This is a genomic window from Bacillus sp. MN7755, assembly GCF_054771475.1.
This window is the reverse complement of record NZ_BTRL01000025.1, coordinates 57,672-115,342: the sequence shown is the minus strand read 5'-3', so window position 1 is coordinate 115,342 and position 57,671 is coordinate 57,672. Positions and strand designations below refer to the sequence as shown.

Annotated in this window: 44 protein-coding genes and 7 pseudogenes (2 of these 51 cut by a window edge); 34 read left to right on the top strand and 17 right to left on the bottom strand. The window is 32.0% G+C overall.

Annotated features, from left to right (window positions below; translation table 11 throughout):
- The 7 genes and pseudogenes from sdaAB to ACYVEC_RS24800 form a co-directional block, all read left to right on the top strand.
- On the top strand, positions 1-499 hold the 3' portion of the coding sequence (sdaAB, locus tag ACYVEC_RS24830; RefSeq protein ID WP_223698435.1) for an L-serine ammonia-lyase, iron-sulfur-dependent subunit beta. 200 nt of this gene lie to the left of the window's left edge; 499 of the gene's 699 nt are visible here — the last part of the coding sequence; its start codon lies off the left edge, out of view; the stop codon is at positions 497-499.
- A 22-nt stretch (positions 500-521) separates the two neighbouring features.
- Positions 522-1,412: an L-serine ammonia-lyase, iron-sulfur-dependent, subunit alpha gene (gene sdaAA, locus ACYVEC_RS24825; protein ID WP_336448617.1), complete on the top strand. Its 891-nt coding sequence runs from the start codon at positions 522-524 to the stop codon at positions 1,410-1,412.
- Between the two features lie 293 nt (positions 1,413-1,705).
- The gene (locus ACYVEC_RS24820) at positions 1,706-3,025 is read left to right on the top strand and encodes an aromatic amino acid transport family protein (RefSeq protein ID WP_063220982.1); all 1,320 of its coding nucleotides are present in this window, start codon (positions 1,706-1,708) and stop codon (positions 3,023-3,025) included.
- 184 nt (positions 3,026-3,209) lie between these two features.
- Positions 3,210-3,674, top strand: a pseudogene (locus ACYVEC_RS24815) (pre-peptidase C-terminal domain-containing protein); the annotation flags it as partial.
- A gap of 669 nt (positions 3,675-4,343) precedes the next feature.
- A complete protein-coding gene (locus ACYVEC_RS24810; RefSeq protein WP_048525519.1) occupies positions 4,344-4,556 on the top strand; it encodes an alpha/beta-type small acid-soluble spore protein in 213 nt (70 codons plus the stop codon).
- A 408-nt stretch (positions 4,557-4,964) separates the two neighbouring features.
- Positions 4,965-5,163: pseudogene (locus tag ACYVEC_RS24805) on the top strand (ABC transporter ATP-binding protein); the annotation flags it as partial.
- A gap of 284 nt (positions 5,164-5,447) precedes the next feature.
- Entirely contained in the window at positions 5,448-5,954 is a 507-nt protein-coding gene (locus tag ACYVEC_RS24800; RefSeq protein ID WP_000469438.1) for a GNAT family N-acetyltransferase, read from the top strand.
- A 232-nt stretch (positions 5,955-6,186) separates the two neighbouring features.
- Here the strand turns inward: ACYVEC_RS24800 and ACYVEC_RS24795 are convergent.
- Positions 6,187-6,505, bottom strand: a pseudogene (locus tag ACYVEC_RS24795) (IS4 family transposase); the annotation flags it as partial.
- 899 nt (positions 6,506-7,404) lie between these two features.
- Here ACYVEC_RS24795 and ACYVEC_RS24790 point away from each other — a divergent pair.
- Positions 7,405-9,387, top strand: coding sequence for a methyl-accepting chemotaxis protein (locus ACYVEC_RS24790; protein ID WP_199677908.1), 1,983 nt, complete (start codon positions 7,405-7,407; stop codon positions 9,385-9,387).
- A gap of 95 nt (positions 9,388-9,482) precedes the next feature.
- Here ACYVEC_RS24790 and ACYVEC_RS24785 read toward each other — a convergent pair whose 3' ends face one another.
- From ACYVEC_RS24785 to ACYVEC_RS24775, 3 genes are read right to left on the bottom strand one after another with little or no spacing between them, the layout of a single operon-like run.
- Complete coding sequence (locus tag ACYVEC_RS24785) at positions 9,483-9,857, bottom strand: hypothetical protein (protein WP_063220986.1); 375 nt, start codon at positions 9,855-9,857, stop codon at positions 9,483-9,485.
- Positions 9,858-9,900: 43 nt separating this feature from the next.
- Positions 9,901-10,242 carry a YolD-like family protein gene (locus tag ACYVEC_RS24780; protein WP_063220987.1) on the bottom strand — a complete coding sequence of 114 codons (342 nt, stop codon included), beginning with the start codon at positions 10,240-10,242 and terminating at the stop codon, positions 9,901-9,903.
- On the bottom strand, positions 10,239-11,504 hold the full coding sequence (locus ACYVEC_RS24775; RefSeq protein ID WP_199677907.1) for a Y-family DNA polymerase: 1,266 nt from the start codon (positions 11,502-11,504) through the stop codon (positions 10,239-10,241). Before ACYVEC_RS24775 ends, ACYVEC_RS24780 begins: the two co-directional genes overlap by 4 nt.
- Before the next feature lie 342 nt (positions 11,505-11,846).
- Between ACYVEC_RS24775 and ACYVEC_RS24770 the strand changes: the two genes are divergently transcribed.
- The 5 genes and pseudogenes from ACYVEC_RS24770 (at position 11,847) to ACYVEC_RS24750 (ending at position 19,538) form a co-directional block, all read left to right on the top strand.
- Positions 11,847-12,074, top strand: coding sequence for a hypothetical protein (locus ACYVEC_RS24770; RefSeq protein WP_063220989.1), 228 nt, complete (start codon positions 11,847-11,849; stop codon positions 12,072-12,074).
- 316 nt (positions 12,075-12,390) lie between these two features.
- Positions 12,391-13,659 (top strand): annotated as a pseudogene (locus ACYVEC_RS24765) (glycoside hydrolase family 5 protein).
- Positions 13,660-14,221: 562 nt separating this feature from the next.
- Complete coding sequence (locus ACYVEC_RS24760) at positions 14,222-16,831, top strand: putative mucin/carbohydrate-binding domain-containing protein (RefSeq protein ID WP_460508825.1); 2,610 nt, start codon at positions 14,222-14,224, stop codon at positions 16,829-16,831.
- 255 nt (positions 16,832-17,086) lie between these two features.
- The gene (locus ACYVEC_RS24755) at positions 17,087-17,635 is read left to right on the top strand and encodes a fascin domain-containing protein (RefSeq protein ID WP_063222333.1); all 549 of its coding nucleotides are present in this window, start codon (positions 17,087-17,089) and stop codon (positions 17,633-17,635) included.
- A 1,567-nt stretch (positions 17,636-19,202) separates the two neighbouring features.
- Positions 19,203-19,538, top strand: a complete 336-nt coding sequence (locus ACYVEC_RS24750; protein ID WP_063222338.1) for a hypothetical protein — start codon at positions 19,203-19,205, stop codon at positions 19,536-19,538.
- A 483-nt stretch (positions 19,539-20,021) separates the two neighbouring features.
- Here ACYVEC_RS24750 and ACYVEC_RS24745 read toward each other — a convergent pair whose 3' ends face one another.
- The 7 genes from ACYVEC_RS24745 to ACYVEC_RS24715 form a co-directional block, all read right to left on the bottom strand.
- Positions 20,022-20,396, bottom strand: coding sequence for a hypothetical protein (locus ACYVEC_RS24745; RefSeq protein ID WP_199677905.1), 375 nt, complete (start codon positions 20,394-20,396; stop codon positions 20,022-20,024).
- A gap of 722 nt (positions 20,397-21,118) precedes the next feature.
- On the bottom strand, positions 21,119-21,280 hold the full coding sequence (locus ACYVEC_RS24740) for a hypothetical protein (RefSeq protein ID WP_075309146.1): 162 nt from the start codon (positions 21,278-21,280) through the stop codon (positions 21,119-21,121).
- Complete coding sequence (locus ACYVEC_RS24735) at positions 21,280-22,395, bottom strand: response regulator aspartate phosphatase (protein ID WP_098556418.1); 1,116 nt, start codon at positions 22,393-22,395, stop codon at positions 21,280-21,282. Before ACYVEC_RS24735 ends, ACYVEC_RS24740 begins: the two co-directional genes overlap by 1 nt.
- 510 nt (positions 22,396-22,905) lie before the next feature.
- On the bottom strand, positions 22,906-24,033 hold the full coding sequence (locus tag ACYVEC_RS24730) for a Ger(x)C family spore germination protein (protein WP_199677904.1): 1,128 nt from the start codon (positions 24,031-24,033) through the stop codon (positions 22,906-22,908).
- A complete protein-coding gene (locus tag ACYVEC_RS24725; RefSeq protein ID WP_063222328.1) occupies positions 24,030-25,133 on the bottom strand; it encodes a GerAB/ArcD/ProY family transporter in 1,104 nt (367 codons plus the stop codon). Before ACYVEC_RS24725 ends, ACYVEC_RS24730 begins: the two co-directional genes overlap by 4 nt.
- Positions 25,120-26,628 carry a spore germination protein gene (locus ACYVEC_RS24720; protein ID WP_460508819.1) on the bottom strand — a complete coding sequence of 503 codons (1,509 nt, stop codon included), beginning with the start codon at positions 26,626-26,628 and terminating at the stop codon, positions 25,120-25,122. Before ACYVEC_RS24720 ends, ACYVEC_RS24725 begins: the two co-directional genes overlap by 14 nt.
- Positions 26,629-27,484: 856 nt before the next feature.
- Positions 27,485-28,528, bottom strand: coding sequence for a Fic family protein (locus ACYVEC_RS24715; RefSeq protein ID WP_063222326.1), 1,044 nt, complete (start codon positions 28,526-28,528; stop codon positions 27,485-27,487).
- A 1,264-nt stretch (positions 28,529-29,792) separates the two neighbouring features.
- Between ACYVEC_RS24715 and ACYVEC_RS24710 the strand changes: the two genes are divergently transcribed.
- Positions 29,793-31,169 (top strand): lytic polysaccharide monooxygenase, encoded by a 1,377-nt coding sequence (locus ACYVEC_RS24710; protein ID WP_098557433.1) that lies wholly within the window; start codon positions 29,793-29,795, stop codon positions 31,167-31,169.
- 193 nt (positions 31,170-31,362) lie between these two features.
- Here ACYVEC_RS24710 and ACYVEC_RS24705 read toward each other — a convergent pair whose 3' ends face one another.
- The 4 genes from ACYVEC_RS24705 to ACYVEC_RS24690 all read right to left on the bottom strand — a co-directional run bounded on the left by ACYVEC_RS24705 (position 31,363) and on the right by ACYVEC_RS24690 (position 36,058).
- On the bottom strand, positions 31,363-32,772 hold the full coding sequence (locus tag ACYVEC_RS24705; protein WP_199678004.1) for a phosphatidylinositol-specific phospholipase C: 1,410 nt from the start codon (positions 32,770-32,772) through the stop codon (positions 31,363-31,365).
- Between the two features lie 409 nt (positions 32,773-33,181).
- Positions 33,182-33,751, bottom strand: a complete 570-nt coding sequence (locus ACYVEC_RS24700; RefSeq protein WP_063222323.1) for a hypothetical protein — start codon at positions 33,749-33,751, stop codon at positions 33,182-33,184.
- 605 nt (positions 33,752-34,356) lie between these two features.
- Complete coding sequence (locus ACYVEC_RS24695; RefSeq protein ID WP_075309134.1) at positions 34,357-34,782, bottom strand: hypothetical protein; 426 nt, start codon at positions 34,780-34,782, stop codon at positions 34,357-34,359.
- 286 nt (positions 34,783-35,068) lie between these two features.
- A complete protein-coding gene (locus ACYVEC_RS24690; RefSeq protein ID WP_063222321.1) occupies positions 35,069-36,058 on the bottom strand; it encodes a LacI family DNA-binding transcriptional regulator in 990 nt (329 codons plus the stop codon).
- A gap of 98 nt (positions 36,059-36,156) precedes the next feature.
- Between ACYVEC_RS24690 and ACYVEC_RS24685 the strand changes: the two genes are divergently transcribed.
- From ACYVEC_RS24685 to ACYVEC_RS24660, 6 genes are all read left to right on the top strand, one after another.
- The gene (locus ACYVEC_RS24685; RefSeq protein WP_063222320.1) at positions 36,157-37,482 is read left to right on the top strand and encodes a DegT/DnrJ/EryC1/StrS aminotransferase family protein; all 1,326 of its coding nucleotides are present in this window, start codon (positions 36,157-36,159) and stop codon (positions 37,480-37,482) included.
- On the top strand, positions 37,469-38,329 hold the full coding sequence (locus tag ACYVEC_RS24680) for an HAD-IIB family hydrolase (RefSeq protein ID WP_063222319.1): 861 nt from the start codon (positions 37,469-37,471) through the stop codon (positions 38,327-38,329). Before ACYVEC_RS24685 ends, ACYVEC_RS24680 begins: the two co-directional genes overlap by 14 nt.
- Positions 38,330-38,346: 17 nt before the next feature.
- On the top strand, positions 38,347-39,396 hold the full coding sequence (locus tag ACYVEC_RS24675; protein WP_063222318.1) for a Gfo/Idh/MocA family protein: 1,050 nt from the start codon (positions 38,347-38,349) through the stop codon (positions 39,394-39,396).
- Between the two features lie 74 nt (positions 39,397-39,470).
- On the top strand, positions 39,471-40,673 hold the full coding sequence (locus ACYVEC_RS24670) for an MFS transporter (RefSeq protein WP_063222317.1): 1,203 nt from the start codon (positions 39,471-39,473) through the stop codon (positions 40,671-40,673).
- Positions 40,674-40,975: 302 nt separating this feature from the next.
- Positions 40,976-41,191: a DUF2164 family protein gene (locus ACYVEC_RS24665; protein WP_063222316.1), complete on the top strand. Its 216-nt coding sequence runs from the start codon at positions 40,976-40,978 to the stop codon at positions 41,189-41,191.
- A gap of 389 nt (positions 41,192-41,580) precedes the next feature.
- Entirely contained in the window at positions 41,581-43,563 is a 1,983-nt protein-coding gene (locus ACYVEC_RS24660; protein ID WP_063222337.1) for a serine hydrolase, read from the top strand.
- A 426-nt stretch (positions 43,564-43,989) separates the two neighbouring features.
- On the opposite strand, the pseudogene ACYVEC_RS24655 reads toward ACYVEC_RS24660, so the two are convergent.
- Positions 43,990-44,121: pseudogene (locus ACYVEC_RS24655) on the bottom strand (Tn3 family transposase); the annotation flags it as partial.
- A gap of 100 nt (positions 44,122-44,221) precedes the next feature.
- Here ACYVEC_RS24655 and vanR-A point away from each other — a divergent pair.
- The 11 genes and pseudogenes from vanR-A to ACYVEC_RS24600 form a co-directional block, all read left to right on the top strand.
- Entirely contained in the window at positions 44,222-44,917 is a 696-nt protein-coding gene (vanR-A, locus tag ACYVEC_RS24650; RefSeq protein ID WP_001281104.1) for a vancomycin resistance response regulator transcription factor VanR-A, read from the top strand.
- Complete coding sequence (gene vanS, locus ACYVEC_RS24645) at positions 44,907-46,061, top strand: vancomycin resistance histidine kinase VanS (RefSeq protein ID WP_063222315.1); 1,155 nt, start codon at positions 44,907-44,909, stop codon at positions 46,059-46,061. The genes vanR-A and vanS overlap by 11 nt, the downstream gene beginning before the upstream one ends.
- 622 nt (positions 46,062-46,683) lie before the next feature.
- Positions 46,684-46,869: pseudogene (locus ACYVEC_RS24640) on the top strand (D-Ala-D-Ala carboxypeptidase VanY); the annotation flags it as partial.
- A gap of 114 nt (positions 46,870-46,983) precedes the next feature.
- Positions 46,984-47,622: a VanZ family protein gene (locus tag ACYVEC_RS24635; RefSeq protein WP_063222314.1), complete on the top strand. Its 639-nt coding sequence runs from the start codon at positions 46,984-46,986 to the stop codon at positions 47,620-47,622.
- A gap of 292 nt (positions 47,623-47,914) precedes the next feature.
- Positions 47,915-48,898: a glycerophosphodiester phosphodiesterase family protein gene (locus tag ACYVEC_RS24630; RefSeq protein ID WP_063222313.1), complete on the top strand. Its 984-nt coding sequence runs from the start codon at positions 47,915-47,917 to the stop codon at positions 48,896-48,898.
- A 549-nt stretch (positions 48,899-49,447) separates the two neighbouring features.
- Positions 49,448-50,647, top strand: coding sequence for an FAD/NAD(P)-binding oxidoreductase (locus ACYVEC_RS24625; RefSeq protein WP_063222312.1), 1,200 nt, complete (start codon positions 49,448-49,450; stop codon positions 50,645-50,647).
- A gap of 66 nt (positions 50,648-50,713) precedes the next feature.
- On the top strand, positions 50,714-52,150 hold the full coding sequence (locus ACYVEC_RS24620) for an MBL fold metallo-hydrolase (protein WP_098556323.1): 1,437 nt from the start codon (positions 50,714-50,716) through the stop codon (positions 52,148-52,150).
- A 605-nt stretch (positions 52,151-52,755) separates the two neighbouring features.
- Positions 52,756-53,181, top strand: a complete 426-nt coding sequence (locus tag ACYVEC_RS24615) for a DUF4879 domain-containing protein (RefSeq protein ID WP_063222310.1) — start codon at positions 52,756-52,758, stop codon at positions 53,179-53,181.
- 502 nt (positions 53,182-53,683) lie between these two features.
- Positions 53,684-53,893, top strand: coding sequence for an NmrA family NAD(P)-binding protein (locus ACYVEC_RS24610; RefSeq protein ID WP_064774804.1), 210 nt, complete (start codon positions 53,684-53,686; stop codon positions 53,891-53,893).
- Positions 53,894-53,925: 32 nt separating this feature from the next.
- On the top strand, positions 53,926-54,126 hold the full coding sequence (locus tag ACYVEC_RS24605) for a nucleoside-diphosphate sugar epimerase (RefSeq protein WP_231428468.1): 201 nt from the start codon (positions 53,926-53,928) through the stop codon (positions 54,124-54,126).
- Positions 54,127-54,337: 211 nt separating this feature from the next.
- Positions 54,338-54,604: pseudogene (locus ACYVEC_RS24600) on the top strand (IS4 family transposase); the annotation flags it as partial.
- A gap of 159 nt (positions 54,605-54,763) precedes the next feature.
- Here the strand turns inward: ACYVEC_RS24600 and ACYVEC_RS24595 are convergent.
- Entirely contained in the window at positions 54,764-55,795 is a 1,032-nt protein-coding gene (locus tag ACYVEC_RS24595) for a S66 family peptidase (protein WP_063222307.1), read from the bottom strand.
- Positions 55,796-56,084: 289 nt separating this feature from the next.
- On the opposite strand from ACYVEC_RS24595, the gene ACYVEC_RS24590 reads away from it, so the two are divergent.
- The 3 genes from ACYVEC_RS24590 to ACYVEC_RS24580 all read left to right on the top strand — a co-directional run.
- The gene (locus ACYVEC_RS24590) at positions 56,085-56,726 is read left to right on the top strand and encodes an ATP F0F1 synthase subunit alpha (protein ID WP_098556325.1); all 642 of its coding nucleotides are present in this window, start codon (positions 56,085-56,087) and stop codon (positions 56,724-56,726) included.
- A 179-nt stretch (positions 56,727-56,905) separates the two neighbouring features.
- Positions 56,906-57,175, top strand: a complete 270-nt coding sequence (locus tag ACYVEC_RS24585) for a 2TM domain-containing protein (RefSeq protein WP_063222305.1) — start codon at positions 56,906-56,908, stop codon at positions 57,173-57,175.
- 352 nt (positions 57,176-57,527) lie between these two features.
- On the top strand, positions 57,528-57,671 hold the beginning of the coding sequence (locus ACYVEC_RS24580; RefSeq protein ID WP_063222304.1) for a YitT family protein. It continues 696 nt past the right edge of the window; the window shows 144 of its 840 coding nt (coding positions 1-144); it begins with the start codon at positions 57,528-57,530; its stop codon lies beyond the right edge, outside the window.

Genomic DNA, 57,671 nt, shown 5'->3' with positions numbered 1-57,671 from the left:
CCACAAAGGTCACGGAACTGATTTTGCAATAATTGCTGGTATATTAGGCTTTGCTGCCGATGACACCAAAGTGCCAGATGCTATTAAAATAGCAGAATCTAAAGGAATTGATATTACCTTTATTGAAAAATTAGGTGATAGTCCTGCCGGTCATCCAAATACGGCAGATGTATATTTAGAGGATGACAGTCGAAGTATTAGAACGATGGGTATTTCGGTCGGTGGTGGATTGATTGAAGTCAAACATGTTGAAATTGACGGATTTAGCTTAGAACTGCAGGGTCCATTGCCAGTTGTTATTGCGATTTCAGAAAGAGCTGACTTTGAATTTGTCTTACGCAGAATCTTTAAACAATATGATGTTGAAATTAACAACTTTCATAGTTTGAAAGATAAAACAAAATATTTATATGCATTCGCTTTGGATTCGCTATTGCCTGGTAATGCTCAGGAGGAATTAGGGAATTTAAGCAATATAGCTAATCTTATTATTCTTTAGTTACATTAAGGAGTGAAAAAATATGTATATGGCCATAAATGAAATTGTGGATGCAGCTAATAAAAGACAAAAGCCAATTTATAAATTAGCAATTGAACAGGAAATCGAAAAAACTAAAGCTTCTTATGAAGAAGTTTGGAGTAAAATGGAACGAAATTTAGCAACTATGCAAAATGCTATAAATAAAAGTATCGAGGGCGACGGTGTATTTTCTCCTACCGGTTTAACCGGAGGTGATGCAGTTAAAATTAAAAACTATCGAGAAAATAGGAAAACTCTTTCTGGAGATTTGATGGTGTTAGGGATTCAAAGTGCTATCGGAGTTAATGAAGTAAATGCTGCATTAGGAGCTATTTGTGCAACTCCAACAGCAGGTGCGAGTGGGACGATTCCGGGAGTCCTGTTTAGTATTAAAGATACGTTGCAGTTAAGTCATGAAGATATGATACATTTTCTATTCACATCAGCGTTATTTGGAACGATAGTAGCAAACAACGCTTGTATTTCAGGAGCGTATGGAGGATGTCAAGCTGAAGTAGGCAGTGCCTCAGCAATGGCGGCTGCAGCTGCGGTAGAAGCTGCAGGTGGAACGCCACAGCAATCTTCTGAAGCTTTTTCGATTGCATTACAAAATTTACTCGGTTTAGTTTGTGATCCGGTCGCTGGTTTGGTAGAAATTCCTTGTGTAAAGAGAAACGCCATTGGAACGGCAAATGCTTTAGCAGCAGCGGACATCGCATTAGCCGGCGTAAACAATATCATCAAAGCTGACGAAGTTATTGAAGCGATGTATAGAGTTGGAAGACAGATGCCTCGCGAATTAAGAGAGACAGGTTTAGGTGGAATTGCGGCTACATCTACAGGGATTGCCATTAAAAATAAAATATTTGGGGAGAAACAATCAAATCAATGAACAGTTAACGTCTATATTGTGAAATAGTTAACAATCTATTCTCTATTGTTCGCTTAAGGATTTCTGGATATTGGGGGAATTATCAATAATATATCCTACTATATAATTGGAGCATTTTGTAAGTGGTAACAAACTCGTCAGGTTGATGTTTCGTTAATTTTTTGATTTTGATCAACTTAAAAGAAGGATATACGATGTGGCGCACTTTATAAAAAATTCATTTTTAAAGAACGGTCTATATTCCTATACCTTAAATAAAGACGTAAGAATAGGAAACAAGGAGGAATTATTATATGAATGGGAATACTGCAAAAAACATAGAATTTCAAGCTGATAATACTACAGGAAAAAATAAGAAATATCTAGACCCTAAAAAGTGGCATAAACAAGATACTACCTGGGCATTGAGTCTATTTGGAACAGCAATTGGAGCAGGAGTACTCTTCTTACCTATTAATGCAGGTTCAGGTGGTTTATTATCGTTGCTGTTAATTACCATACTGGCATATCCTGTTATGTATTACTCACATAGGGCGCTTGCTAAAATGATATACGCTTCAAATTCTGCCGACGAGGGGATTACAGGTACAATAAGAGAATATTTCGGAAATAAAGCAAGTATCATTTTTAACATCGTATATTTCGTCTCAATTTATACGATCGTGCTGATGTATTCGGTTGCACTTACAAATACTGCAAGTAGTTTTATTGTACACCAATTGCACATGCCGGAGCCTCCAAGGGCTATTTTATCACTTGTATTAGTAATCGGTCTTATCACTATACTAAATTTTGGTCAGGATATTACTGTAAAGATAATGAGCATGCTAGTATATCCTTTCATTGCTTCTCTACTTTTTATTGCAATATCTTTAATTCCACAATGGAATACTTCAATGCTAAGTTTTTCAAGTATTTCTACTTCTTCAACTGGAACAGGGTATTTCGGAATGATTTGGATGATACTACCAATCATCGTATTCTCGTTTAATCATTCTCCTATGATTTCGTCATTCGTTATGAAACAGAGAGCTACGTATGGAATAGACGCTACTGATGCCAAGTGTGCTCAAATACAAAAAGTTTGTTATATCATGACATTCGTTGTTGTTATGTTCTTTGTGTGGAGCAGTACTTTAAGTTTGACTCCAGATGATCTTAAGGTGGCAAAAGAACAGAACTTGTCAATCCTATCATATCTTGCTAATGAGCTTAATTCGCCAGTAATCACTATTGCGGCTCCTATTATTGCGTTTGTGGCTATTACAAAGTCTTTCCTTGGCCATTATATAGGAGCGTATGAGGTAATGCGTGACATGATTATCAAGTCCGGTAAAAAACGTGGGAAAGATATAGGAGAAAAAACAGTTAAGACAATGATTCTTACTTTTGTTGTACTAACATGCTGGTATGTTGCTTATACAAATCCAAGTATTCTAGGAATCATTGATGCCCTTAGCGGTCCGTTAGTCGCTGCTATCTTATGTCTATTACCGATGTATGCGATTCGTAAAGTACCAGTACTAGCAAAATACAGAGGGAAAATGAGCAATGTATTTGTAATTGTTATAGGAATACTTACTGTTCTAGCAAGTATTAAGTCATTATTCTAATTCACTATTGTTAGTACTGATGTAAAAAACGTGGGATATGGAAAAAATAAAAATTCTTATCGGAACTGAATTCTATATTGTTGAACTAAAGAGATCATGTTTTTGGACAAACTCCTCATCTTGGAGAGTTTGTCTTTTTAATTATATGCATAACTTTTATACTAGCTTAAACAGACTAGATCATAGCGATGGTACAACAAGTACAGAAGCAAATCCTACCCATGTATATGAAGAAAAAGGAACATACACTGTGGAACTAACTGTGAAAGATCGTAGAGGAAAAGAAAGCAAAGAACAAACAAAAGTTACTGTAAAACAAGATCCGCAAACAGGTGAATTCCATGAAGAGGAGAAGGTACTCCTGTTTAATACGCTTGTAAAAGGAAATCTGGTTACTCCTGATCAAACAGATGTTTATACGTTTGATGTTACAGATTCAAAAGAAGTAGATATTTCTGTGGTAAATGAACAAAATATTGGGATGACATGGGTACTTTATCATGAATCAGACATGCAAAATTACGTAGCTTGTGGTGAAGATGAAGGAAATACTATAAAGGGGAAATTCGAAGCGAAACCAGGCAAATATTATTTGAATGTTTATAAATTCGATGATAAAAATGGTGAATATTCATTATTGGTAAAATAAATTCATTTCCTATATGTATACAAGGGTTGTATTTCAGGAGGAGTCTGTCACGATAGGCTGATCCTATTTTTTCTCAAGTATTAGTTCTATAAATTGTTTAAATTCTTTCTTTGTGAAAAGTTTGTTTATCAAGAAAAAGTAAATAGTTTGTCTCTGGTACAGGGTGTAACAGAGACACTTTTCTTATCCCAATTTGCTTAGCATGAGGTTTCTGAAATGTTATCGTTATCCCTAGCTAAAAATACATGCTATAACTTTTAATTTATTTAGATGGAGCGGAATACAAGCCATTTTGGACAGCATGAAGCTGCACGTTCTAATCATGCAAATAAGGGCGTATTAGAATTAAGTGTAAAAGTTATAAAAATAAAAGACTATGGTTTAATCGTATGAATGAATATTAAAGACTATTATATGAAACATATGTATTAAATAGTGAAGAGAATTTGAATGATTTTAGTGAAAATGTATCTTGAACAGAAGAAACTGTGTAGTAATGCTTATCAAAAAAAACAGTTACTGTAATTAAAAAGGATAGTTGAATGAAATAAGACCGTTCCTAATTATAGGAACGGTTATAAACTTATCATGTGCTGGAGGTCAATCCGAATGGCATGGAATACCTTCTCTAAACAGTATAGACATGAAAATTAACGAGTATACGTAATGATGGCAAACAATAATAGTGGAAGCCGTAACGAATTATTAGTTCGTGGTGCTGAAAGTGCAATCAATCAAATGAAATATGAAATCGCACAAGAGTTTGGTGTACAACTTGGTGCAGACGCAACAGCTCGTTCAAACCGATCTGTTGGTGGTGAAATCACAAAACGTCTAGTGGCAATGGCTGAACAACAACTTGGTGGAGGATTCACTCGCTAATTATATAGTTTATGGATTAGAAGGGGAGATTATATATCTCTCCTTTTTTATTGGAAAATATATGAGTAGAGTATCTTTAGGGTATTTAAGTAAAACGTCAAACTCCTTTTGTAGATAGCAAGAGCTAACCTAATAGTTAGGAATTCATCATTTTGGAACATACTTAATAATAAAAAGCAGTTAGCAAAAGCTAACTGCCATAAGAACATTACATCTATGAATTTAAGGAGTAAACATAGTATGCACGAAAGTTTCAAATTTATGTAACTAAAATTCAAATAGAGCAGTTCACTTAATAAAAGTCCCATGATTTTGGGTTTTTGTGTATTTTTATCAAAAAAACTTGTTAAAGAAGAGAATTTTTAGAATAAAAGTAAACATATTCTTTATACTCAGCAACGTTCATTTAATTTAATTCAATTAAGTGGCAAACACCGACAACGTGTAGTAATTGCTAGGCACTATCTTGCTATGTTGTTTTATTTATTGCTGATGAACCAACAGCAAATAAAATTATTGAGTGTTCCAGGAACTCGCGCATAAAGAAGTTAATTGTGTAATTGTTGTTACGCATTCTCAAGAAGTTTTAAAAAATCAAACTGAGTAGTTTATTTAAGTGAATAGAAGTTAGGATAGTTAAGGAAAAGGATACTTTCATTCTTAATTAACATAATTTTCAAAAATAAAATCTGCGGATGTTAATATTTGTTATATAATATAGTTGTCAAAGTACTACCCCTGTAGTTTCTATGATGAATCGGTAAGATAGTTTGTTTGTCCTATATATTCACCTGATATAAAAAAACTTGTAGAGATTCCTGCAAGTTCTTTTTTAAAAGATTAAATGTGAATCTGAAATAAAGTAACGATTTTTTGAGGGGAGAAAAGTAAATGTTTATAGAAGCAGAAAGATTACTAATACGGAAATTTGAATTCAAGGATTGGGAAGCTGTTCATGAGTATACATCAGATAGCAATGTTATGAAATACATACCTGAAGGGGTTTTTACTGAAGAAGATACAAGAAACTTTGTAAATAAAAATATGGGTGAAAATGCTAAGAACTTTCCTGTGATGCTAATAGATGAAAATATCCTGATTGGTCATATTGTTTTTCATAAATATTTTGGTGAACATACTTATGAGATTGGTTGGGTATTCAATCCTAAATATTTCAATAAAGGATATGCTTCTGAAGCAGCACAAGCTACATTGAAATATGGGTTTAAGGAAATGAAATTACATAGAATTATAGCTACATGTCAGCCAGAAAATACCCCATCATATCGAGTGATGGAGAAAATTGGAATGAGGAGAGAAGGCTATTTCAAGAAGTGTATACCTCATGGAAATGAATGGTGGGATGAATATTATTACGCTATTTTAGAAGAAGAGTAGTGTCTCAGAACGCATTATTAAAATCAAAATCATAATTAAAATTGTGCTATCATTTTTTGAGAATTGCTTGGTCTATAAAATAATTAAAATGTGGGTGGTGCTCTATGCCCATCAAGCTAATATTATACAAGTTTAATTTCATGTAAGATTTTTTCTTTTTTCTAAAGATCCAGTGTAAGTTCTTTAAAAAATTGCATACTAAATAAACCCTATCGGGCTTCAATTTTTTTGATTACGCTACCTGATTGTGGGAGATAGAAAAATTATATACGATGCCTAAGATATCAATGAATGTTTTCTTTTTATACCTATGGGATTTTCGTCCGTTTTTCTGTAAGAGATTAAACAGACGAAACAATATCTTTGTTAATTCTTAGGTGTCTTTTGTAAAGATTGATAAAGAAGTGAAAAATAATCTTTTATGATATAAATAGCTTTATATTCGCTTAATTCTCGTTCCGTCTTGCTGAGAGTAATTGGCGCATTTGAAACATGGTGGAGGAATAAAGAAAGGTACTAATTAATTGTCCATATAAATGATATTCAAGTTGTCCTTAATTGATGTACACCCCCAAATGTTAGACACGAACAACAATTGGGGTGTACTTTTTTATGGTTAAATTTTCACGAGAGGAAAAAGTAATGGTAGTAAGAAGATATTTAGATGGAAATGATAGAGCGACGAGATGTGCAAAATCTATAAAGGTTCATCCAAGTGTAATTCAGCAGTGAGGTAGTTCAAAACAGTTTATTTCACAAAATACATATGGATTGGTGCTGTTATTCATTTGAATCTTAGTAATACCCTGATTTAGATGCTAGCCCAAAAAAGCTCGCAATCTATTATTAGTAATTCATGAAGATAATATAATGAAAAATATATTTTTTAATTTTAATATTTAAAACTTATGCATACGTGTTACAATGAAGTCCTCCAATTTATTTTATTCTCCTATTTAGAATTTATGGTTTAGTATCCGATAAAATAAAAGTAGCTGTAGTAAATAGATAAATGAATAAATAAAGCGAAGCGGTCAGAGTGGTGAAAAGGATAAGGCTGTTAAGTATAGTTATTCAAAGAATAAATTCACTTAGTTAAGTTAAAGGGAATTTAGTATGGTAAGGATTTCATCTAATGTGAATCGTTCTAAATTAAATTTTTGATTCAATCAAAGCCAAAAATCATCTTTTAAATGAAGTCTATGTTTCTACAGTTAATGTAGAATAATTTGTAGTTTCAACATTGCTTACTATAAAAAATTACATAGTTGAAAGGGGGATAGATACAACTTCAATTGTAAAAAATAAATCGCTATATGAGAAGATGCGCGTAAAAGGATGCAACGGTAATTTCATTTTGAATAATACCATAAATCAATGTAGAAAAAATAAAGGAGCAAACGATTAAATAAACTAAATCAGTTGTAAGAATGAAAGGAAGAAGTAGAGAGTGTTTAAAATAAAAGAAAGATTGGAACAAATGAAGCTTAAAACGAAGTTGTCTATGGCATTTATTGCAATATTAATTATACCTAGTCTTATTGTGGGAATAACATCTTATGATGAGTCGAAAACAGACCTTAATGATACAATTCTACAAACTGCGAAAGATAATGTGAGTATTTTAAATAAGATAGTTGATGATGAATTAGAAAATAAACATATAGATGTAACTCATTTTGCAAAGATACTTACACAAGGTGATTATAATGCTGACCAATTGCAAAATGTACAAGGTAAATTTGATCAATATATACAGTTACATCCAGAGATAGAAACAATTTATACTACATCCAGTAATAATCAATTTATTCATGCACCTGTAGGAAAAATACCTGAAGGATTTAACCCATTAGAAAGTAGTTGGTATAAGGATGCAGTAAAAGCTAATGGAGAGATTATTGTTTCGCCCCCCTATAAATCAAAGGCTACAGGCAATATGGTAATAGCAATTGCAAAGCAAAATGCTGATAAAAGTGGTGTCATTGGTGTGGATTTGAATATTAATGATATTGTAAAAACTTCTAAAATGATAAAAATAGGAAAACAAGGATTTGTATCTATAGTAAGTCAAGATAAGACTATAGTTGTTCATCCTACACTTAAGCCAGGTGAGAAATTAGAGAAATCATTAGCAGATGAACTATACAAGAAAGAAGATGGAGTAATTACTTATAGCCTTAATGGTGAGGATCGAAACATAAGCTTTAAAACAAACAAAAAAACAGGTTGGAAAATAGCTGGTGTAATGCCTATTAAAGAAATTGAAGAAGCTACCAATCCTATTTTTTATAAAACACTCACTATAATAGGGGCTTCATTGTTGTTAGGTGGAATTGTAATTTTCTTCATTCTTAAATCTATTATTAATCCATTAAGACAATTAGTTATTTCAGCTCAAAGAATTAGTCATGGAGATTTAACTGAGAAAATAAATATTCGTTCACAGGATGAACTTGGTCAATTAGGTGGTAGTTTCAATACAATGGCAGAGTCGTTACGTAATATAATTTCTCAAATTAACACATCTGCAGGACATGTAGCTGCTTCATCTGAGGAACTAACCGCTAGCGTAGAGCAAGCCAGTGTTGCGACAGAACAAATTACAAAAGAAATGGAAGAAATATCGAATAGTGCAGAAGTTCAAAATAATGAAGTGGCGTCTGGAGCGAAATTAATTGGTGAGGTAACACGAAACATTCAATGCGTAGCTGATAATGCTTCTGAAGTATCGGCTTCATCCTTATACACAAAACAAAAAGCCAATGAGGGTGAACAATTAGTAGAACAAACTGTAACACAAATGCAGTCAATCCATCATTCTGTTTCTCAATCTGATAATGTAATTAAATTATTAGATAAGAAATCGCAGCAAATCGGAAGTATATTAGAAGTAATTCAAAATATTGCAGCACAAACAAATTTATTAGCATTGAATGCAGCAATTGAAGCGGCTAGAGCAGGAGAACAGGGGCGTGGATTTGCAATTGTTGCTGACGAAGTTAGGAAGTTAGCGGAGCAATCATCCGAATCTTCAATGGAAATTGGAAGTTTAATTAATGAAATACAAGCAGATGTACATGAGACTGTAAAAGCTATGAATGAAGTAGGAGTTGAAGTGCAGTCAGGGATTCAGGTTGCGAATGATACAAAACAAAGTTTTTATGAAATCTCAAAATCTGCAAATGATATCGTGTCAAAAGTACATGGTATGGTGGAATTATCAAATAAAATGACAAGTGATGTAATGGAAGTCGATACATCAATTAATCAAATATCTATGGCTGTGAAAGAGAATTCTTCAAGTATGCAAACGATAGCCGGTTCATCTGAAGAACAACATGCTTCCATGGAAGAGATAAATTCTTCAGCAATACAATTAGCACAGATGGCCGAAGAACTTCAAGAATTAATTGGTGGATTTAAGATATAAGTTCAGATTCTAGGATAGAATACTAGGTAGTATGTTAAAGAATAGAAGTTAAAAATCCTATAAAGATAAAAGGAGCAAATTAATTTGCTCCTTTTTCACTTGAATTCTACATGAAATTTAGTATCAATGATTCCAAAAGTAACTTTACATGGGAACGGATTTCTCCCTGTTGAAGCAGCACACATACATGAAAGTACCCAATATTCCAATTCTAAAGGTAAGCGGAATACTTGGATACTACCATCATTGTTTTTTACTGTTACAATCGGTGTATTTACCCTAGTTGTAGCGAAACCGTCTGTCGTTATCATCGCTACTGCATCATTATTATGAAAACCAGCGCTTAAAACCTCGTAAGTTATTCCATTTTTCTCATTGATAATCATAGGTATATTTAAATAGGGATAGTTATTTATATCATTATGAGTAATTGTTCTCGCTGTATTCTTTCTTATCTGATTCCCTTGCATTTTATATTCTCCTTTATAATACTCCAAAGATAATCACCTAAATCTATTTTACGTCTATTATATTCGGAAATTGTATTGTCATCTTATTATAGAAAGCATCAGTACATATGATAGAGCTATGTAATGAATCTATATCGATAACGGTCATATAGTTGGTGAGTAAATAACCATCTTCATAATATGTAATTAATATCTCTTCTTCAGATAGCAACGAACATAGTAACATGTTCTCAATCAGTTCTTTCTCTTCAGAGGTTAAAGTGGGACGCGATACTTTAGTTTTCTCTTTGATCATTTCACGTATTCCGACGAATTGTTCTGGCATTGCTGCAAACGGCGTCCATTTTACCATTCCTCTGCCTTTTGGCATATTAGCGTTGTTCATGCTTTGTGTCCCCCTAGCAGTGTGTTTCTGTATCTTGCTGTTGCATTATTTGTATAGGAAATTCCTCTTAACATGCTATTTTTTCCAAAATTTGTGCGTATTTCATCCATTACTTTCGTTAGCTTTATTTCTTTTTCTCGTTGTATGATGTTATCAAAAAGGGAAATTTGTTCTTCTCCTTCACCAATTAGTTTTGTTAGAGAAATAGTAATACTTCTAATTGGTTCTCCAGTATATTGTTGATGTAGAAAATATAGACAAACTTGATAAATGTCCATGGTTAAGTTGGTGGGACGGCTTAAGGTATGTGTTTTGCTAAAGCCACCCGAATAACTTTTACTATATCCAATTGAAAATTGAACGGTTTGAGCAAGTTTGTTTTGTTGTCTTAATCGATAGCAAACTTCTTCGGTATGTTCCAGTAGGATAATCGGAAATTCTTCTATTGTATAATCACGCATTAAAATTTGGCTTTTTCCTATAGAAGTTGTAACCGGAACATATTTCTCTGAAATTCGACTAAAATCAATCCCATTACTATGTAAGTGTAATTCTTCGCCAATCACACCGAAGCTTTGTTTTAAATATTTAAGAGGATAATTAGCTAAATCACCAATTGAATGTATTCCTTTTTGATTTAATTTTGTTTCTGTTTTATGCGAAATTCCCCAAAACTTACTAAGCGGTCGTATGCTCCATAATTTTGTAGGTATATCTTCGTATGTCCAATAAGCGACTCCGTCTTTATTTTTCTTTGCTTCAATATCTAAAGCTACCTTACTCATCAATAGGTTAGGTGCAATCCCGATTGTGCATTCAATTCGTGTGTGTTCATATATTACACGTTTAAACTGTAATGCAAATTCATTTGGATTCCGAGCAAATAGATGGATGCTATCGGTAATATCCATAAATAATTCATCGATGCTGTATTGATGAAAGTCTTCAATAGGAACATATTGTAGAGCTAACTTCGTTATGTAATTGGAGCACTTAATATAGGTTCTCATAATTGGATTCACAATAAGAATATCTTTTTGCCGAGGAATCTCGTATAGCCTTGCCAACTTCTTTACTCCCATTGCTTTTAAAGGTGGAGTTGCGGCTAAAACAATGGACCCATTCCTATTCACATCACCGACTACAGCTAATTTTGTATGAAGTGGGTCTAATCCCATTTTGATACAACTAACAGAAGCATAAAAGCTACGAAGATCAACACATAAAATGATTCTATTCGGTAAAATTGAATAGTCATACACTATAACTCCTCCTAATAATAACAAGAACGTTTGTTCTTATTCTTGTTCTTATTATACACGAACTTATGTTCTTTTATGAAGTGGTTTCTGAAAAAATATTTAATTATATGTAGTAGAAATAAGTAGAACGACAGAGAGAAGTAACGGCCAAATGTTATTGAAATTTCTAGGATATAAGCTGTATCATTTATATTGGTTAGTACAGGAAGAAAATGATGGGAGGATGTAAGGTATATTATCCTTTCAAAAAGTGATAGTAATTTATCGTAAAAAGAAGTTTCTATTACGAGATTATGTGAAAATATAATTTCAAATAATAGATTTAAGGAGGATGTTTCATAAATGGAGCAGGTTATACAAGAGTTTTTTTCTCCAAGTAAAAACTATAAGGTTCAAATCATTAAAAGAAAAGATGGGCTATACACAACAGAAGCTTATAGATGGATGGAGGATTGTGGATCTGAATTTTGGAGTTATATATCACAAGGATTGACTTTGATAGATAGTGAGGAACATGCGCGTAAAATTGCTATGGAGCAACTAAAGGAATGTTCAAGAGATGAGTTTTAAAATACCCTATTTTATCTGTAAAATTATAAGGGAGTATGTGTGATGTTTTATGAAAATATAGAAGTGAATTTTATTTAATCTTATTTATTTTATAAGAATTGTAAGGTATACTAAAAGTAGGTGCAAAAATGCACTATTTGAAAAAGAGTGCAAGTCAAAAAGGAATCCATAAAGGATTCCTTTTTTGTTTTTTAGAAAATGAAGCAACTTCCTAATTATTTCTTTTTTATTTATGAGTGAATGACCTTCCGTTTTATAAACATAAAAGGTATTTTTGGAAAATTGCCATATTCCTGTAACAAAACACAGGTATGTTATGTGTGTAAAATATAAAGAGAAAGAAGGAAAAGTTGTGAAAAAATTTTACCAATTGTTGCGTTGTTAGGCATGATGAGTTTTGGAGTGCAGGAAATGAATATAAGAGCTGATACCTATTACAAGAGCGATTCAAAAATTAGTTTTTGGGATTCGAAAAGGAAGGGTACTAATTTCATGAATAGTACGTCGTTACCCGAGAACTATAAAAGTGCAAAAGAAGCTAATATTGAATATGTTCGTTTAGCACCTGATAAATGGGCAAAGGATAAAGATTTTTTATTTGAGGGTAAACCGGATACCTCTGGAAAGGATTTTCTGATAGGTAGTGCAGAATAACTATCAGGGATTAGTAAAGGAGGATCTACAAAAATTAAAAGCGGATTTAGATGCCGCACAATCACAGGGAATGAAAGTTGTTCTTACAATGTTATCCTTTCCTGGTGATCGGTGGCGCCAATTTAATAATAACAAGAATGACGACAGAATATGGGAAGAAGAGAAGTATCAAGAACAAGCAAGTCAATTCTGGAAAGACCTTGCTTTGGAACTAAAAGATCACCCTGCAGTGGTCGGTTATAATATTATAAATGAACCGCATCCAGAAACAGCTAAAAATAATAGATATAATGATTTTTGGACGGAAGATTACGAGAAATGGTATGCAAAAGTGAAAGGAACGACAGCAGATTTAAATAAATTCTATGAAAAGGTGATTAATTCTATCCGTGAAGTAGACCAAGAAACACCGATTATTTTAGATTCAGGTTTATATGCTACTCCATGGGCCTTTAAATATTTAAGCCCAGTAGAGGATAAAAAAACACTTTACGCATTTCATATGTATGAACCATATGAATTAACGAGTCAAGGTGAAAAACAAAACAAGGAATATCAATATCCAGGATTAGTAAAAGTAGGGGATTTAGAGAAACCTGTAATGTGGAATAAACAGGGATTAGAGAAATTTTTAAAGCCGATTCAACAATGGTCTAAGGAAAATCATGTATCATCTAATCGAATTATCGCAGAGGAGTTTGGAATTAACCGTACCGTTCCAGGAGCTACCCAATACATGCAAGATCTTATTTCTATCTTCAACCAAAAAGGTTGGCATAAATCATTCTATGCATTCCGTGAAGACACATGGACGGGAATGAATTATGAATTGGGAACAGGAAAAATAAAATGGGACGAAGAGGGTAAACCGATACGTCAAGATAATCCACTATGGGATGTAATAAAAAAAGATTTACAGGGGCATAAGTAGTTTAGAATGATTGGTTTAAGAACTAAATGTAAGCATCTAATTCAAATAGAATTAGATGCTTTTTATATCAAAAAAAGCGGAGTCATATTAAATATTCCACCTTTCTTTTACATATAGAGTAGCAACTTGGTTTATTTACAATAAATAATAAGATTCTTAGAGAATAGCTTAGAAAAAAGTTGAGGAAGTTTAAATAAATATGGTTGCAATTATTTAAAACTTTGAAGTTAAAAAACTTTTATGAATTTTTCGCTAGATTATAAGCTTTAAATGTTGAAATTTATTTACTTATTTCGCCAAATGAATACATTTATACAATTAGATGGAAGTTAAGGGTATTGAATCAAAACATAATAGTTTGTTATTGATGAGTTTATCGTAAATTTGTTATTTAATGTGTCATCAAATAGTATTTGTATACAATGATAAATAAAGAAAAGGAGATTATTATGAGAAAAAATAGATTAAAAGATACAACATAGATAGCATGAATAGCTTGGGTTGTAAAAACATAAAAAAACAAAAATCCTTAAGTGCATTAAGGAAAAATGAGGGAGAAAATATGGGGAATAATTCAAAACATAAAACGAGAAAAATACTTGCAGCCACCGCTACAGTAACTATGCTTGCAACTGGAATGATTTCTACAACAGATATCATTGCAGAGGAAACGCAGCAGCCAAATAAAATATCGACATCACTTCAAGATGAAAATTCAGTTAAATCAGAAAACAGAACGTATACAGTCCCAGGAAAAGGGGATGTTGAGGTACTGAAACAACAGGAAAGAAAAAGTATGGCATTTAGTCCATATGAACCGACTGGTTTATATGCAAAGCCAAATGAACAAATAACGATTAATGTAGAAGGAAATCAAAATATTCAAGCATATATTGGAACGTATTCGTATGATGCTTCTTGGAGAGAAGATTCTAAAATAAAATCATTTACATTAAAACCAGGTATAAACACAATCCAATCGCAAAATGGAGGAATGATTTATTTTTACAATAAACAACAAGGTGGTACCATTCGAACAACGGTCACAACTGGTGGAACGACTACTCCTCTCTTTGAACTAGGCAAGCATACAAAACAAGATTTAATAGACATGCTGAACCAATATCCAAATGCACATGCAGTGGAGCTAAAAGGAGAACGTGTATTAATTACGGCCAGCCCTGCACGTGTTAAGAAATATTTGCTAGGTTCTAATACAGATCCTGTACAACTCTTAAAAAAGATGGATGAAGCTACCCGAATTCAAGACAAAGTAGCTGGATTATCCGAAGAACAAGCAGACAAGCATTATATTCATTACGTAGAAGAAAATCATTCACTAGATTATTATATGTATGCGACTTCTTATCGAACTGCATATGTAGGAGATGCAATTCAATACGTGTTAGATATTAATAAATTTATAAAAGATGGTTGGGGTCCTTGGCATGAGGCAGGCCATTTGAGACAGCAATCACCATGGAAGTTTTATAATATGACAGAAGTACAAAATAATATTTACAGCCTTTCTGTAGAAAAAGCATTTACATCTAATCAACCTTTTAGATTGCAACAAGAGGGTGCGTATACTAAGGCATTTCAATACTTAGAACAACCTAATAAAAATTATGACGAAGTTAGTGATGTTTTTGTTAAGCTTGTTATGCTTTGGCAACTACAATTAGCATATGGAGAAGACTTCTATCCTAAACTGCATCAATTGTATAGAGATATGCCTTCTAATGAACTTCCACAAACTGATGAAAATAAAAAACAATTATTTATGATCTCAGCATCAAAAGTAGCCAAACAAAATTTGATGCCTTTCTTTGAGAAGTGGGGATTACGTCCAAATAATGATACCATTCAAAAAGTGGCTGCATTAGGATATCCGATTTTAACAGCAGAGATTTGGAAGGGGACGGATTCTAATCCGATTAAACCAGATGTGCCTAATGCAAATAATATTTTAGAAGGAAGCCAGTTTGCATGGTCAATGAAAGGGATTAGTGATTTCGAGTTTGCTAAAATCAATTTCAATAAGTCGGCTGAAGAAATGCAAGTGGACTTAAAAGCAGGCGTACCGCATCATTATTTTAATGAAACATATGCGAGTATTAAAGTACAAAATGCATCAGGCAAAGTAGTATACAATAAAGACATTTATGGAAACAAACAACAAAATGCTGAATCGCAAAAAGTTCCAGTTAAAGTAGGAGATTATATTGAGTTAACACATCTAGAAGGTGTGCATAGAGCTACTTTAACAAATGTAGATAATAGTAAACAAGAAAGCTTTGGAAAAAAAGCAATGTACGAAGTTACAAAAGAAGGCCTGAAAAAAGTAGAAAAAATGCCAGAAGCAACAATTTTAGATGGAAATCAATTTGCATGGTCACTAAAAGGAATAAGTGATTTTGAGTTTGCTAAAATCAATTTTAATAAGTCGGCTGAAGAAATGCAAGTGGACTTAAAAGCAGGCGTACCGCATCATTATTTTAATGAAACATATGCGAGTATTAAAGTGCAAAATGCATCAGGCAAAGTAGTATACAATAAAGATATTTATGGAAACAAACAACAAAATGCTGAATCGCAAAAAGTTCCATTTAAAGTAGGAGATTATATTGAGTTAACACATCTAGAAGGTGTGCATAGAGCTACTTTAACAAATGTAGATAATAGTAAACAAGAAAGCTTTGGAAAAAAAGCAATGTACGAAATTACAAAAGAAGGTCTGAAGAAAGTAGAAAAAATGCCAGAAACAACAGTTTTAGATGGAAATCAATTTAGTTGGTCTTTAAAAGGATATAGTGATAGAGAAATTGCAAAAGTAAATTATAATAGGGTAACAGAGAAAATACAGGTGAATTTAGAAGCAGGCGTACCACATTCTTATTTTAATAATACGTATGCGAGTATCAAAGTACAGAATTCATCCGGTAGTGTTGTGTACAATAAGGAAATAGTGGGAAATAGACAGCAAACTGCTGAAAGCCAAACTGTGCCAGTCAAAGTGGGAGATTATATTGAGTTTACCCATATAGAAGGAGAAGCAGTGAATGAAAAGGCTCGGGCTATACTTACTAACCTTGAGAATAATAAACAAGAATATATAGGCAAAAAAAGAATCTATCAAGTTACTTCAACGGGATTAAACAAAATAGATTAACATGAAAAATATTCAAATTTTTAGTTAGATGCTTAATAGTCGTTCATTATGAACGGCTATTTGGCTTTTATTTAATATAAAGTTAAATTAATTTTAAAAATATGTTTGAGGACTGAGTGATGTTTAGGTGCTATAGATTTGAGAAAAAAGAAACAGAATAATAAGGTATTTGTTGATAAAGACGCTCTCTTATTACAATATTTTACATATTTGGTATGATGTATATGAGTGCTGTATATTAAGGGAGGAATGAGAATGAAGAGGTTCATAGCTCATGCAAATGGTAATAAGATCTTTAAAAAGTTAGTTTTAATGGTGTTACCAATGGTTCTAATGATAATGATGATAACCCCATCGAATGATGCATTGGCAGCCGACCAATCAAATACGGGTTCACTAAAAGGTGTGAGTCTATTTAATGGAAGCTGGACTGTTGCTATACAAGCTGCAAATTTACAATATGTGTCTGCTGAGCCATCGGGCAATGTAGTAGCAAATCGTAATGCAGTTAATGAATGGGAGAAATTCGAGTTAATTCCGACTGGGGAATTATATACGTATGCTTTAAAAGCGAAAAGTAATGGCAAGTACGTTTCGTTTGAGCCAAATGGTAGAGTAGTAGCAGATCGTACATCAATTGGGGCATGGGAAAAGTTTATCTTGTATAATGGTGGAGATAATAGGATATATGTATTACAAGCGCTAAGTAATGGTAGATTTATATCAGCAAATGGCGGTAGAGAATTAACAGCTAATAGTTATGTAGCTGGAAGCTGGGAAAGATTTGTTATTGTGTACTTCTAAATTTGGAAGTGTTATGTATCTAAATGATAATGACATGTGTAGTTCATATGCATGCCAAATAAAATAAAGAGTTAAGTACTTAATATAAGTGTATATTTAGGTACAAAAAGGACTGCAAGTAATTGTCAGTCCTTTTTGTATGTTAAATAGGTAACTACTGTGGATGTAATAAGAAGAAAAAGAACCCTATAGGGTTCTTTTTCAAGGCATATTAACTGTAAGGAGAATCATGAAATGCTACTTCAAATCTTTATTAGGGGAAAGATTTTGAAAAAGCTTAACATACATCTATTTTTACATAAATGTAAGATATAGTAAATTGATAATATTTATACTTACTATTACTAATATTCAATTAAGATAGTTAACACTATGCTTATAGTGTTAATTGGTGTTTAGTGTAGTATACATTGAGATATCTAGTATTAGATTACAATTGTCAAAAAAGCTAATAGATTTATCATTTCAAATTCTCACTAACATTTAAACGATTTTAATTGAAATTGGTGTGTATTAACTCTTATAAGCTAATGAAAGTAAATAAAATAAACAAAGACCCTGTAAAAATACAGGGTCGGATACAGGGTTAAGGGAACACATAGTTTCTTAAAAACATAATAGCATATAATTTTTGTATAGCTATATGAGGATTTTGACAAAATTAAGAACAAGACAGAAAATCTTTGAGAAATCAAATATAGTGGTGGAAATATGATTAGGAAGTGAACTATTTACATGTTAATATAGATGAAACCTTTTGAGTACCGTAATCAAAAGGTATTTGAATTAGAGTTTTAGGTTAGTGAGATAATTAATCTTCCTGAAAAAGAAAAATGGTTTTTTAGATTAAAAGAAGAAAAGACACCTTTTGGGTGTCTTTTCTTTTGGTATACAGCTCACATATTGTTGAATTAGATACGAAACCATAATTCGACTATGAAATAAACAACATAGGAAATTTTAACATAATCTGGACTGAACAAAATATGTAATAGTGCATTTTTAGTTTTCATTTAGCTTATTGTGGATATAGAACAGCAATATAAATAAAAAAGGGCATGCAGTCGTAGCTGCCGCCCTTTTTAGGAGGAATTTAAGACACCAATAGGACGACACGTATTGGTAAAAAGGCTCAAAAATAGTATATGTAAAAAGAAAAAGTCCTATACCAAAAGTGGACTGAGCTTTATCTTTTTTACTTATTCAAAAATCAAATCCCGCTCTTTTTAAAATCGGTACAGCAAACATATAGTTTGGAATGGAATCAGAAAAAGTATACATGAAAATGGCAGACAACAATTTTGTCGCCTGCCGGTGCCAAGGGACTGAATGAGTTAGTCAATTCCTATAAATTGCTACCCCATTACCAGAAGAGTGAAGCCGCTAGTTCAAACGGCTTAAACCTAGTTTGCCTGATAAAGAAAAAATTATGAGTGAAAATTTTGTTTGCTCTATATGAAAAGATAATTAAATATTCATCAGATAAGGATAATACAGCATATCTTGAATAGGGTGTAGGAACGAAATAAGGGTAAGAATGTTTATTAAGGAAGGGACTGAATCAGGAGTGGGACTTTCGGACAGGATTTGGGGAGCCATGGTTGCTTTGGGCATTGCGACTAATATCATTGCTTGTATAATGGCAGTATACATTCCAAAATATGAGCTAATGATAAACTGCCTTACAAATATTTTATTTTTAATACTTATAGCTAAAACGTTTATTAAGATGAAAATTAACAAATGGATGGCATTAGGATTTACGTTGGTTGTAATAGAAAAAGGTATTAAGGCAGGTTATGACTTCTACACACATGATTATTATGGTGCCAGTTGGAGTTTAGCTATCATTGTTTATTGCATATACGAGATGGAAAATTATTATGTTGAAACAAATAATTAGCCGCAAAAATAAGGGTTAGTAGGCGAAATTCTTGTTAAAGTATACAATTTTTTAAACAATGATATTACGGTCCTGTTTTTTACTTCAATAGCATAAAAAAAGACGCCATAAGGCGCCCCCAAATTGGGTAAACGAGGTTTTAGTTTTCCAATCTAAAGAAATTATGTATCAGCTCACAATGAGAGTATATCATAATATACAATCAAAAAAATATGTATTATTACATATATGAGTTTAACAAACGTAAGATGAGAGTAAATCAACATATTATAAAAAAGACACTACAAGAGTGTCTTTTTTTTGAAAATACTCTATAATTAACTTTGGGGAAGGTAATGTTAGAGTATTCGTTTAGCATTATCTTTATATTTGATAAACCATGAAATCGAAAGATTTTGTGGTTTATTTTTTTACAATAGCTATTACATTATTGGTAGTGAGCTATTGATTGTTATAAGCATTTGGAGAGGTAGAATTAAACATCTAACATCGAATAACAGTTCCAGAATATAACGTTATGAAATGATCTCCCATATCTAAAACGTTACTTGCCTGTATAAAGCCCTTAAAACCTTCTGAAGAATAATAAATTTCTTTTGGTATACTTTCTTTAGATTGGAAATGTGTTTTAGAGTACTTTACATAATGATTTTTAATAATTTTTGATTCAGGAACAATAGTATTTTTTTGTTTCAGTGATTTTATAGCACTAGAAGGTGGTATAAATTTTTGAGTGTCTTGGTAATTAGGATCTAAGGTGTCAGCTTGTACATTGTGTGACGAAACAAAGAGGCTTAAACTACTTCCCATAATTAATGTTGAAAATACTAACTTTGAGAATTTTGTTAATCTACTCATTTTACAATCTCCTTTTCATTATTTTGTAAGGTATCTCCTTACACCTCACAGTCTATATCCACTACAAAAGGGTGTACATACATATTGATAGACAAATCTCTACAAAATACCTCATGTTTTTTGGGTTGTGTATAATAATCCAATGTTTAATAATTTATCAGAATTAAAAAAGTAGGTCATATATAAAAGAAAATGAATAATTTATGCAGAGAATGTATATGGAATTATTGTTTAAATATTCTAAAATGAGTTGATAAAGATGACTTGGTATTATTAGACAATAATTCATTCGATAGGTTGAATTTGAAAAGCGAATTCTCTTTTTGAGGTTTTATTATTTAAAATAACTAAAGAATTAAGTACAAGCCCACAAGTTAAATAAAAAAAGTGAGAAAAATGATAAACATTCTTCTCACTTCCATCAATTAGGGTGGCATATACATATATATGCGTTTAAGAGGATTTTCGGATGAAAAATCCACATACACAGTATAACAAAATATTAAAGACTCTTTGTATGTAATATTGCATATGAAGAGTTGGTAGATATAATAGTTAGTCTATTTCTATTATTTAACGGATTTTCCGGAAGAGTTCTCCTACCTTAAGAGGTGCAGGGTGATAGGTGAGAGAAGAATTTTGGTTTGGCGTAGCCAAAAAGAACAATACATATTTTGATATGTAAAGACCCTCCAAATGGAGGGTCTTTACATACACTTATATTAATTTTGTTGTGGTGCACCACCATGATCGCCAACACTATATGAAGGAGCCGGATAATGTCCATGGGTTGCAAGCTGATCTGTTTTATAAAACTGAGAAATTTCCACCGTTAGAACCCCAATAAAAGCAATACCTGATAATAATAGGCTGATTTTTTTCATTATTTTAACACTCCTTTTTCAATTGATTTTCTTCTGGCTTGGTAACAAATATGGAAATAGTCACTTACCTTTTGGTGGTTCTCTAATTGTCTACATTTTGTGGCAAATAATTCGGCGTATTCGACAACATATTCCCATAATTCTTCTTGCTCAAAGTATAAGATTCCTTCTTGAATGATTTTTTCTAATTCTTCCAGTGGAATATTTTCATTTAATCTTTTTAAAATAGAGAAGTGGTGTGTGTATTCTTCGTTATGAATTCCTCTGCAAATCTGTAATCCCTTACCAATGAGTTTGCTAGCTGCGGATTGTTCTCCTAATTTATAATGCTCCTTAGCTTGTAGGAAGATAGCTTTGAAGTGTGTAGGAATTTTTTCTGTTACTTCTGAAAGGTGACGAATAGCTAACGTAGACATACTTTGATCAGAATACAGCCACCCCATAGTACTTTTTACGTATAACAAGGAATCTTCTTCCTTATTCTTCTGTAGTAATTCAATCGCACAATGCAGATATTCTTCAGCTTTTTCGTACTGCTTTAAATAGATACAGCAACCACCTAGCAAACTATTGCAAAAGGCTGTTTTTACTTCATAACCCTCGTACTTCGTAAAGATTGCTCTCGATTTATTTGCGTATTCAATAGAAGCGAGCATGTTATAGGTATGATGATAAAAAGTAGCAATTCTATAGTAGAATTCAGCGTGTTCGATTTCATCTGGAATGTCTACTAATATCTTTTCTGCCAGTTTATAATGTTCCTCTGCCTCAGTAAAACTTGATATAAAAGTGGAATGAATGGATTTAAAAAAGTGATAATAGAAGCGTAGAAAATGGTCTGTAGGCATATCATAATCACTAATAGCATCAAAACTATTTTGTTGAATACCGAGGCTATCTGTTAGGACTGTGTAACGAAATTCAAGTAATGAGTAATATAGTAACAAATTTTGATCCTGACGTTCTTGATTTGACTCAATGCTTAACTTATTAATTTTTTCATCAATTTTCTTTTTTAGATTAGTAGCTTTTACAACCTGTTGAGATAGCATAGATCGATACCAGTCGTTCAATAGAGAGGTTAATTGCTCATTTCCCTTTACTGAAACACTCACTATATACTCCCCCATCCTATAGAAATATCTTAATCCTATTTAATTGTAACTATCATAGCAAAATAGAAGGAAAAATGGAGGTATTTTACAATGTTTTTCAATAAAATTCATAAAAAATAATCAATTTGTGTCGAATATACTTAGTATTTAATACCTAAAATTTATTAAAATGCTGATTCTAAAAGCTATTTTTGCATAGAATCAGCAGTTGATGAATTTATCACCATTGGAGAAAGTAAACCAGAGGCTCAATATATAAGTAAGAGCTTTAGTGGAGTAGCTACAAGAAGGGGATAGTTATAAATTTGTTAAAGCACAGTATAATTATTAAAATTTTCACCTTGTTTCCTTTTCAGATAGGTTAAGTAGAAGAAGATAGGAAGTTTTTCTTTGAACTAAGCTTTTTGACAGGAAAAGATATTTTCATTAAAACAAAGCATTATTCTTTCAGAACAAAGGAATCACTAGAACAATATGTGATTCCTTTGAGAAATGCTATTAAATGCTAGACTAATTTCTAATGGTCCCAGTATCTTTTATTTTGACGTGTGTCTTTACATTTATTTTAGCCTCTGCTAAAGCTTGCAACCAATCTCCTTTTACTTTTTTCCACTCTTTATATTGAAAAGCTCTAGCATATAGGGATAATCCAATTGGATCAATTTTATTCTGCTGTATTTCATTTAATATATTTTGTAAATTATCATTAATTTCTTTTTGAATAGCACTTTTTAAATTATTTATATTTTTTTTATTATCATAGTGCCCCTTAATTAAATTCGCATTGGTTTTTTCTATTAAAGCTACATTAGCATATATATTGAAATTAAATACAAACTTTCCGTTTTGATAATTAACATCTACCTTCCTTGTCGCGTTCTGTACGAAGATAGATGTGTTTGTCTTTTTGTTGGATTTTTTAGGAGGAATCGCAAGGTGTAGTATCATTCGGCCGTTACTTTTTGGCTTATTTATAAGATTGAAAAATTTAACATTTTTTTTAGGGATATGAGTTAAGTATTTCCCTCGGCGATTTAAAAATGCAATTCCTACTGTGTCGATTTCATTCTTTGTTTTTTTGATAATTGGAACAGTTTGCGTCATTCCTTCTTCATTTTGTTCTCTCATTAATTGTTGAATTGTAGAAGAGACGGATTGGTTATTTTGAATTGACGATTCGATTACACCATTTATATAAGATGAAAGTGATGGTTTACTAGGCTTGTGAATTTTAAAAATTTCTTCTGCAGGTCCATCTACAAGTACTACTTTAGCATTAATGGTAGCGTAAGGATCACGATAAGAGGAATCAAGCTCCTGCAACCAATTTGCTTCTTGCGCTAATTTTTTCCCAATTAAAATGATTTCAGCTTTGGAAGCTGTCATAAAGCCAGTTAACTTCGTATCTATTTTACTGAATCCAGTATATACAGTAGATGCTTGTGTCCAATGTTCTATAGTGCTTTTTGGCTGTTTATGATGAAAGAGTGGTATGCTTGTTCCAACTTTTATGTCTCCATTAGGGGTTCCATCCAAGCCAATTAACAGGATTAATGAAACCTTCTCAAGAGGAATTCTCTGACTACAACCAATTAAATATACACAACAAATTACAATCCATATCCATTTTCGAATCAAAGTTGTTTCCTCCTAGTAATCCAAGTAAAAAGAATACTGTAAGCGAAAAATAAGATTGGTAATAGAATAAAGAAAACGACATTTAAGATATCCATAAGAGAATATATAAACAAATATTGATCCACATCGGGATTTAGGAAAATAAATAGGCCAACTATAAATAACATAAAAGCAAGCAGCGCCCAATTGCGGGCGTTTTTTTGAAGTGAAATGGTCACAGATTTAAAACTGAAAAATAAATACGGATATATCGTAGTGGAAAATACAATTAAATAGTAAGCGATATATATAATTTCTAATCGTTCCATGAAAGAAAAACGAACCCCTTTTAACAGATGAAATACTGGCCAGATTACGTCTTTTATTCCCTCCGGACTAAAGTATATATAAGAAAGAATAGTCACATATAGATAGAAAAACATGGTTCCAGTATTCGCAATTAGTAGTCCTTTTATGGCTTTTTGTTTTTTTTGTAAGAACGGGTATATATAATATGCAAGTTCTAAGCCAGCATAAGGAGTAATGGTTTCTTTTGTTGCCTTTAGAATAGGGTATAATCCATCTTTAAAAATAGGTAATAGGTGTAAAGGGTTGTAGTTAGTCTTTAGTGAAAAAAGAAGAAATAGTGGCATCCAAGTAGTGAAGAAGAAAACAAGCATAGAATAACTAGTAAGAGCCCTTAACCCACTCAGGGCCAAAATAATAAAAGGTAATAGTAATAATATGGTGATTTGATAAGCAGGAGTGGAAGGGAATATCCACACTTTTACAATATCAGTTGCCTTTAATAAAGTATTAAAGCCAGCAAAAAATAGATAAAAGGCATATAAAAGAAAAAGAATTGTCCCTATCCATTTACCAAAGTACGTTTTTAGGATTTGTGAGAAATTTTTGTTGGGATTTTTTTGTAACAATAATATAATAAATACGCCGATTATAGAAGTAGTTATCCAGCCAAGAATGATAGAAATCCAGCCATCTGTGCCAGCCGTAGTAGCAAGTGGGCTTGGCATGATTAACATACCTGATGCAAGTTGCAGTGAATGAATGAAAATAATAAATTCAAATAAAGTTATGTTTTGGAATTTAAGATTCCCCATGCGAACCACCTTCTTTTTTCTTTTTATGTTTCGGCTGTCCTGTACTCGAGCGGGTGGTAATCATAGAAATAGGAAATCTTACAAAAGAATCTTTTAATTCTTGAAGCCGAAATGGCGCGATTGGCAATCCGTATGGTGAACCATAGGAGGTTAGTGAAACAAAATGAGCGAATAAGAGCATTAATCCACTAACGATACCTACAATCCCATAAAAGTATGCCAATAACATCATTGGAAAACGAATAAGGCGTATAGAACTTGATAAATCATAATTAGAAACAATAAATGATGCAATGGCTGTAATAGATACGATAATAACCATAACGTTACTCACAAGACCTGCTTGAACAGCCGCCTGTCCAATTACAATCCCTCCAACAATTCCTATGGTTTGTCCAATGGGTTGTGGTAAGCGAATACCAGCTTCACGTAGCATTTCTAGTGTGATTTCCATTATAAAAGCTTCTAATAAGGGAGAGAAAGGGACTTTGACTCTAGACGTTGCAATAGAAGTGTATAAATCTATAGGAATGATTTCAAAGTGAAAAGACACTATAGCAATATAAAATGCCGGTAAAAAAATAGCTATAATAAATCCTGCAAATCGTAATAAGCGAAAAAATGAAGCAATGAGCCAATGAATATTATAATCATCTGGAGTTTGAAAGAATCCAATTAAATTCATTGGAACAATCATTGCACCAGGGGATCTATCCATTAACACTGCTACTTTTCCATCGAGTATATGATTTGAAATGGCATCTGGGCGTTCGCTTAAATAAGCTTGTGGGAAAGGAGTCCAATTTTGATCTTTTGTATAATTAGATAGTTCTCCAATACTCAATACTGCATCCGTTTTAATTCTACAGATTCTAGTTTCTATTTCTTGGACTACATCTGCGTTTGCTACATCACCTAAGTAAATTAAATAAACTACTGAAGTGGCTCGTTCTCCAATCGTCAGCTTTTTGATCTTTAACTCTGTTGAAGGAAGATATCGACGAATTAAGCCTATATTTTTTGTGGCATTCTCAATAAATCCATCATGTGAGCCTTTAATAGTAACTTCTGAAATGGGTTCTTGAATTGCTCTTTCTGCCCAGCCTTTTGTATTTATTAGAAGTGACCGCTTTTCTCCTTCCATAAATAGAACACATTGACCCTCAAGTAATCCTTCTTTAATTTCATTCCATGTAAATACTATTTTGGTATGAGTAGCAATAATATTAGAATTAAATATTTGACTGTCTTCATTTACTTCTTGTAGTAATGGTGTAACAACATTGCTTTTTAAAGCGACACCATCTGTAAGGCCTTCAAAATAATATAGTAAAATATTCGTGGTTGTTTTTAATTGCAAAGGATGTTCGATTAAATCTGCACTAATATCAAAGATAGTATTTAATGTATTTTTAAGTTCTTTTAAGTTACTTGTTTGGATGTTTTTAATGTTTTTATCTGTTTTAGTTTCTAAGGTCTCTTCATTTAAGGACAAAATTGACACCTCTTTAATATATAACGATTAGTTGTATTTATTATTTTTAGTTGAGGGAATTTTATTCACAAATTTAAACAAATTTGGAATGGAAATTAATAATTGAGAGTAAAAAAGTAGAGGTAATTTGTGTGGAAATCTAAGTATCAAGATAGAATTGAAATTTGAATGATTATAACAAAAAAGAACCCTTGTAAGGCTCTTTTTCATAGTTGGTAAATATGTTGTCAACAATAGAGGGCAATTAAGGTAGTAATTTAGATGTCTTTAAGTTAATCAGTTGAATTTTGTAGGAAGAATTCTTTTTTCATATTTTAATGATCGATTAAAAAGACATTACATTTATTTGGGTGTTCTAGTGTATTTAAACTTTGCGTGCTAACAATTTTTGTTTAGGGACAAAATGTTTTTTTCTGAATTGACAGAAAAATCAAAGTGCAAAATTCCTATTGGTTATTTTGGTAGGTATCAAATATTTCTTTGGCCTTATTTTCTTGATGTTACCGTACATTTATATGTTTCTAAGGGAAAGAATTACTTTTATTTTTATTACCCTCTATTGTTTGATTAAGATGGTAACATGAAATTAAAACGTTTACAACCAGAAAATAAAGAAAAAATATTAAAATGCGACTTTTTTCGACAATTTTTCTACGTTAATATCTAATATTTTTATAGGAAAAGGTGGTGGAAAACGTACCCTTTTCCTATAAGATGTTTTGTAGGAATTAGATATAACTAAAGTAATAATAGCCTAAAATTAAAATGAAATTCCATGAATTTGAGCCCAAAGTCATGAAAACCATTGATAACGTTATAATTAAATTTTTGAACCGTAAGAGTTTTAAAAGTAAGGTCAAACTTTAGTCCACTTTGCGTTTCTTCCTTTTGTAACTAGCTTAATATGGCCAAATAATTGCAAGGAATTTAAAGCCTTACTAATTGTACTCTCTGCAATGTCTGGATATCTGTTACGAATACTTTCCTTAGTAAAGGGTTGTTTTTGTTTAAGTATAAAATCCTGAATTCTCTCAACTTTAGTATGTTTACATATAGAATCTAGAACAGTGTTATGCAGATCTTTGTAAGCCTCTAATATAATAGTTAAAAACGTTTTTAACCAAAAGCTACTATTGTGTTCCTCGCAGTACCAATTTACCGAAGATTTATAAATCGAATTGTAATATTCAGATTCATTTTTCTTAATATACTTATCCAAACATACATATTTTACAAATGTATGTCCACTCTTAATTAGCAGCAACTGCATTAACATAAATGCTAGCCTGCCATTACCTTGATTGAAAGGGACTATGCAATAAAAATTTAATATAAAACGAGCTATTAATAAAAGCGAATGTAGCCCCTTACTAGTATTTAATGAGTTGTATTGATCACATAATTGCTCCATAAACTGTGGAATGAGTTCATGTGGAAGAATGCGGTAACTATTCAAGTGCATTCCATGCTCAGGAATACCTGGAATAATAAAAGATTTTTCACGCCATTTGGCACTGTCAGAGGTAAGGTAATGTATTAGTTGAAAATGTAATTCCTGTATAGTTGCTGGATTAATTGATAAAGTACAGGAGTTTTTATGTACAAAAGAAAGTGTTTGATAATAACAAAAAATAGCATCTTCCGAAATGTTTTGAGGTACTATATCATCTAAAATAAGTTCTTTTAATCTTTTATTAGGAACTTTTATATCCTCATAAATAGTAGTGAAATTTTTTATGTAATGTAGTGGTATAGTTTTTTCTAAACTATTAAATATGTCAGGGTTTTGTTCCTGATAAGCAGCTAATTTTCCTTTGAATTCGCTAATTTCACTTATTAAATTGATTAACCTCCTTTTTAATTCAATATTTTTATACTTATCATCAAAAAAATCTCTCATTTTTGTTCCCCCTGTAACCCCTTAACACGTTGTTGCATATATCATTCCATTCCATTCTAAAGGTGTTTCATGACATCATTATCAAATAACGACATTTTTGTTCTGATTTTGATCTTGTTTTAGAATCTATATTTTTATTTGATAATAAAAATATAAAAGTTATAAAAAAGAATCGTTAGGATTCAATTTTAATAGGCATAATCCTAACATCAAATGTACAAATGTACAATAAAAAAATAAAAAATATAAAACTATCGACTCTTTTAAAAGATTATTAAGTAGTTGTGGCTATAGATATGTTTTAGTTTTAGAGTAAATATTGAAGTGGCAATAAATTTTTCATGGTTGAAAAAATAGATAAACTATTAATTTGTGACAGTTATGTGCCTAATCTATTCATTTGTTATGATGAGAATTCCAAAATTAAATCCTAACGAGCTTAACTTTCTATATTTAGGATAAAGATTAGGGGAGGTATGTTGATGAAATGTACCATTAAATATAGATATATGTAACGTTCAACACTTGTATTGTAAAATATTTTGACATGAGTTAATTTAGATACTAGGTACAGGAGCATTTAATAAAAATTCAGTAAAGTACCCTTTAAACGTTTCACCCTAAAAACGTTTATATTTATTGGAATTTCAAGCACACTGAAGTTTTTTGTTTTTTCCTGTACCTTATTAGGTAAAAATAATACAATAAATTGATAGAATGTTATGGGGGAATTGGATTTTTAATTCTCTTTTTCTTACTTTATATTATCAATCTCTAGATGATTTGTTTACAGTAAGGATTCAAAGGATAGAAGATGACTATTCAAAAGTACATAAAGTTAAGTTGGATATCTTAATGATTTTATTGTGTTTTTAGGGTTTAGAAAATATGTGTGAATTTAACCTTGGAAATGACTTGTTTGTATGTTATATAGCAGAAATGTGAAGTCTGGAAGAGACTGATTTAATTAGTTTCTTCCAGACTTTTTTACTTTAAAAACGTATTTTTTCAGCATGAGGGTAAATATAATTCTTTAAATTAATATTTGAATTTTTTGTGAAATAATGTAAGGATTTTATTCCTCTATTAATACATAATGTTACAAAATAGAGTTATTGTATTTATTTTATTGATATATAAGATTAATAATAATAATAAATGTATCAATGTATGAGAGATATTAGTATATTTAATAGCAATTTGTTCGTTTATCTCTATATTGCTATTATATTAGCGATAACAATAATATATTGGGGGGACAAGAATGAATTTGAAATTAACATCTAAATTTGAAGGATTAAGAAAAAGTAAAAAAGGAATTGGTGCCTGTATTTTAGCTGCAGGGGTGACGGCTATTACAATGATACCTCAAAGTGCGTATGCACATGGATTTGTTGAAAAGCCAAGCAGTCGTGCTGCTTTATGTAGTCAGAATTATGGAGCATTAAATTTAAATTGTGGAAATATAATGTACGAACCTCAAAGCTTAGAAGCGCCTAAAGGATTCCCAGATGGTGGACCGATTGATGGGAAAATCGCTTCGGCAGGAGGACTGTTTGGAGGGATTCTTGACCAACAAACATCAAATCGCTGGTTCAAAAATACGATTAAGGGTGGAGCAAATACATTTACATGGAAATATACAGCTGCACATCCTACAAGTAAATGGCATTATTACATTACAAAAAAGGGATGGGATCCTAATAAACCATTAACACGTGCTGAATTAGAACCAATTGGAACTGTGAAACATGATGGTTCTGCCGCATCAAATAATTTAACACATACAATTAACGTACCAACTGATCGAAATGGTTATCATGTTATTTTAGCTGTATGGGATGTAGCAGATACTTCAAACGCGTTTTATAATGTAATTGATGTAAATCTAGTAAATAATGAAACTCCCGATACAGTAGCTCCAAGTCAACCAACTGGATTAAATGCGTCTAAAGTTTCTGCCAATAGTGTTGCACTAACATGGAAGGCTTCTACGGATAATATAGGTGTAAAGGAATATCAAGTGTTACGCAATGGGGAAGTAATTGATACGGTACCAGGTACAACATTTATTGATAAAAAACTAAAAGCAAATACGCAATATACCTATACAATAAAGGCGTTAGACTCAGCTGGAAACATATCAAAAGAAAGTGAAGAACTAAAGGTTAAGACAACAAATGAAATTCCAGATATAGAAGCTCCGACTCAACCGAAAGGATTACATAGTATGAGTACAACAGCAACAACTGTTGACTTGATGTGGAGTCCGTCTGAAGATAATGTAGGCGTAGACCATTATATTGTATATAAAGAAAGCGCTGGAGTTATGAATAAAATTGGGACAACGGATAACACATCCTTTATGGATAAAGAATTGAAGGCTAATACATCGTATAAATATGTAGTGACGGCGGTTGATTTAGCTGGAAATGAATCTAGTAGAAGTGATATTTTGAATGTAACAACAAAGTCAGAGGATCCCACATATGAAAAATGGGATGCAAGAAAAGCATATACAAAAGGTGATAGAGTAGTACATGAGGGAAAAGTGTATGAAGCAGTTCAAGATTATCAAGGCAATGGTGACACAAATTGGATTTTTGCCCTATCGCTTTGGAAGCCAGTTTTGAATAAATGATAAGTGGGAAAATGTAGTTAACATTTTTGGGTTTTTCTTTGAAGTAAAGGGTCGTTCCAAATATAAATCCCTGAATGGTTTAAATGATATGTTAATAAATTTAATCACCATCCTAATGTTTACGAAATGAAATCAGAAAAGAATCCCAATGGTATTCCATTAAAAAGGAACTCCAATGGGATTCTTTTATTTTCTAATTTGTAATAGCGTATATTTTCACAGTGAATTTGCTAGTGGCACCAATTGGACTTGCGATATAATATTTAGTATTTGAGTAAGCCTCAGTCCTAGATCCATGTGAAATATTTTTCCAACGAATAGAATCGGTACCTAAGGAAACATCAATCATTACATTGAAAGAGATAGTAGAAGGATGATCTTTCTTTGAAGGCTCAATAAACCATTTTAATTCTTTAGTTCCTACAGGTAAATTATCAATTTTAAAGTTTTGACTAGAACGATTTTGTTGTCCAGATAAAGGACTAGATTCGGATGGGATTTGCGAAATTAATATCTCTTTTTCATTCGAATGTACACCATTTAATTTAATGATACTATCAATTAAACCTGGCCCAGGAAAATCAGCTGCGATAATACCAGAATGTCTAACTCTACCTTGTTGTAAGAGTTCGGTCCCAAGTGTATTCATCCCACCATAATATACTTGCCCATTTCTATCGCGGGGGAAATCACTCCACGCATTAGTGTAATTCGTTTGAATCAACTTAGGGCTACTATCAGTATTTCTATTCTCTTTTCCGCTTGCAACAAACCAAGGATATACATTATTTAAAAATGCGGCTGCACCACCCGTACCACTAAAATGGTTAAGATATATTTTTCCATTATTAAAGTTAGTATTTGCACTTTGTAGATGAGTTTTTATCGCATTCCATTTTTCATATATTTCGTCTGGTCCGCTTCCAATTTCAAATTTATCTTGTATATTCAAACTATCGTAATCAATACCGTATAATTGAGAGGATGCAAAGTTTTGTAAGACTACAATTTTACCTCGGATATCTCCTAAAGTAGGGTTGTTTCTGTCTATAGCTGGTACGGAATTAGGATCCCAAAAATATGAAGCATTAACGTTTTTATATTTTAAAAATATTTCCTCAAATGATGGAGATCCACTTTCAGGTGTAGTTTCTTCTTTTAAGCGCATTAAAATTGTTTCAGTCGGATAATCTTTTAAAAATTGAATTGCATCTTTTAATACATCTTCAAACACTGCTTTTTGATTTACAATGCCATGGTACATTGCAAAAGAATCTTTTACACGTTTAACGCGCATATCTACATATCGAATTCCAGAATTTAATTGTTGGGGTAAACTCATAGTTTGATTTCTTGTCAAATTTTCATCAAGAAAACTTGCGCCATGTAAAGCCATTGTGCCATGAGTTCCTGGAATAGATATTTCACTTAATTTTGTTGAATCTGCTACTTCTGACATCCACGATGGATTTTGATAACCTAGATTGGGTTCATAGGAATAACCTGGATGACTATCAGCTAAAATAGTTGATGGTGTACCTAAACTTGCTAGTGTAAAACAAGTGAGGATGCTAATTTTAAAGAAATTTTTTATTTTGTTCATTTTATCTCTCCTGACCTTTACATAATAGCTATAATAAGATGGTTTTTGACTATATTTATTGTTTTCTATTCCTAATGTAATGAATTTTTGTAATTGAAAAAGGGGTAGTGAGCTAACTTGAGATATTATAAATTTACTGTAATGAATTGTATCTAATAGCCAAACGGATTCTTAAAGAATAGTAGCATAAAAAGGTGAAAAATAAGCTTTTTGCTGTATTGTATACAAACAAAACAGAAGCCTTAAAAAGACTTCTATTTTGTGACATATTATGAATGATAAGGTGGTTAACAAATTAAGATAATGTGAGTGAGCGGTAAAAATCTATTTATAGCTGTTTCAGGAATTTCTTATAACAAGGCTATTCAGGAAAAGTGGTCCCTACAATGATAATAAAAATTAAAACATACTATTCATTAAAACTTAGACTAACTACAGTTGCGATAGATTGGGCTGCATGTTCCCAGCTTCCATCTATAACTTTACCAATCTGCTGCCCAAGTGTATTTAAATCATTTGGATTAACTGGAATTCCATTATACGCAGCAAGAATTGATAAAAGTGGAGCAGCAAATGGTGTCCAACCACCTCTATCAATATTAAATACAGGCTTATCTACTACTTTTCCATCTTGCACAGTAAATTCATAATAAAATTGATCATCTGGGCGGAAACTTAAATGATGAGAAATTTGTCCCTTAACATATTTTTTTCCTCCACCTAGATTTACTACTTCTATTTCTTTTACATTAAATTCATGCTCAAATACTTTTATTTTTTTGACTTCTGGACCATTTAAGGCAGCATTAACAGCTGTTTCTAAATTATTTTGTGCTAATGGTTGAATAGTCATTTGTGCCTCTTTTTGTTGGATAGGAGCCTCTTTTTCTGCAGCAAACACTGATGTAGTAGGTAGTGCGCCTGTAGCTAATGTAGCTGCAAGTGCTGTTGTCATCATGATTTTTCTTTTCATCTTCATAGTTTTTCTCCCTCTCTTAAAGTTTTGATATATAATCTTTTAAAGACTGACATTGTGCAATATTTTATTTCATAATGCACAAAAAAATGGTTTAAGAATTATGTCAGAGAATTAAAATTAATTATATATGTATTTAAGATGATATCTATCTACACATATTTTTTCAATTTTTAGACAAAAGTAATGGTAATGACTTCTTAAGAGTCAATTTTGTACCTTGTTTATCTATAGAAATCTTATAAATAAACTAATTTTATAGTGAATGTAATATATTTGATATCAAATGTCTTACATAATGCTATAAAATTTCACAATTTTTTATTTTAAAGAATGGAGCAATAGGGATTCTAATTGCAAGGGATACGGGAATAGCCTAATCAATTAGAGTTTGAAAGAATTCTTTTCTTAGGATTCCCTCACTTCTAAATGAAGTGAAAGAGGGGGTAGTTCAAAATAATGAGAAAGAATCAAAGTTATGATGTATTGAAAGAAAAGAGAAAAGAACGTAATAATTTTCCGAACCGGGGTTAAATGTCAAAGGTTCGAAATAATCTTCTAAACCTTGAAATAACAGGTAAAAATAATAAGCACTCACGTAGAAGTGCTTATTCAAATTCGATTTCTGTTTTACCATCTGATGTGAAGTATCTTATGGTTGTTTTGTCGTATTCTTGCAAGCCACTCTGTGCTACGGCGTCTTTTAACTTTGTTCTCGTTCTGTAGCCGAAATTTTTCCGTAAGCCTTCGTCAGCATTTGACAATGCTGTTTTGTCAACGAAAACATATAAGACATACAAGTTATTTTCTTTATTTAATTCAACCGCTGTTACAGTACCACCGAAATATTCTATAATCTCCTTGGTTCTACGTTCAATACTTTTCGTCATTCGTGTCTGCTCATCTTTTGGTTGTTCTGTTTTCACCGTTGTTTGTTGTGTATTTGGCTGCTCCTTTTGAACCATTTCTTTTTCACCGCAAGCTGCTAACATTACAACCGATAAACCAACTACTAATACTAATTTCTTCATCATCTAAATCCTCCTAATGTCAATATCTAAATATTAGCATACAATGAAATTTATTACTGAATATGGAGTGATATGTAATGCTTGTCGTGGGTATGAATTATGTGGTGTCACCTATTGTAACATTTAAAATGTTAGTACTTATCTTTCTTAATAACATTATATATTTGACTTCGTGAAAAGCATTTTAATGGATTGTTTTAGCTTAATATAAAAAGAGGACGCATTATTATTTACGTCCTCTTTTTATTTTTATATATTAGATAAGTTTAAGCAGAAACTTTTATTTTAATTATGTAGATTCACGAATAATTAAGTTAGTAGGATATTTAATAATTTTACGTTTAATAGATTCATCTGTATTTATATATAGTAGTATCTCGTTAACGGTACGTTTACTCAGTTCAACAATTGGAATATCAATAGTACTAATTGTTGGGGTTGTAACTGTACAAATTAATTGATTATCATAACCACAAACAGCTAAGTCAGTTGGAATAGAATACCCTTTAATAGTAGCTCCTTTAATGACTCCAGCAGCAACTTGATCATTTCCAGTAAATAATGCAGTAGGTTTATCTTTTAATTTATCTAGCTTCTCAAAAATTTTAAATCCATCATTAATAGTAATTGCATCTCCAAATAGCCAATTTTTATTGAATGGTAATTGTTTTTCTTTTAAGGCATGCAGATAACCTTGTTGGCGTTTTAATTGTGCTTGACTATTAAGAGAGTCAAAACAAAAGCCAATTTTTTTATGACCTTTGCTTATTAAATGTTTAACAGCTTTGTATCCAGCTTCAAATTCATCGTAACAAATTATCGGAATAGGTGCATTTTCCTCATACTCATTACAAAGTATTATGGGCCCATATGCTAAATAATGCTCTATATTTTCCCAACTATTTTCTAGGGATGCGAGAATTACACCATCTACAGCTTTATTCTTTAGTAATGAAAGTAATTCAAGCTCTATTTTTTTCTCATAAAAAGTCTGATAAATTAGCAATTTGTAATTGTGTTTTAATAATTCTTTAGAAATTTCTCTAGCTAATTTCCCGAAAAAAGGATGATCTATATTTGGAATTGATAGAGCAATGGTTTGTGTCTTATTTATCCTAAGATTCCTAGCAATAGCACTAGGAGTATAGTTGAATTCTTGCATTACTTTTATTATTTTCTCACGTTTTTCTGAATTTACATAAGGATGATTATTTAGAACTCTTGAAACCGTAGCATTTGATACATTACATAATTTAGCTATTTCATTAATTGTTACCATAGAGAAACCCTCCGTAAAAAATATGTTGACATGTAATCGATAACATAAAATATAGTCTACTCATGATTTTCAAAATAATTTCTTAGAGGTGATTTAACGTGAAAACTCTTACTACAATTTCTGGACATAGTAAAGACAATTTAGCTTTATTAAAGTGCCTACAGGGGGAAACAAAAGAAAAAGAATTTGAAATTAGTAATATATTGCCGAATCACAAGATGAAAGAGAAATTATTTAGGGAAAACAAATTGAAAATAGATATTGATATAGAAAAAGATATTTTCAATTATAGCAGAAAAAATATACAGAAAATAGAATTTATGCCAGTTAATCGGTTGATTTCTCAAGATGAGGTTGAAAAAATTATTGGAGTTTTAAAAGACGTTTTACCAACAGGTCAATTTACAAGTGGACCATTTTCAAAAAAGCTAGAAGAAGTAATCGGAAGTTATTTAAATAAAAAGTTTGTAATTGCAACAAGCAGTGGTACAGATGCCCTTATGGTGTCATTGTTATCTATTGGTATTCAGCCTGGAGATGAAGTAATTATGCCAGCTAATAGTTTTGCGGCTACTGAAAATTCCGTGTTAGCAGTCGGAGCAAAACCTATATTTGTAGATATAGATCAGAAGAGTTATTGTATTGATCCATCTAAAATAGAAGAAGCTATAACCCCAAAAACTAAATGCATTTTACCTGTACATTTGTATGGTAAACAATGTGAAATGAAAAAAATTCGTGAAATTGCGGATATATATCAATTAAGAGTTATTGAAGATGCATGTCAAGCTATTGGTTCTTCAAATCTTGGAGAATATGGAGATATTATTGTCCTTAGTTTTAATCCATATAAGAATTTTGGTGTATGTGGTAAGGCAGGAGCAATAATTACTGATAATGAAAATCTTGCAATACGTTGCAATCAATATAGTTATCATGGATTTGAAATTGATAAAAAAAATAAAAAGGTATTAGACTTTGGATTCAATTCTAAAATTGATAATTTGCAAGCAGCTATTGGTTTGGAAAGAATTAAGTATTTATCATACAACAATTTAAAAAGAGCGTATTTAGCTCAACGATATATTCGTGAGTTAAAGGATTTAGAGGATAGAGAATTAATAAAGCTACCTATGATGACAGAAGATAATGTCTGGCACCTTTTTCCGATTAGAGTTGAAAATGGAAGAAGAGACGAGTTGAAAAATAAATTGTACCAATTGTATAACATTGAAACAGATATTTATTATCCGGTATTATCTCATAAACAAAATACTAAGTGGATAAAGGAAAATGATTTGCAAAACAATATGTTAAATACAGAGCAAGTTCATAAAGAAATATTACATTTACCTTTACATCCAAATATGGTGTTAGAAGAGCAAAATTTCGTTTTGGAGGGATTATTCAATGTCAATAAGTAATGAAGTTTTACAGTCTTTAAATTTTGAAAGATTACCACAAGTTAAAAAGCCTAAGTATGTAGTGTTCTGTGATTTTGATGAAACTTATTATCCTCATAACATGGATGATTCTAAAAGAAGCAATATGAAATTGTTAGAAAAGTATTTGTATGAACACGGAAGTAAAGGGGATTTAGTAATTGGTTGGGTAACGGGAAGTAGTTTAGAATCAATTGTTGAAAAAATGAAAAAGGGTAGTATTCAGTATTTCCCTCATTTTGTGGCGAGTGGATTAGGTACAGAAATAACGTACTTTGATAGTAATGGGACTACTATAGAGGATCAAATTTGGGAAGAGAGAATTATAGAGGGTGGTTTTGATTCTTCAAAGATTGAAAGAATTCTTAAATTGCTAGAATTAAAATATGAAATTTTTTTAAGACCTCAGACACAATTAGGAAGTTCTAAGTACAAATTTAATTTTTATTATGAAGAGCAAAATGAATTTATTGATGCAAAGAATTTAGAAAAGATAGAAGAAATCGGAGAAATATTCCAAGTTGGAGTTAATATTAACAAATGTAATCCATTAGCTGGTGATCCAGAAAATTGCTATGATGTAGATTTTATTCCACTTGGAACAGGTAAAGATGAGATAGTGAAATTTATTTTAGACAAGTACGAACTAGATAAAACAAATGCAATTGCTTTTGGAGATAGTGGGAATGATTTAAGGATGCTACAAGCTGTAAGACATGGTTATTTAGTAGAAAATGCAACAGAAGAAGCAAAAAACACACACTCAATGTTAGCTCAAGGTGAATACTCGATTGGAATTTTAAATACTCTAAAGCACATTATTAATTAAAAGGGGATGTTCATATAATGAATATTGGGATTATAGGTGCAGGAAGTATTGCAAGAGCTCATTCTAGAGCATTATCAACTGTTGATAGTTGTAAATTAGTTGGAGTGTATGATGTTAATAATGAGAATGCCCAAAAGTTGGTAGGGAATTTTGGTGGGAAGGCTTTTAATAGCTATGAAGAGTTACTTGAAGTAGTTGATGGGGTAATAATATCTTCACCGAATTTTTGTCATAGATCTCAAGCTGTTCAAGCGTTATTAAAAAACAAACATGTGTTATGTGAAAAGCCAATGGCGATTTCTTGTGAAGAAGCAAAATACATGATGACAATAGCAAAAAATACTAATTTAGTCGCTTCAATGGGGTTTAACTATCGCTACCTATCTTATGTTAAGGCTTTAAAACAATTAATTCAAAATGAAGAATTAGGGGAAATAGTAGTGGTAAGATTGCATTTTAAAAAGAATAGCGCTTTTAGGAGAACTTCGTTTACTTGGCGAGATGATTTTCAAAGTAATAGAACTAGTGGAGCCTTGGGAGATTTGGGAATTCATCTAATAGATTTACTATGGTTTTTATTTGAGAGTGATTTTAGAGAGGATACTGTTCGAACTAAAATTAAAACAAATGTTAAGGAAAAAGAAAGTAAACCAGTTTTTGTTGATGACTATGCTGAGGTTTATGGCCAATTGAAAAATAAGGTTTTTGTTAATATTACAACATCTAAAAGTTCATTTCTTGATGATTGTGGTTTTAGTATAGAGGTAATAGGTACGAAGAAAGAATATAAGTATTCTTCTAAAGAGCCAAATAAATATATACTCTTTGATGGATTGGAAAAACATGAAATTCCGTTACCGTTACCTTTACTAGTCGATCCAGAAAATGAGATTTTTGAATGGTCTGATTCTTTTAGAAGTGAAATTATAGAATGGGCTAAGGCTGCGGAAGGTGGTCCTAATAAGTCTGTAGCAACATTTGAAGATGGATTTCGTTCACAAGTTATATTGGATATGTTTTTTGATAAAAGCAGTAGTAATAAAGAACGATCTGTAGCAACTATTTAGTTTTATGGTAAAAACAGGGGTTTAGAACTTTTACTTAAATCCCTGTTTTTATTTTGGATTGGAGTTGAGAAAAGATGCGGTTAATGTTTTATTATGGTTGCTTGTTTTATTTTATTGTAGGAATAATACATGTTTGCATCGGTAGTTTAATTCCTTCATTAATACAATATTATGGAAGAACCCCTGATCAATTAGGTGTTTTAATATTTTTTCAATTTACAGGTTTTTTATTTGGTGTTCTAAGTTCACCTATACTAGTAAGAAAGTATCATTATTTTAAAACAATAACATTAGGTGTTTTAGTAATGTCCATCGTTCTAGGAGGTTTTATATATATTAAAGAATGGGCATATTTAGCCGTTATTTGCTTTGTATTAGGCTATGGAGCAGGTTTGTTAGAAACTACGGTGGGTTCCTTTATTATTTCAGCAGAAAGGAATAGTGCTGCTAAATTTAGCATTCTCGAAGTATGGTTTGGGGTTGGGGCGCTAGGGTTTCCGTTACTAGTTAATTATATTATAAAATATTATGAATGGTATTTTATTCTTTATGGGATATTACTATTCTTTATTTTTACACTATTTGTTTGGTACATGTTTGGACGTACAAAATTTCTAAATTTTTCTCCTCAAAATAATGAAAAGGGAGGAGCATCCCTTTCCTCATTTACTCTGAAATTTAAAAGTGAAAAGATTACAGTTATATTATTTATTTCACTTTTTGCATTCTTATATGCAGGCATAGAAACTAATCTTGCAAATTTTTTATCTACAATAATGATTCTTACCAATAATGAATTAATCAGTTCATTGAGTATATCTTGTTTTTGGCTAGCAATAGTTATAGGAAGAATACTTGTAGGTAAGCTAGCCCATAAATTTAATTATTGGACATACATTACATCTAGTTGCTTTACATTAGTGATTCTTTTATCTCTATTTCCCTTTGTTCGAGGTACAGGTATGTATTTGTTTATCATCTTTATTATTGGTTTAGTCATAGCGGGTGTTTTTCCAATAACATTAATCTTAGCTTCCCGTATTATGGAAAATAATATTGATCAAGTGACTAGTCTATTTATCGCCTCGGCCAGTTTAGGGGGGGCACTAGTATCATTCCTAATTAGCTGGAGTCTATCATTAAATACTATAACTGTTACTTTTGGGATATTTTCTCTTTTTGCATTGAGTCTAGGTTGTATTATTTTAAAAATGAGGAAAATTGCAACTTACGGTAATGAAAGTGCCAAAAAGGTAGAAAGTATGAAAAATTTGTAGAAAAAATTTTTATAATATGAAAAAATTAATTTTATTTGGAATTCCTAAAAAAGTTGATAAAGTTAAAAATTCTGTATTTGGGCTTTGTTTTATATATTGTGCTGTGTAATATATAAAACAGAGATACTTCAAAAATAAAAATGATATGCAACAGTGACCAGTTCTCAGGTAATTGAATGTTATGATATGAAAAGAATGCCTTGTTGTATATACAATAAGGTAGTAAAGAACATATTTTCATAAGTAATAAAAAGTTATTTTAATTAGCTTTTAAGATTAATCTAAGAGGGGTTTGTTATCGAATGGAGATAAAGATTAGTAAAAAGGATAAGATTAATATCTCTAAAAAATTAAAGTCCTTTTTAGCTGAACAATATTCACTGGAATTGGGTGAATACATAAGCTATGAGTTACTTGAATTCATAATAAAGGAATTAAATCCACATTTTAATCAAGTTACTAGGGATAGGTTGGAAATGTTGTTAAAGAATATAGAGAAAGATATATACAGTCAATAGACTTTAAATGACAATTGAAAAAATAAGGTATCATTTTAGATACCTTAATACCCAGTAAGAATAGAATAAGTAATACGTTACAAAACACCCATCCAATTTTATTGATTATAAAGGATGGGTGTTTTCTTCATATAGGATGTTATGAAAACCTGTCGATGAAAGTCTACATTAAAGACTGTCCCGCATTTTTTGTATGCTATATCATTTTCTATAACTAAAACCTAATGATATATAGACTAATTCCAAAAGTAGTTAATAAATGACAGAATTGAAATAAAATTAGAAAAAATAACTATATAATGGTAGAATATGGTTGGTTAACCTGTGGATGAATAATCAATAAATCTATTATTAAAGGGGGAATTAATTTGGGGAATAAAAACAAAAGAATGAAAAATTATTTTCAAAGGTTAATAGCTGTAAGTGTTTGTATTTTGTTAGTTTTTCTGGGGAGCAATTATTCAAAAGCCGAAACTGTTGCACCAATAACATTAAATCCTAAAGATGTAGAAGCGTTCACCAATAAAGTAATCCCAGAGAAAATGAAAAAAGAAAACGCAGCTGGTGTAGCTCTTGTCGTTGTAAAGGATAATCAAATTCTATTTCAAAAGGGATTCGGATTTTCCGATAAAGAAAAGAATATCCCCATCGATCCTAAAAAAACAGTTTTTCGATTAGCGTCAATATCGAAAGTTTTTACTGCTAGTGTTGTCATGCAGTTAGTTGAACAAGGAAAAATTGATTTAAATAAAGATATAGTAAATTATATGGGGGGATTAAAGTACCAAAATAACATGGGTGAACCAGTTACAATGGAGCATTTACTTACCCATACAACAGGGTTTGATTACGTAGATCCTAGACCAGAGGACATCCATTATCTTGATAATGATTATACAATGCTTAAAGATTATGTAGAAGATAATATGCCCACAGTAGTGAGAAAGCCAGGAGATACATATACATATGATAATTTTGCTTCTATGCTTCAAGGGTATATTGTTCAAAATCTGACAAACACACCTTTTTACAAATATATGGCCAAAAATGTTTTTTACCCTTTAGAAATGCATAATAGCAGTTTTGTTATGACAAATTTTATTAAAGAAAAGTTAGCAACAGGATATGATGCTAAAGGTAATGTTATCCCATTTTATCAAACTAGACCAACAGATATGCCACAAGGGAGTATGTTTTCTACAGGGAGTGATGTAGCCAATTTCATGATTGCTCAATTGAATGATGGTAAATTTAAAAATAACCAAATACTACAAAAAGAAACTGTAGAAGATATGCAAAAAACAAAATTTGCTTTACATCCCAAATACCCTAATATGACATACGGATTTGAGTTCTTTTCACCGCAAAGTCATAATGGGCAATATGTGTTTGGTAAAGGTGGAAATATACCAGGTTTTTCATCTTTAATGTGGTTAATTCCAGAGCATAAAATTGGAGTTTTTGTTGTTACAAATAAAGATAGTTCAGCACTACCTGTTGAAGTATTTGATGATTTTATGAATGAATATTTCCCAGATAAGACAAAGCCTGAATATTTGAAACCTAATGAAGAAGAATTAAAGAAATTTGAAGGGGTTTACCGTGATTTGAGATTAAAAAACCTAATGTCACATGTAAACATAAGTGAAGGAAAATTATATGTAAGTGATAAAGCATATGGTAAACAGGAGCTAAAACAAATAGACCCTTTACTATTTGAGGATGAAAAAGGGAATTATATGGCGTTTAGACTTCACAAAGATGGTACCGTGAAAGAAATGATACATTGGAACTCTGGTAGTTCAGCGGTGAAGCTAAGTGAGCCTGAGAGATTTAAAGACGTAGATGAAAATCATCCATATGCTAAGTTTATAAATCCTTTACATCAATACGAGGTATTACAAGCAAATAAGGAGGGGAATTTCACTCCAGAATCTTCTCTTACACGAGCAGAATTTGCATATTGGTTATCTCAAATTGCTTACTTTACGCCACCTTCAAAAAAAGAACCAGTGTTTTCTGATGTGAAAAATCATCCATATGCACCACATATTCAAAAGTTATATGAAATTGGTATTTTATATGAAAAAGAAGGGGAACAATTCCATCCAGACCGTGCAATTACTAGACAAGAAGCAGCATGGATTACCTGGCAGTATTTAAAAATGTTAGGAGCGCCATCTGCAGATGCAACATTAAAGGGAGAAACTGATGAATGGGCAATAGAATCCGTGAAAAACATTGTAGGTCATCGTTTAGTAGGGCCTGAGGTTATATATAATGAAGATGGATCAGCAGATTATCTATCAAAACAAAGTATGAAACGGCAAGAGGCAGCTGCATTATTATTTTACGTTTTATTATCTAGTTAATTTGTTTTGAGATAAATTTCACAAAGAGAGAAGATCTAAAGAGCTTGAAATAATACACAGAAAAAGAATAATCTTTGACCAATGATTATTCGTAACAAATAGAGGTGGCGGAGTTATAAGCATACTCCAAATCTTAAGTATAGCTGTAATTAGAAGGATTTCATAAGTGTTTTGTAATGTAAGGAGCTCCTTTCAGGGGAGCTTTTTTTATATTATTATTAATAATTTCATGTACCGTAATTAATAATAATAATAATATAAAAACCTAAAACAAGGGGATTCAGTCCAAGCCAGGTCACAGTAATACATTCGTTACCGCCTTTCTTTTTTTGAAGGAGATTTTAGTATTTTGAAATAGCGCAAACATTGCTATCAAGTTAAGATTATGCAAAGTCAATTTAAGACGAAATTGTTCTTTTTTCTAAAGGGAGAGTATATTGCTTTAACTATTGTAAATAATTTTGAGTCCGATAGATCTCTTATTCTTGGCGTAAAATTAAACCCCAATAAATGGGTAAATCCGAAAATCTATTTTGTGTAACCGACTGTGTCTGTATACAGCAATATGACTTTACTTGGTGTAATAGGTATGATAGGCTCGTTATTCAGAAAAGATTCCGATTGAGAAAAGCACATCCATAAAGGAGGATTGGTAATCATGAGTGATAAAGTACTTATTGTGGAAGATGAACGTGAAATTGCCGATTTGGTTGAGCTATACTTGAAAAACGAGAATTATACGGTTTTCAAATACTATACTGCTAAAGAAGCGTTGGAATGTATAGACAAGAATGCGATTGACCTTGCAATATTGGACATTATGCTTCCCGACGTAAGTGGTCTCACTATCTGTCAAAAAATAAGAGAAAAGCATACCTATCCAATTATCATGTTGACAGCGAAAGATACAGAAGTAGATAAAATTACTGGGCTAACAATTGGCGCGGATGATTATATTACAAAGCCTTTTCGTCCACTAGAGTTAATTGCGCGAGTCAAAGCGCAGTTACGCCGGTATAAAAAATACAATGGAGTAACGGCACAGAACGAGAATGTTATCGTCCACTCTGGTCTTGTTATTAATATAAGCACGCATGAGTGTTCTCTGAACGAGAAACCGTTATCTCTCACTCCCACCGAGTTTTCAATCCTGCGTATCCTCTGTGAAAACAAGGGAAATGTGGTTAGCTCTGAGCAGCTGTTTCATGAGATATGGGGTGACGAATATTTCAGCAAGAGTAATAACACTATCACCGTGCATATCCGACATCTGCGAGAAAAGATGAACGACACGGTTGATAATCCGAAATATATAAAAACGGTATGGGGGATCGGCTATAAAATTGAAAAATAAAAATAAGAATAAAAAAATCGATTATTCAAAATTAAAACGGAAACTCTACCAATATATCCTTACGATTGTCATGGCAGCAGTTGTATTTGTGCTGTTTTTACGTCTATTTATCCAAGGAACACTTGGAGAGTGGATCGTACGTTTTTTGGAAAACAGTTATCATTTAGAGCGTTGGGACGCAATGATAATATATCAGTATACTATACGGAACAATATAGAAATTTTTATTTATGTGGCGGTAGCCATTAGTATTCTTATTCTATGCCGAGTTATGCTTTTAAAATTTGTAGAATACTTTGAAGAGATAAATACCGGTATTGATATACTTATTCAGAACGAAGATAAACAAATTGAGCTTTCTGCGGAAATGGATTTCATGGAACAGAAGCTCAACACGTTAAAGCGAACCCTTGAAAAGCGAGAGCATGATGCAAAGCTGGCCGAACAAAGAAAAAATGAAGTTGTTATGTACTTGGCACACGATATTAAAACGCCTCTTACATCAGTTATCGGTTATCTAATCCTGCTTGACGAGGCACCAGACATGCCAAGAGAGCAAAAGGCAAAATATGTGCGTATCACGTTAGAAAAAGCGTATCGCCTGGAACAGCTAATTGACGAGTTTTTTGAAATTACGCGATATAACCTTCAAACGATTACGCTCACGAAAAAACATATAGATCTATATTATATGTTGGTGCAAATGACTGATGAATTTTATCCCCAGCTTGCCGCGAAGGGAAAACAGGTGGTACTCCATGCTTCTGAAGATTTGACCGTATTTGGTGACCCTGATAAGCTAGCGAGGGTCTTTAACAATATTTTGAAAAACGCCACTGCATACAGCAAGGACGACAGCGTTATTGACATTAAGGCGGACCTATCCGAGGATGTGGTATCTATCGTTTTCGAGAACGCTGGATGTATCCCGAAAGATAAACTCGCTACCATATTTGAAAAGTTTTACAGATTGGATGATGCCCGTTCTTCTGATACGGGCGGCGCGGGACTTGGATTGGCGATTGCAAAAGAAATCATTGTTCAGCATGGTGGACAGATTTACGCGGAAAGTAATGATAACTCTACGACATTCACGGTAGAGCTTCCAGCCTTTCAAGACTTGGTTGATAAAGAGGGTTCATAGAAAATAATCATTGTTTCTTAAGGAATTCTTAAGGTTATCTCTACTTTTTCTTAGGAAATTAACAATTTAATATTAAAAAATGGCTCGTTCTTATGCGGTAGACTTAAACCATAAGAACGAGCTTTTTTTATTTCGTCAAAGAAAGATATGATAACTTATGCGTGGATTAAAATAGCTCAAATGTTTAGAAAAAGAGTGACACAAATATTTCTTTTCCTTTTAACGAATTGTGTCAAATGAGCAATCTGCTGTTTTGGATGTACCTGCACACAACTGAACAGAGTATCCACATAGATATAGCTTCGCTTTGCAGAAAGTAATCGTTAAGAGTTACATATCCGAAATCTTCAGCGCTGAATCAGCTTGACATCATCATCAAGTCATTTACTTAAGGAGGAAGCTGAAAATGAAGAAGTAGTGTTTTTTATTGTTATTTTTCTTAGGTTTTGCTTTCATGAATAAAGCACTGTTTTTTCAGAATAAAGTAGAGGTACAAAAATATAATCAAAATCACAAAGATAACATAGATAATACAGGGACTACCTCAATTATTCAAAAGAAAGAGATTGTAAAAGAACAGATCTATCAAGGGAATTTGCTCTTAATTAACAGTAAATAGCCTATTCGCTATGTCGGTTTGCCTCACAGTACGATTATGCAAAAAATGAATTTAGCCTTGGAAGAATACCTGGATTATTTAAAAGAAGAAGAGAGCATTTCAGCAAGCATTGATGGGAAAAAATATACGATTTCATATTATCCCTTTTTTCAAAACAAGACAATTGACGTTGAAATACCAGTAAATTAATTTTGTGAAATATCTGGAAATAATATAGATGGGGTGATTGTGACCACCCGTGCTTGAATTATATTCTAAAAATGACAAAGTTATAGATTACAATGTAAAGTTAGGAGATTTTAAATGCATTCAGGAGTTTTGATTAATTATTTATATACTTATTTTTTTACTATTATTTTTTGTATAGTGTTTCAAATTGGATTTTATTTTAAAACGAAAAAAAATATATCTATTCAGCATTTTGTATGGGTGTATGTTTTTCTATTCTACCTTTCACTAGTGTATAAGGTAACGCAGATAGGGACTATATGGGACATAGGTAGATACAAAACATTAATTCGTGCAAATCAAATTAACTTGATTCCATTTGCTTCTGAAGGTATGACTACTTATGTCTTAAACATTTTACTGTTTATGCCATTAGGTTTTTTATTGCCGACTATTTGGCCGCAGTTTAGAACAATGAAAAGTGCTGCCTATGCTGGATTCGGTTTTTCATTGGCTATTGAGTTAGGTCAATTGCTAGATAATAGAATTACAGATATTGATGATTTATCTATGAATACCCTGGGAGCAATTATTGGGTATTTATTATATAGAGTATTATTCAAAATGATATATAAAAGAGATGAAAAAAAGATTGATAATAATATTTCTCTAGTAATAAAATACGAGGCTATTTTTTATTTAGTTTGCTCATTTATAGGTATGATGTTGATTTATTATCCAGTTTTATTTAGACGGCCTCTAATCCTTCAATAAGGTGATTAAGATACTGTCAGATTATACATATAGCAAATTGATTCTTAAATAATAGGATATTACATATACCCATTTATATTAAATTCTCATAGAAATTTTTCAAAACTATTCTTACTGAAAGTTGAGTGGTTATTGAATTGATTTCTATTGCTCCCGTTTTATATCAAAGTACTAGCCTTTAATTAACAATTATATCCATTGTAAAAAAATAAGATAGGCTTTAATATTTACCAGTATTTAAATGCCGAAAATTATTTAAGGCATTTCAACCAAAATTTAAGAGGAGCATACAATGAATAAACTAAAAAGGATATTGAAACGTAAAACGACTTGGATAATTCTTATCCTATTCGTATTTGTTTATGTAAATAACAGTTCTTTTTTTGCTAAGAGGGACGATGGAATTCCTCTTCTTCTTGCTCACCGAGGACTTTCGCAAACATTTAGCATGGAAGAGATTGAGAGTGATACATGTACAGCAGAACGTATAAATAAACCTGAACATTCTTATTTAGAAAATACAATTCCATCTATGGAAGCGGCATTTAAAGCTGGAGCTGATCTAGTAGAGTTTGATGTTCAACCAACTAAAGATAATAATTTTGTTATTTTTCATGACTGGACTCTTGATTGCCGTACTAATGGTAAAGGTGTTACAAGAGATTTTACAACAAAAGAATTACAAGCACTTGATATTGGTTACGGTTATACAGCTGATGGGGGTAAAACATTCCCGTTTCGTGGCAAAGGGATTAATCTTATGCCAACACTTGATGAAGTACTTACCCATTTTCCAGACCGTTCTTTTCTTATTCATATTAAAAGTGATGATGAAAATGAAGGAATTCAATTGGCTACTCACCTCAAGAAATTACCAGCGAAGCGCCTTGATCAACTAACTGTATATGGTGGCGATAAACCAATTGCTGCGATAAAAGAGCGCATCCCTAGTTTACGAACAATGTCAAAAGCGACCATGAAAAAAGATCTTATTACTTATATGGCATTAGGGTGGACTGGCTACATACCTTCAAGCCTGAAGCATGGAGAATTACATATACCAGACAAAGTGGCTCCTTGGCTTTGGGGATGGCCAAATCGTTTTCTTAATCGAATGGATAAAGCAGATACTCGAGTTATCATTGTAGGAGGAAATGGGTTTGGGTTTTCAAGTGGATTTGACTCATCTGAAGATATAAAACGCCTTCCTGAAGATTATACAGGTGGAATTTGGACAAATCGCATTGATAAAATAGCACCTGTATTTAAGAAATAAGGGATAATATAACAGTCGAAGTTTTTTCATCTGTTTAACCATTTATATTTTAAAAGAAGACTTATTAATAATTTTAAAGGTTTATATACCGAAAAACACCCCTAATTTCCTATGAATAATGGAAATCAGGGGTGTTTTTTGGATGAATGGAACTTATTTTATAAGATGGTTATCATTCAATAGCTGACATTACGACAAAGTTTTCTGTTAATTCTGGAACGATTAGAGCTTGGAAAATAAGCTATGAAGTGAATGGTGAAGACGGCCTAGAACAAGCACTTTCTTGGAAAAAGGAGATAAAGATAGATTTGAGCGTAGAGAGAAATTGTAATTAAAGTAAGATAGGACAAAGACTAGCATTGAGAAATATAAAAGATGGAAGTAACATAGGGGAATTACGCATAAAGTAATATTGACGGTTAAATTAACAAAATTTTCATTTTAATCAAATAAATACATGGTGTTTTTAAATTATAATAATGTTAATAGGATGAAAATACAGCTACTAATTAGTTATTTTAAAAATCAATTTTAGATAGGAAGAGGATAATGAAGACCAGAGATAGTTATAAAATTATTGTAATTGGTGCTGGGACTGCTGGAATATCTTCTACTGCACATTTGTTACGAAATGTACCCCTATTGAAAGAAAGTATTGCAATTATTGATCCATCAAAAAAACATTACTTTCAACCACTATGGAGTTTAGTGGGGGGAGGAATTGTATCAAAGGAAAGTACGATACGTGATCAAGAATTGCTTATTCCAAAAGGGGCAACATGGATCCCAAAAAGTGTTGTTAAGTTGTTTCCGGATGAAAATAAGCTACTTTTAGATGATGGACTGCTGCTTGAGTATGAAATTCTTATTGTAGTAGCCGGTATACAAATAAATTGGGACGGCATTAAAGGCTTAAAGGAGTCTATTGGGACTAATGGGGTTTGTAGCAATTACTCTTATAAATATGTTGATTCTACTTGGAGAGAAATTGAAAAATTTAAAGGAGGAAATGCGGTGTTTACCCACCCAAATACTCCTATTAAATGCGGTGGTGCTCCACAAAAGATTATGTATTTAGCAGAAGAGTATTTTTCTAATAGCGGTGTAAGAAACAAAAGTGAAGTAATGTTTTATACCGCGAACGCTAACATATTTCAGGTTCCACGATATGCTAATACATTAGAACAAGTACTAGAAAGAAAGCAAATAATGACAAATTATAATAAAAACTTAGTAGAAATTATCGCTGAGAAGAAAGAGGCAATTTTTGAAGGTACGCAAACACTGAAAAGAGAGACAGTACCGTATAGTATGATCCATGTTGTTCCACCTATGGGGCCACCTAATTTTATTAAAGAGAGTGAAATAAGTGATTCTCAGGGCTGGGTAGATATAAACCCTTATACTTTGCAACATGTACAGTATAAGAATATTTTCGGACTTGGAGATTGTACCAATTTACCAACCTCTAAAACTGGAGCGGCAATTCGAAAACAAATACCTGTCTTAAAACAAAATATTATGGACGTACTTAACGGAAGAGACTTGCATGCTAAATATGATGGATATACATCGTGCCCCATTGTTACAGGTTATAAAAGTCTTATACTCGCTGAATTTAACTATGAACATGAGCCTCAAGAAACGTTTCCGTTTAATCAAGCGAAAGAACGATATAGTATGTTTTTACTTAAAAGATATATGTTGCCCTATATGTATTGGAACTTTATGTTGAAAGGGATCCTATAGGAGAATATAGAAATCGGTTACAAATGTTGAAAAGTAATTTGAAATAACTATTTGGAGGGAATAGCTATGCTTTTAAAATATTTTTATGATGAAAAATTAGCACATGCTTCCTATTTAGTCGGTTGTCAAAAGGAAGGTGTAGCAATTGTAATTGATCCAGGTCGCTATATAGAACAATATATAGAATTTGCTAAGAAAGAGGGGATGGAAGTAATTGCTGTGGCTGAAACTCACATTCATGCAGATTTTCTTTCTGGGTCTAGAGAACTTTCTACTCTTTATCATGCCAATTTATATGTATCTGATGAAGGTGATTGTGATTGGAAATATCAATATCTTAACGAAGGTCGATATAATTTGGTTAGAGAGGGGACAGAGTTTAAAGTAGGTCATATAAAATTTAATGTAATTCACACACCAGGGCATACACCTGAAAGTATTTCTTTTTTAGTAACTGATACAAGTCAAAATAACTATACGAATGATAAGCCAATAGGAATATTCACAGGTGATTTTATATTTGTTGGAGATATAGGAAGACCCGATTTATTAGAAACTGCTGTAGGTATGAAAGATACCGCAAAAATAGGGGCGAAACAATTATTTGATTCTATACAAAAAATAAAAACACTCCCTGATTATTTGCAAATATGGCCATCACATGGTGCAGGAAGCGCATGTGGAAAAGCATTAGGAGCAATTCCGACTTCTACCTTAGGTTATGAAAAGATGTTCAATTGGGCATTTCAGTGTAATGAAGAAAGTGATTTTGTATCGACTTTATTGACGGGGCAGCCAGAGCCTCCAAGTTATTTTTCTTTAATGAAGAATTTAAATAAGTATGGTCCTCCAATTCGTAAGAAAAAAGAAGTTTTTGCTATTAAAACAGTAGAAGAACTTCAAGAAGTTATGAGGAGTGTTCAGCAAATAGTTGATATAAGAGAGGTAGAGAGTTTTGCTTCTGGTCACATCGAGAAATCAATTAACATACCGTATAACAATTCCTTCACAACCTGGTGTGGATGGTTACTAGATTATAAAACAGAAACTTTAATCATTCTAGATGAGGAAAAGGTTAGAGTGGAGGAGGTTATTAGAGACTTTGAATCTATTGGGCTAGATAATATTATTGCTTTTGCACCCTTACAAGTAATACAAAGACTTGATAGATTTGAAAGTTACAAAGAAAAAACATCGATTGAATTATATCCGCATATAAAGGATGGTAGCGTTAAGATTATCGATGTACGTAGTAAAAAAGAGTGGGAGGACGGTCATCTTCAAGATGCAATACATATCCCCCTAGGAAATTTATTTAAGCAGCTAGATTGCATACCAAAAGATTGCCCATTAGTTTTACATTGTCGAACCGGATTGCGTTCCGCTATAGCAGCTAGTATTTTACAAAGAGCTGGTATAAAGGAAGTGGTGAATCTAAAGGGAGGATTTCTTGCATGGAAAAAAGAAGAGCTTCCTTATACAACTTGTAGTCTCAATGTGTAGGGAAATGATTCTTACTAATTTAAAATGGATCATGATACACTTTACAATCAAGGAGAAGAAATAGAATTGAAGTGAAATGAAATTCAAGCCACATTTTACAGTTGAAATAGAAGAATTTTAAAGAGCTGAAATATAAAAAACACCTTATAGCTATAAGGTGTTTTTTATACCTCTTAAAATGACTTAAGATATGTTTACTTGAGTTCATTAGGTAGTTAGAGTTAGAGGTTAATAGACTATCTTTAACGAAAAATGTTGAGTAGTTCCCTTTTCTTATTTAATACAACCTTGAATTTTATTTTTTCTCTCGTTTCTTTTCTTCATTTTGTAGTATGCCCCTAGTGATGATGTTCATACTAAGGCATGGACAGATGAATCAAAATAAAAATCATATAGATTCATAGGTTAGAAGCGTATAGGAACAAACAATATGATCTGTTCCTATTTTTTATTAATAAATAATTGGATGTCATATAATTGCAGAAACATAAGATAGAATATTCTCATTAATATTTCTACAGTTTTAAACTATATACATATAAAGGTAATAGGATTATATTGGCAATGAAAGAGAAAATAATAGATAGATGGAAGGGGATGTTATTATGTTTAAAAAAGCAGCACTTGGTATTTCATCGTTAGCAATAACTGCGTTTGTCGGATTAGGAATGGCACCAGAAGCTTCTGCTGGACCTGCAGCACCACTTACTTCACTAAACGTTGTACAAGTAGAATCTGAGCAGGGCGGAGTAGAAACTATTAATCCAAACAGTTTTAGCACAACACGTGACCATGGGGGAAAATACGTATATATTACTACGAAGGAAATGGGATATGGTCAAAATCCATTTGCGAAAATGAATGGTTTTAATGTGAAAAGTATTGGATCCACTATAATTGGCGGAAAACCAATTGTTGGTTGGTATTATAAGTGGGATGCCTCAGGACATCAGCAGGGAACATTTGAATATCAAAAAACATCTATTAACGCTCCATTTAATACAATGCGAACATCAATCTATATCAAATAAATATTGTGCACAGCTATAGGGTTATGACACGCAACATGAAATTTATAAAATTGAATTCATTTATATGATAAGTAAGAGTCTTCCTTAATGGAAAGGCTCTTATTTTATTGTAATGATTATGTAAAGGGGTGAAGACAGAAATTCTAAAGCGATATTTAACATGAAAAAATATAGTCTCTATGAACAAAATGATTTTACTAGTTTTGAAATAAGGAGTTTAATTGGCTTAAAAAGATTTTTGATATACATAATTAAGGGATATTCTCATGAACTACTCGCGACTTTGCAAAGCTTGAAGTGGGAGCTTCTCAGTTCCACGACGAAAATAACCCTTTCGTCTCTCTAATCCTTCCTTTGGGGCGCTCCACCTCTAGATGTCCAATTTTGAATCTCTCTTTATACGGTTGATATTTTACGCAGGACTCGAACTTCACCACCGACCTACCGCTAGGCTATCACCCTTCACATCTTACTGATGGGAAGATGTGAAGGGTGATAGCCTTTGGTTGATGTTACGAAAGAAGTTGGTGTTCAACATATTGTGTTTCTATCGTTACTAGGTGTGGAAAAAAACATAGTACCTCATGTGAAAATAGAAGAAATAATAAAAGATTTAGGAATCTCTTATACATTTTTAAGGCCGAGCTTTTTTATGCAAAACTTATTATTACAACATGGTGAAGAGTTAAGAAATGAAAAAAAATTGAGGTAACAGCAGGAAGAGGAAGAACGAGTTTTATCGATGTGCGAGATATAGGAGAAGTAGCTGCAAAAGTATTAACAGAAGCTGGTGACGAATTCCAATCATACGATTTAACAGGGAGTAAAGCATTGACATATTATGAAGTTGCTGAAATTATTTCAAAGGAAATGAACGAACAACCTATAACAATCCTGGTATATGGAAAATTAGAAAAAGATGATTCAAAAAGGACTCAAACCTGATTTTATCATGGTGATGATTGCTATATATACAGCAGCTAAATTAGGGCTAGCCAAAAGAGTTACGTCAGACTTGTTAGAGTTGCTAGGTAAAAACCAATTACCATGGAAGAATTCGTTCATGATTATAGAGAGCAAATCATCTGAAATCATAAGAACTGGGTGAAGTCTTCTGATAAGTAAAAACCTGTTATGTATTAAACAACACAAAATATCTATAAAAAAACAACCTCAGTATATCAAAGTTGATTTAGAACACATTATGAATACTTTAAAACCAGGACAGGTCTATGAAATAACAGATACTTATATTTGAAGGATAAAAAACTATTTACACGAGTTATTATATATTGATTAACTAAAAAACAATTTCGAGAACGTAAGAAAAAACAAGTGTATACAGAAAGTAAAAAGGGTCTTACGTACCCAGAAAAAAAGTAAACGATTAACTAGCATGAACATTTATGTTACCAATACCCCATCGCTATCAACTTAAGAAATTAATTGTTCCCTAAAAAGAAAAAAATAAACTAAATTTCCTTGAATACCTATGAAAAGAATAAATTTTCGTTCTGGGAGAACTTCAAAATGTTAGCTTGATAGCGATGTGAATGGAACTCTCACTGATTAAAGTTTCACTTTATTCCACACCACTCTCTAAAATAGAGAAAGATCTATTTTCACAATCAATTTCTGCCATCGTACCGTAAGGTAAAATAAACTTCGGTTCAGTATGGCCAAAATTTAAATTATAAAGAATTGGCAAATCTTCTAAATGATGTTCCTTCATAACCTGCAGTATTTCATGTTTATATTCTTCATAATATTGTTCATCTTTCGGTTTACCGAAGATGATACCTTTTGCCTTTTGCAGAATGCCTTGAGCTGCATAATTTCGTAACCAATACTTTATATAACTTGGTTCTGGATGATCTTCAGAAGTTTCAAAGAAGAGAATACTATCCTCCCAATGTTTTTTCTCAGGCCAAAGCGCCGTTCCTTTTGCAAATTCCAATACTTCTATACACCCACCAATTAAACGCCCTTGTACAGTGGTAGAGCCTTGAAGTACCTCATATCCATTGTTTTGCTGCATCGTACGCCTTGTATCCTTATTTATTTCTATCCATTCTAAACGCTCACTCGTCCATTCATGAGCTGATTGAATCTCGCCAATCGTTTCAGTTGAAAAGAGAGTTCGATTTATCATTTCAACTGTATATGGATCCATCTCTACATTTTCGGCAAAGTCGGTCAAAATTGCCGGACCGTATAAAGAGGAAAGACCTGCTTTATGACAAAATAAATGTGAAATAGTAACGTCAGAGTATCCCATAAAAATTTTCGGGTTTTCACGTATTACATTAAAATCTATATAGGGAAGTAGGCGAATGCTATCTTCACCGCCAATATTCGCAATAATTGCTTTCACGCGCGTATCTTTAAATGCTGTCATTAAATCTTCCGCACGGGCCTCTGGATTGTTATAAAGGTATTCACTACCTTTTAAACTATTTGGCATGGGAATAACCGTAAGACCAAAAACTTCCTCTAATCTTTTTACTCCTTGCTCATATCGCCATTTTATTTCAGAATCACCTGCACCGCCCCATGAAGGACTTACTGTCGCCACAATATCTCCTGCTTGTAACCTCTTTGGTTTTATTAACATGTTAACACCGCTCCTACATAATGTAATGGATTACAATTATACAAACCGTATCATTGAAAAATATGATGCATGACATTAGTTTCTTCATCATCAATCCGTTTACCTGCTGTTATGCAAGAATTTAGCAGTAGTGCTGAATATAGGGAAAACCGCTTTATATTTAAAAAGTACAGTATGCAACATTGCATAAGAAAGATGGTTGCTATTTTCTATAACCTGTAACTATAATAGTTACAGGTTGGTCGTATCCAACCAAAAATAAAATCATCATGAATGGAGATGTTTCATAATGGGTATGAAAAAAATAATTTTAGCAGGTGCTTTAGGGATTGCAGCATTATCAGGAACAAATGTACCAGGATTAGAAGTAACAAAAGCGAGTGCAGCTTCTATTGAATCGAATTTCTCGACGTTAGAAGGACGAGTAGTAGAAGTAGATAACGGTGTGATTGTAGTAAAATCTAAGCAATACGAAGAACCTGTTAGTGTGTATATAGATTCTCTTTCAAACGTGAAAGTAGGAGATGAAGTAAAAGCTACTGGATCTATGATGCGTAATTTTACAGAATATATGGTTGCAACTGAAATTGAAAATACAACAAATAAGTTGGGCATGCACATGAACGAAGATGGCTCACCTGATTATGTAATTGGTGAAGTATCAAAAGTAGGAACGATGGAAGATGAGGGAGACGGTGCTACTAAATATGTCGTAGTTGAATATCCATCGCTAAACGGGAAGAAAGTTATTATTGATGTTTTCTTAACAAAGGGGCAAGTGTTTAAAGCGGGTGAGAAAGTAAAAATTGATATGAAGTATGTGGGCTGGGGCGGCAGTTCTATTAACTGGAACACAACTGATCATATCGAAAAAGTTTATGAGGTAAAGAGCAGCGTTGAAAATAATGATGATGTTTGGATTTGGTCTTAATTAGACTTCTATAAATAACAAATGTATCATGCAGTACCTATCGAATCATCACATGTATGATAATTCGATGGGTACTTTTTTGTTTTATGTTTTTTTGAGAATAACGGATTTTCGATTAGAATATGATGTTTAAATCGGAGTGAATTTAAAAAATACAATAATGAAAGAGGTGTTTATATATGGAGCGAGATGAGAATTATTTAAGAGCTAAAAAAAGAGTGGAGAATTTAAAAGCGTTTTATATTCATTTAGCGGTATATATACTAGTTAACTTAATGCTTTTTTTTATAAATATAAGCTCTGATTCAAGTAAATTATGGTTTTTATATCCACTTGCAGGTTGGGGGATCGGTATCGTTATACATGGTTTGACAACTTTTCCATTTGGGATATTCGGAAAAGAGTGGGAAGAACGAAAGATTAAAGAATATATGGAGAAAGATAAGTGAATTTATTTCTGGAATGTATGAATATAAAATCTCATATAAATTTCTATGATCAAACGCTTGATGCGAAGTCTATTTTATAGCTTCGCTTATTTGCTTTGTATTCGAAGTTTTTGCGAGTGAGAGTATTTATATTCATTTTTTAGGCTGAATTGCATGTGAAATCAAAACTTTATTTGTGGTACATAATAAATACAGTTGTTATCCTTTTTTAATTACATGTCGATATAGGATAAAGTTGATTTATCATTCTATATTAAAATAAAAATAAACCACTGTTCGATTTGAATATTCCACGATATAATGGTGAGAGTTTATATCTGAAGAAATATTTGCATAAGAAGTGAGGTACTGTATGAAAAAAAGAACGACAGACATTATTTTTATTATTATTGGTGCATTCCTTTTTGCTTTAGGTGTCAATTTGTTTGTTATCCCGAATGAGTTCGGTGAAGGCGGGGTAACAGGTATCACGATTATTACTTACTACTTATTTGAG

Excerpts from the sequence above, each read along its gene's own strand:
- ACYVEC_RS24785 (WP_063220986.1), bottom strand. The coding sequence starts at position 9,857 with ATGCAAGGGAATCAGATAAGAAAGAATACAGCGAGAACAATTACTCAT.
- ACYVEC_RS24675 (WP_063222318.1), top strand. The coding sequence starts at position 38,347 with ATGAATATTGGGATTATAGGTGCAGGAAGTATTGCAAGAGCTCATTCT.
- ACYVEC_RS24725 (WP_063222328.1), bottom strand. The coding sequence starts at position 25,133 with ATGGGGAATCTTAAATTCCAAAACATAACTTTATTTGAATTTATTATT.
- ACYVEC_RS24665 (WP_063222316.1), top strand. The coding sequence starts at position 40,976 with ATGGAGATAAAGATTAGTAAAAAGGATAAGATTAATATCTCTAAAAAA.
- ACYVEC_RS24595 (WP_063222307.1), bottom strand. The coding sequence starts at position 55,795 with ATGTTAATAAAACCAAAGAGGTTACAAGCAGGAGATATTGTGGCGACA.
- ACYVEC_RS24780 (WP_063220987.1), bottom strand. The coding sequence starts at position 10,242 with ATGAACAACGCTAATATGCCAAAAGGCAGAGGAATGGTAAAATGGACG.
- ACYVEC_RS24620 (WP_098556323.1), top strand. The coding sequence starts at position 50,714 with ATGCTTTTAAAATATTTTTATGATGAAAAATTAGCACATGCTTCCTAT.
- ACYVEC_RS24630 (WP_063222313.1), top strand. The coding sequence starts at position 47,915 with ATGAATAAACTAAAAAGGATATTGAAACGTAAAACGACTTGGATAATT.
- ACYVEC_RS24710 (WP_098557433.1), top strand. The coding sequence starts at position 29,793 with ATGAATTTGAAATTAACATCTAAATTTGAAGGATTAAGAAAAAGTAAA.
- sdaAA (WP_336448617.1), top strand. The coding sequence starts at position 522 with ATGTATATGGCCATAAATGAAATTGTGGATGCAGCTAATAAAAGACAA.
- ACYVEC_RS24770 (WP_063220989.1), top strand. The coding sequence starts at position 11,847 with ATGGAGCAGGTTATACAAGAGTTTTTTTCTCCAAGTAAAAACTATAAG.
- ACYVEC_RS24615 (WP_063222310.1), top strand. The coding sequence starts at position 52,756 with ATGTTTAAAAAAGCAGCACTTGGTATTTCATCGTTAGCAATAACTGCG.
- ACYVEC_RS24695 (WP_075309134.1), bottom strand. The coding sequence starts at position 34,782 with ATGATGAAGAAATTAGTATTAGTAGTTGGTTTATCGGTTGTAATGTTA.
- vanR-A (WP_001281104.1), top strand. The coding sequence starts at position 44,222 with ATGAGTGATAAAGTACTTATTGTGGAAGATGAACGTGAAATTGCCGAT.
- ACYVEC_RS24690 (WP_063222321.1), bottom strand. The coding sequence starts at position 36,058 with ATGGTAACAATTAATGAAATAGCTAAATTATGTAATGTATCAAATGCT.
- ACYVEC_RS24745 (WP_199677905.1), bottom strand. The coding sequence starts at position 20,396 with ATGAGTAGATTAACAAAATTCTCAAAGTTAGTATTTTCAACATTAATT.
- ACYVEC_RS24670 (WP_063222317.1), top strand. The coding sequence starts at position 39,471 with ATGCGGTTAATGTTTTATTATGGTTGCTTGTTTTATTTTATTGTAGGA.
- ACYVEC_RS24705 (WP_199678004.1), bottom strand. The coding sequence starts at position 32,772 with ATGAACAAAATAAAAAATTTCTTTAAAATTAGCATCCTCACTTGTTTT.
- ACYVEC_RS24680 (WP_063222319.1), top strand. The coding sequence starts at position 37,469 with ATGTCAATAAGTAATGAAGTTTTACAGTCTTTAAATTTTGAAAGATTA.
- ACYVEC_RS24820 (WP_063220982.1), top strand. The coding sequence starts at position 1,706 with ATGAATGGGAATACTGCAAAAAACATAGAATTTCAAGCTGATAATACT.
- ACYVEC_RS24585 (WP_063222305.1), top strand. The coding sequence starts at position 56,906 with ATGGAGCGAGATGAGAATTATTTAAGAGCTAAAAAAAGAGTGGAGAAT.
- ACYVEC_RS24740 (WP_075309146.1), bottom strand. The coding sequence starts at position 21,280 with ATGAAAAAAATCAGCCTATTATTATCAGGTATTGCTTTTATTGGGGTT.
- ACYVEC_RS24800 (WP_000469438.1), top strand. The coding sequence starts at position 5,448 with ATGTTTATAGAAGCAGAAAGATTACTAATACGGAAATTTGAATTCAAG.
- ACYVEC_RS24660 (WP_063222337.1), top strand. The coding sequence starts at position 41,581 with ATGAAAAATTATTTTCAAAGGTTAATAGCTGTAAGTGTTTGTATTTTG.
- ACYVEC_RS24590 (WP_098556325.1), top strand. The coding sequence starts at position 56,085 with ATGGGTATGAAAAAAATAATTTTAGCAGGTGCTTTAGGGATTGCAGCA.
- ACYVEC_RS24810 (WP_048525519.1), top strand. The coding sequence starts at position 4,344 with ATGGCAAACAATAATAGTGGAAGCCGTAACGAATTATTAGTTCGTGGT.
- ACYVEC_RS24635 (WP_063222314.1), top strand. The coding sequence starts at position 46,984 with ATGCATTCAGGAGTTTTGATTAATTATTTATATACTTATTTTTTTACT.
- ACYVEC_RS24760 (WP_460508825.1), top strand. The coding sequence starts at position 14,222 with ATGGGGAATAATTCAAAACATAAAACGAGAAAAATACTTGCAGCCACC.
- ACYVEC_RS24755 (WP_063222333.1), top strand. The coding sequence starts at position 17,087 with ATGAAGAGGTTCATAGCTCATGCAAATGGTAATAAGATCTTTAAAAAG.
- ACYVEC_RS24625 (WP_063222312.1), top strand. The coding sequence starts at position 49,448 with ATGAAGACCAGAGATAGTTATAAAATTATTGTAATTGGTGCTGGGACT.
- ACYVEC_RS24700 (WP_063222323.1), bottom strand. The coding sequence starts at position 33,751 with ATGAAGATGAAAAGAAAAATCATGATGACAACAGCACTTGCAGCTACA.
- ACYVEC_RS24715 (WP_063222326.1), bottom strand. The coding sequence starts at position 28,528 with ATGAGAGATTTTTTTGATGATAAGTATAAAAATATTGAATTAAAAAGG.